61 protein-coding genes, 1 rRNA gene, 1 pseudogene and 2 other annotated features (1 of these 65 running past the window's edge) are annotated in these 57,671 nt (G+C 41.4%); of the genes and pseudogenes, 43 read left to right on the top strand and 20 right to left on the bottom strand.

Annotated elements, in window-relative coordinates:
* The 5 genes from C6347_RS16430 to C6347_RS16410 all read left to right on the top strand — a co-directional run.
* Nucleotides 1-198, top strand: partial view of a DUF1835 domain-containing protein gene (locus C6347_RS16430; protein WP_106031328.1) — the end only. The gene continues 987 nt to the left of window position 1, outside the view; only the last 198 of its 1,185 coding nucleotides appear in the window; its start codon lies beyond the left edge, outside the window; it ends in the stop codon at nt 196-198.
* Nucleotides 199-272: 74 nt separating this feature from the next.
* Nucleotides 273-496 (top strand) — a binding site (T-box leader).
* A 36-nt stretch (nt 497-532) separates the two neighbouring features.
* Nucleotides 533-757 (top strand) — a binding site (T-box leader).
* A 50-nt stretch (nt 758-807) separates the two neighbouring features.
* Entirely contained in the window at nt 808-2,730 is a 1,923-nt protein-coding gene (thrS, locus tag C6347_RS16425) for a threonine--tRNA ligase (protein WP_106071929.1), read from the top strand.
* A gap of 173 nt (nt 2,731-2,903) precedes the next feature.
* Entirely contained in the window at nt 2,904-3,470 is a 567-nt protein-coding gene (locus tag C6347_RS16420; protein WP_060595794.1) for a hypothetical protein, read from the top strand.
* A gap of 26 nt (nt 3,471-3,496) precedes the next feature.
* A complete protein-coding gene (locus C6347_RS16415) occupies nt 3,497-4,780 on the top strand; it encodes a hypothetical protein (protein WP_106071865.1) in 1,284 nt (427 codons plus the stop codon).
* A gap of 331 nt (nt 4,781-5,111) precedes the next feature.
* Nucleotides 5,112-5,393, top strand: coding sequence for a hypothetical protein (locus C6347_RS16410; RefSeq protein ID WP_003217864.1), 282 nt, complete (start codon nt 5,112-5,114; stop codon nt 5,391-5,393).
* Between the two features lie 54 nt (nt 5,394-5,447).
* Here C6347_RS16410 and C6347_RS16405 read toward each other — a convergent pair whose 3' ends face one another.
* Nucleotides 5,448-6,956, bottom strand: a complete 1,509-nt coding sequence (locus C6347_RS16405) for an AcpB/EbpR/MafR family transcriptional regulator (RefSeq protein WP_060595796.1) — start codon at nt 6,954-6,956, stop codon at nt 5,448-5,450.
* A 716-nt stretch (nt 6,957-7,672) separates the two neighbouring features.
* Between C6347_RS16405 and C6347_RS16400 the strand changes: the two genes are divergently transcribed.
* From C6347_RS16400 to C6347_RS16390, 3 genes are read left to right on the top strand one after another with little or no spacing between them, the layout of a single operon-like run.
* On the top strand, nt 7,673-13,816 hold the full coding sequence (locus C6347_RS16400) for a SpaA isopeptide-forming pilin-related protein (RefSeq protein WP_106071864.1): 6,144 nt from the start codon (nt 7,673-7,675) through the stop codon (nt 13,814-13,816).
* A gap of 21 nt (nt 13,817-13,837) precedes the next feature.
* Complete coding sequence (locus tag C6347_RS16395) at nt 13,838-14,440, top strand: class D sortase (protein WP_060595823.1); 603 nt, start codon at nt 13,838-13,840, stop codon at nt 14,438-14,440.
* A complete protein-coding gene (locus tag C6347_RS16390; RefSeq protein WP_060595798.1) occupies nt 14,433-14,759 on the top strand; it encodes a hypothetical protein in 327 nt (108 codons plus the stop codon). The genes C6347_RS16395 and C6347_RS16390 overlap by 8 nt, the downstream gene beginning before the upstream one ends.
* 53 nt (nt 14,760-14,812) lie before the next feature.
* On the opposite strand, the gene C6347_RS16385 is transcribed toward C6347_RS16390, so the two are convergent.
* The 3 genes from C6347_RS16385 to C6347_RS16375 form a co-directional block, all read right to left on the bottom strand.
* Complete coding sequence (locus C6347_RS16385) at nt 14,813-15,127, bottom strand: DMT family transporter (RefSeq protein ID WP_003217878.1); 315 nt, start codon at nt 15,125-15,127, stop codon at nt 14,813-14,815.
* Entirely contained in the window at nt 15,128-15,472 is a 345-nt protein-coding gene (locus C6347_RS16380; protein ID WP_017358819.1) for a DMT family transporter, read from the bottom strand.
* A gap of 73 nt (nt 15,473-15,545) precedes the next feature.
* The gene (locus C6347_RS16375) at nt 15,546-16,124 is read right to left on the bottom strand and encodes a TetR/AcrR family transcriptional regulator (RefSeq protein WP_060595824.1); all 579 of its coding nucleotides are present in this window, start codon (nt 16,122-16,124) and stop codon (nt 15,546-15,548) included.
* Nucleotides 16,125-16,297: 173 nt separating this feature from the next.
* Here C6347_RS16375 and C6347_RS16370 point away from each other — a divergent pair, with 173 nt between their 5' ends.
* From C6347_RS16370 to C6347_RS16355, 4 genes are all read left to right on the top strand, one after another.
* A complete protein-coding gene (locus tag C6347_RS16370; protein ID WP_034665053.1) occupies nt 16,298-16,846 on the top strand; it encodes a VanZ family protein in 549 nt (182 codons plus the stop codon).
* Entirely contained in the window at nt 16,843-17,307 is a 465-nt protein-coding gene (locus C6347_RS16365; RefSeq protein WP_060595799.1) for a DUF6884 domain-containing protein, read from the top strand. The genes C6347_RS16370 and C6347_RS16365 overlap by 4 nt, the downstream gene beginning before the upstream one ends.
* A 151-nt stretch (nt 17,308-17,458) precedes the next feature.
* On the top strand, nt 17,459-18,088 hold the full coding sequence (locus C6347_RS16360; protein ID WP_034665049.1) for a rhamnogalacturonan acetylesterase: 630 nt from the start codon (nt 17,459-17,461) through the stop codon (nt 18,086-18,088).
* A 152-nt stretch (nt 18,089-18,240) separates the two neighbouring features.
* Nucleotides 18,241-19,281 carry an NAD(P)/FAD-dependent oxidoreductase gene (locus C6347_RS16355; RefSeq protein ID WP_060595800.1) on the top strand — a complete coding sequence of 347 codons (1,041 nt, stop codon included), beginning with the start codon at nt 18,241-18,243 and terminating at the stop codon, nt 19,279-19,281.
* Between the two features lie 59 nt (nt 19,282-19,340).
* On the opposite strand, the gene C6347_RS16350 is transcribed toward C6347_RS16355, so the two are convergent.
* A complete protein-coding gene (locus C6347_RS16350) occupies nt 19,341-19,451 on the bottom strand; it encodes a YnfA family protein (protein WP_106037171.1) in 111 nt (36 codons plus the stop codon).
* A 15-nt stretch (nt 19,452-19,466) separates the two neighbouring features.
* Here C6347_RS16350 and C6347_RS16345 point away from each other — a divergent pair, with 15 nt between their 5' ends.
* The 4 genes from C6347_RS16345 to C6347_RS16330 all read left to right on the top strand — a co-directional run bounded on the left by C6347_RS16345 (nt 19,467) and on the right by C6347_RS16330 (nt 21,902).
* Entirely contained in the window at nt 19,467-19,970 is a 504-nt protein-coding gene (locus tag C6347_RS16345) for a hypothetical protein (protein WP_106048693.1), read from the top strand.
* A gap of 78 nt (nt 19,971-20,048) precedes the next feature.
* Entirely contained in the window at nt 20,049-21,056 is a 1,008-nt protein-coding gene (locus C6347_RS16340; RefSeq protein WP_060595802.1) for a zinc-binding alcohol dehydrogenase family protein, read from the top strand.
* A gap of 15 nt (nt 21,057-21,071) precedes the next feature.
* Nucleotides 21,072-21,599: a YfiT family bacillithiol transferase gene (locus tag C6347_RS16335; RefSeq protein ID WP_066031148.1), complete on the top strand. Its 528-nt coding sequence runs from the start codon at nt 21,072-21,074 to the stop codon at nt 21,597-21,599.
* Between the two features lie 12 nt (nt 21,600-21,611).
* Entirely contained in the window at nt 21,612-21,902 is a 291-nt protein-coding gene (locus tag C6347_RS16330) for a hypothetical protein (protein WP_060595804.1), read from the top strand.
* Between the two features lie 22 nt (nt 21,903-21,924).
* Here C6347_RS16330 and C6347_RS16325 read toward each other — a convergent pair whose 3' ends face one another.
* Nucleotides 21,925-22,404, bottom strand: a complete 480-nt coding sequence (locus C6347_RS16325; RefSeq protein ID WP_003217817.1) for a MarR family transcriptional regulator — start codon at nt 22,402-22,404, stop codon at nt 21,925-21,927.
* A 168-nt stretch (nt 22,405-22,572) separates the two neighbouring features.
* Here C6347_RS16325 and mprF point away from each other — a divergent pair, with 168 nt between their 5' ends.
* The 3 genes from mprF (at nt 22,573) to C6347_RS16310 (ending at nt 26,587) form a co-directional block, all read left to right on the top strand.
* Complete coding sequence (mprF, locus tag C6347_RS16320; protein WP_034665032.1) at nt 22,573-25,143, top strand: bifunctional lysylphosphatidylglycerol flippase/synthetase MprF; 2,571 nt, start codon at nt 22,573-22,575, stop codon at nt 25,141-25,143.
* A 91-nt stretch (nt 25,144-25,234) separates the two neighbouring features.
* Entirely contained in the window at nt 25,235-25,783 is a 549-nt protein-coding gene (locus tag C6347_RS16315; RefSeq protein ID WP_034665029.1) for a thioredoxin family protein, read from the top strand.
* 336 nt (nt 25,784-26,119) lie between these two features.
* A complete protein-coding gene (locus tag C6347_RS16310) occupies nt 26,120-26,587 on the top strand; it encodes a thiol-disulfide oxidoreductase DCC family protein (protein WP_066031146.1) in 468 nt (155 codons plus the stop codon).
* A 36-nt stretch (nt 26,588-26,623) separates the two neighbouring features.
* Here C6347_RS16310 and C6347_RS16305 read toward each other — a convergent pair whose 3' ends face one another.
* Nucleotides 26,624-27,880 carry a transcriptional regulator gene (locus tag C6347_RS16305; RefSeq protein ID WP_066031145.1) on the bottom strand — a complete coding sequence of 419 codons (1,257 nt, stop codon included), beginning with the start codon at nt 27,878-27,880 and terminating at the stop codon, nt 26,624-26,626.
* 273 nt (nt 27,881-28,153) lie between these two features.
* Between C6347_RS16305 and C6347_RS16300 the strand changes: the two genes are divergently transcribed.
* Complete coding sequence (locus C6347_RS16300; RefSeq protein WP_060595825.1) at nt 28,154-28,741, top strand: nitroreductase family protein; 588 nt, start codon at nt 28,154-28,156, stop codon at nt 28,739-28,741.
* Between the two features lie 39 nt (nt 28,742-28,780).
* On the opposite strand, the gene C6347_RS16295 is transcribed toward C6347_RS16300, so the two are convergent.
* The 3 genes from C6347_RS16295 to C6347_RS16285 form a co-directional block, all read right to left on the bottom strand.
* The gene (locus C6347_RS16295; RefSeq protein WP_034665021.1) at nt 28,781-28,936 is read right to left on the bottom strand and encodes a YfhD family protein; all 156 of its coding nucleotides are present in this window, start codon (nt 28,934-28,936) and stop codon (nt 28,781-28,783) included.
* A 61-nt stretch (nt 28,937-28,997) separates the two neighbouring features.
* Entirely contained in the window at nt 28,998-29,108 is a 111-nt protein-coding gene (locus C6347_RS16290) for a YfhE family protein (RefSeq protein ID WP_017358836.1), read from the bottom strand.
* 52 nt (nt 29,109-29,160) lie between these two features.
* Nucleotides 29,161-30,057 (bottom strand): TIGR01777 family oxidoreductase, encoded by an 897-nt coding sequence (locus C6347_RS16285; protein ID WP_060595805.1) that lies wholly within the window; start codon nt 30,055-30,057, stop codon nt 29,161-29,163.
* Between the two features lie 94 nt (nt 30,058-30,151).
* On the opposite strand from C6347_RS16285, the gene recX reads away from it, so the two are divergent.
* Together recX and C6347_RS16275 are read left to right on the top strand one after the other, a co-directional pair.
* Entirely contained in the window at nt 30,152-30,943 is a 792-nt protein-coding gene (gene recX, locus C6347_RS16280; RefSeq protein WP_060595806.1) for a recombination regulator RecX, read from the top strand.
* A gap of 3 nt (nt 30,944-30,946) precedes the next feature.
* Entirely contained in the window at nt 30,947-31,261 is a 315-nt protein-coding gene (locus C6347_RS16275; RefSeq protein ID WP_034665012.1) for a YfhH family protein, read from the top strand.
* Between the two features lie 165 nt (nt 31,262-31,426).
* Here C6347_RS16275 and C6347_RS16270 read toward each other — a convergent pair whose 3' ends face one another.
* Nucleotides 31,427-31,600: a YpzG family protein gene (locus C6347_RS16270; RefSeq protein ID WP_003217811.1), complete on the bottom strand. Its 174-nt coding sequence runs from the start codon at nt 31,598-31,600 to the stop codon at nt 31,427-31,429.
* 25 nt (nt 31,601-31,625) lie between these two features.
* On the bottom strand, nt 31,626-31,775 hold the full coding sequence (locus C6347_RS16265) for a small, acid-soluble spore protein K (RefSeq protein ID WP_003217849.1): 150 nt from the start codon (nt 31,773-31,775) through the stop codon (nt 31,626-31,628).
* Between the two features lie 116 nt (nt 31,776-31,891).
* Between C6347_RS16265 and C6347_RS16260 the strand changes: the two genes are divergently transcribed.
* The 4 genes from C6347_RS16260 (at nt 31,892) to C6347_RS16245 (ending at nt 36,660) form a co-directional block, all read left to right on the top strand.
* Nucleotides 31,892-32,164 (top strand): YfhJ family protein, encoded by a 273-nt coding sequence (locus C6347_RS16260; RefSeq protein WP_034665009.1) that lies wholly within the window; start codon nt 31,892-31,894, stop codon nt 32,162-32,164.
* Nucleotides 32,165-32,454: 290 nt separating this feature from the next.
* Nucleotides 32,455-33,438, top strand: a complete 984-nt coding sequence (locus C6347_RS16255) for a glycosyltransferase family 2 protein (RefSeq protein WP_034665005.1) — start codon at nt 32,455-32,457, stop codon at nt 33,436-33,438.
* Nucleotides 33,439-33,525: 87 nt separating this feature from the next.
* Nucleotides 33,526-36,117, top strand: a complete 2,592-nt coding sequence (locus tag C6347_RS16250) for a YfhO family protein (RefSeq protein ID WP_106071863.1) — start codon at nt 33,526-33,528, stop codon at nt 36,115-36,117.
* 48 nt (nt 36,118-36,165) lie between these two features.
* Nucleotides 36,166-36,660, top strand: coding sequence for a DinB family protein (locus C6347_RS16245; RefSeq protein WP_060595809.1), 495 nt, complete (start codon nt 36,166-36,168; stop codon nt 36,658-36,660).
* Between the two features lie 4 nt (nt 36,661-36,664).
* Here the strand turns inward: C6347_RS16245 and C6347_RS16240 are convergent, their stop codons facing one another.
* The 3 genes from C6347_RS16240 to C6347_RS16230 form a co-directional block, all read right to left on the bottom strand.
* Complete coding sequence (locus C6347_RS16240; RefSeq protein ID WP_106071862.1) at nt 36,665-37,087, bottom strand: regulatory YrvL family protein; 423 nt, start codon at nt 37,085-37,087, stop codon at nt 36,665-36,667.
* A 67-nt stretch (nt 37,088-37,154) separates the two neighbouring features.
* A complete protein-coding gene (locus tag C6347_RS16235; RefSeq protein ID WP_106037160.1) occupies nt 37,155-38,318 on the bottom strand; it encodes an oxalate decarboxylase family bicupin in 1,164 nt (387 codons plus the stop codon).
* Nucleotides 38,319-38,412: 94 nt separating this feature from the next.
* A complete protein-coding gene (locus C6347_RS16230) occupies nt 38,413-38,577 on the bottom strand; it encodes a YvrJ family protein (RefSeq protein WP_081311432.1) in 165 nt (54 codons plus the stop codon).
* Between the two features lie 166 nt (nt 38,578-38,743).
* On the opposite strand from C6347_RS16230, the gene C6347_RS16225 reads away from it, so the two are divergent.
* Nucleotides 38,744-39,346, top strand: a complete 603-nt coding sequence (locus C6347_RS16225; protein WP_066031140.1) for a sigma-70 family RNA polymerase sigma factor — start codon at nt 38,744-38,746, stop codon at nt 39,344-39,346.
* The gene (gene rsoA / locus C6347_RS16220; RefSeq protein ID WP_034620885.1) at nt 39,294-39,515 is read left to right on the top strand and encodes a sigma-O factor regulator RsoA; all 222 of its coding nucleotides are present in this window, start codon (nt 39,294-39,296) and stop codon (nt 39,513-39,515) included. The genes C6347_RS16225 and rsoA overlap by 53 nt, the downstream gene beginning before the upstream one ends.
* A 27-nt stretch (nt 39,516-39,542) precedes the next feature.
* On the opposite strand, the gene C6347_RS16215 is transcribed toward rsoA, so the two are convergent.
* Entirely contained in the window at nt 39,543-40,523 is a 981-nt protein-coding gene (locus tag C6347_RS16215) for a metal-dependent hydrolase (RefSeq protein ID WP_106071861.1), read from the bottom strand.
* A gap of 191 nt (nt 40,524-40,714) precedes the next feature.
* Between C6347_RS16215 and mutY the strand changes: the two genes are divergently transcribed.
* On the top strand, nt 40,715-41,815 hold the full coding sequence (gene mutY / locus C6347_RS16210; RefSeq protein ID WP_066031131.1) for an A/G-specific adenine glycosylase: 1,101 nt from the start codon (nt 40,715-40,717) through the stop codon (nt 41,813-41,815).
* Here the strand turns inward: mutY and C6347_RS16205 are convergent.
* Nucleotides 41,802-42,026 (bottom strand): hypothetical protein, encoded by a 225-nt coding sequence (locus C6347_RS16205; protein WP_060595815.1) that lies wholly within the window; start codon nt 42,024-42,026, stop codon nt 41,802-41,804. The genes mutY and C6347_RS16205 overlap by 14 nt on opposite strands.
* Before the next feature lie 81 nt (nt 42,027-42,107).
* On the opposite strand from C6347_RS16205, the gene fabL reads away from it, so the two are divergent.
* From fabL to C6347_RS16155, 10 genes and pseudogenes are all read left to right on the top strand, one after another.
* A complete protein-coding gene (gene fabL, locus C6347_RS16200; protein ID WP_066031130.1) occupies nt 42,108-42,860 on the top strand; it encodes an enoyl-[acyl-carrier-protein] reductase FabL in 753 nt (250 codons plus the stop codon).
* A gap of 75 nt (nt 42,861-42,935) precedes the next feature.
* Nucleotides 42,936-43,085, top strand: a pseudogene (locus C6347_RS16195) (gamma-type small acid-soluble spore protein); the annotation flags it as partial.
* A gap of 174 nt (nt 43,086-43,259) precedes the next feature.
* A complete protein-coding gene (locus tag C6347_RS16190; protein ID WP_034664977.1) occupies nt 43,260-43,520 on the top strand; it encodes a YgaB family protein in 261 nt (86 codons plus the stop codon).
* A gap of 147 nt (nt 43,521-43,667) precedes the next feature.
* Entirely contained in the window at nt 43,668-44,198 is a 531-nt protein-coding gene (gene ntdP, locus C6347_RS16185) for a nucleoside tri-diphosphate phosphatase (RefSeq protein WP_106071860.1), read from the top strand.
* Between the two features lie 94 nt (nt 44,199-44,292).
* Nucleotides 44,293-46,035 (top strand): ABC transporter ATP-binding protein, encoded by a 1,743-nt coding sequence (locus C6347_RS16180; protein WP_060595817.1) that lies wholly within the window; start codon nt 44,293-44,295, stop codon nt 46,033-46,035.
* 112 nt (nt 46,036-46,147) lie between these two features.
* Entirely contained in the window at nt 46,148-47,170 is a 1,023-nt protein-coding gene (locus C6347_RS16175) for an ABC transporter ATP-binding protein (protein ID WP_106071859.1), read from the top strand.
* Nucleotides 47,139-48,116, top strand: coding sequence for an ABC transporter ATP-binding protein (locus tag C6347_RS16170; protein ID WP_106071858.1), 978 nt, complete (start codon nt 47,139-47,141; stop codon nt 48,114-48,116). The genes C6347_RS16175 and C6347_RS16170 overlap by 32 nt, the downstream gene beginning before the upstream one ends.
* Nucleotides 48,091-49,677: an ABC transporter substrate-binding protein gene (locus C6347_RS16165; protein ID WP_060595820.1), complete on the top strand. Its 1,587-nt coding sequence runs from the start codon at nt 48,091-48,093 to the stop codon at nt 49,675-49,677. Before C6347_RS16170 ends, C6347_RS16165 begins: the two co-directional genes overlap by 26 nt.
* Nucleotides 49,678-49,861: 184 nt before the next feature.
* Complete coding sequence (locus tag C6347_RS16160) at nt 49,862-50,863, top strand: ABC transporter permease (protein ID WP_066031776.1); 1,002 nt, start codon at nt 49,862-49,864, stop codon at nt 50,861-50,863.
* Between the two features lie 17 nt (nt 50,864-50,880).
* On the top strand, nt 50,881-51,777 hold the full coding sequence (locus tag C6347_RS16155; RefSeq protein ID WP_106071857.1) for an ABC transporter permease: 897 nt from the start codon (nt 50,881-50,883) through the stop codon (nt 51,775-51,777).
* Nucleotides 51,778-52,010: 233 nt separating this feature from the next.
* On the opposite strand, the gene C6347_RS16150 is transcribed toward C6347_RS16155, so the two are convergent.
* A complete protein-coding gene (locus C6347_RS16150; RefSeq protein WP_034664960.1) occupies nt 52,011-53,084 on the bottom strand; it encodes an FUSC family protein in 1,074 nt (357 codons plus the stop codon).
* 246 nt (nt 53,085-53,330) lie between these two features.
* Nucleotides 53,331-54,626 carry a glutamate-1-semialdehyde 2,1-aminomutase gene (locus C6347_RS16145; protein WP_106071856.1) on the bottom strand — a complete coding sequence of 432 codons (1,296 nt, stop codon included), beginning with the start codon at nt 54,624-54,626 and terminating at the stop codon, nt 53,331-53,333.
* Nucleotides 54,627-54,755: 129 nt separating this feature from the next.
* Here C6347_RS16145 and bcp point away from each other — a divergent pair, with 129 nt between their 5' ends.
* Complete coding sequence (bcp, locus tag C6347_RS16140; protein ID WP_034664955.1) at nt 54,756-55,223, top strand: thioredoxin-dependent thiol peroxidase; 468 nt, start codon at nt 54,756-54,758, stop codon at nt 55,221-55,223.
* A gap of 157 nt (nt 55,224-55,380) precedes the next feature.
* On the top strand, nt 55,381-55,818 hold the full coding sequence (gene perR / locus C6347_RS16135) for a peroxide-responsive transcriptional repressor PerR (RefSeq protein ID WP_012009347.1): 438 nt from the start codon (nt 55,381-55,383) through the stop codon (nt 55,816-55,818).
* A 34-nt stretch (nt 55,819-55,852) separates the two neighbouring features.
* On the opposite strand, the gene C6347_RS16130 is transcribed toward perR, so the two are convergent.
* On the bottom strand, nt 55,853-56,200 hold the full coding sequence (locus C6347_RS16130; RefSeq protein WP_024425201.1) for a YgzB family protein: 348 nt from the start codon (nt 56,198-56,200) through the stop codon (nt 55,853-55,855).
* 189 nt (nt 56,201-56,389) lie between these two features.
* Here C6347_RS16130 and C6347_RS16125 point away from each other — a divergent pair, with 189 nt between their 5' ends.
* Together C6347_RS16125 and C6347_RS16120 are read left to right on the top strand one after the other, a co-directional pair.
* A complete protein-coding gene (locus C6347_RS16125; RefSeq protein ID WP_034664951.1) occupies nt 56,390-57,268 on the top strand; it encodes a nucleotidyltransferase-like protein in 879 nt (292 codons plus the stop codon).
* A 273-nt stretch (nt 57,269-57,541) separates the two neighbouring features.
* Nucleotides 57,542-57,671, top strand: a 16S ribosomal RNA gene (locus C6347_RS16120); the annotation flags it as partial.

Raw genomic sequence — 57,671 nt, 5'->3', positions numbered from 1 at the left:
TCAAAGATTTGGAATTGGAACATACAGTATGGCCGCTGGTTTGACGAAGAGACAGATGATTTGGTGCCAAATGGCGCAGACATGGAAAAGAAATTCAATCAAGAAGGAGAGCGTATCACTGAAGAAGTGAAACGAGCCTTATCCCCTGCGTTTCAAATTGAATACAGCCCAAGTAAATACACGCAACACATCATTTAAAGAATGAATTTCAATTGCTCTGCACAAAATAAAGCTTTACATGTTCTATCATCATCATGTAAGATATGGAGAAATTAAAAGCGAAGAAAAGGACATGAGCCATTTTTACTGGTTACCAGAGAGGGAAGTCACGCTGAAATCTTCCTAACGCAGGAAATGGTCTTACCACCTTTGAGCTGTATTGGGGAAAATTGAAGTATCCAATACCGTCTACGCCACGTTACGGCACCAGAGCCATAAAGCGAATACGCGTTATGGGAATTTGGGTGGAACCACGGATCACACATTCGTCCCTTTATGAGGGATGGGTGTGTTTTTTTGTTCACTCAACTATCATCAGGCTTTGAAAAGGACATGAGCAGCTTTTATCGGTTACTAGAGAGGGAAGTCACGCTGAAATCTTCCCAACGCAGAAAAGTTGTCTTACCACCTTTGAGCTGTATTGGGGAAAATTGAAGTATCCAATACCGACTATGCCACGTTACGGCACCAGAGCCATAAAGCGAAAATGCGTTATGGGAATTTGGGTGGAACCACGGATTACACATTCGTCCCTTTATGAGGGATGGGTGTGTTTTTTTATATCAAAAAATGAAAGGTGTGTCAGTCATGAAAGAAAACATGGTGAAGATTCAATTTCCAGATGGAAAGATAAAGGAGTTTTCTGCAGGTACGACTGTCGCAGGTGTTGCCTCCCATATTAGCCCGAGTTTAAGGAAAAAAGCAGTGGCAGGAAAGATCAATGATCAATTGGTCGATTTAAGTCACCAGCTGGACAGCGATGCTGGGCTGTCTATTGTCACACTCGATTCAAAAGAAGGGCTTGAAGTGCTGCGCCATACATCTGCACACGTATTAGCCCAAGCGGTGAAAAGGTTATATGACAATGTCACACTTGGAATCGGACCTGTCATCGAAAATGGATTTTACTATGATATGAAGCTAAATCAAACATTAAGCGTAGAGGATTTGGCAGAGATTGAAAAAGAGATGGAAAAGATCATAAACGAGAATCATCTCATCCAAAGAAAGGAGGTCTCTTACAAAGAAGCTGAATCGTTGTTTGCACATGATCCATATAAGCTGGATATTTTAAAACGACTCCCATCTGAAGAAGCCATCACAGTGTATCAGCAGGGTGAATTTATCGACTTATGCCGCGGGCCTCATTTACCTTCTACTGGGTTCGTAAAGTCATTTAAACTAACACGTGTTGCAGGTGCTTATTGGCGGGGTGACAGTCATCAAGATGTATTGCAGCGAGTGTATGGTGTAGCGTTTCAACATCCAAAATATCTAGCTGAGTATCTTCATTTCATGGAAGAAGCAAACAAGCGTGATCACCGGAAATTAGGGAAACAATTATCTCTGTTCATGTTTTCGGAAGAAGCGCCAGGTATGCCGTTTTATTTACCAAAAGGTCAGCTTGTCAAAAATGAATTAATGGCTTTTTCTAGAGAAGTGCGAGGCAAAGCGCAATATGAAGAAGTGAGCACACCGTTTATGATGAACCAAGAGCTTTGGGAAAAGTCGGGACATTGGGATCATTATCATGAAAATATGTATTTCTCAGAAGTAGACCATACAAGCTTTGCTTTAAAGCCTATGAATTGTCCAGGACATATGCTCATGTTTAAAAACAGCTTATTTTCATACAGAGACCTTCCGATCAGGATGGCTGAGTTTGGTCAGGTGCATCGTCATGAATTTAGCGGAGCATTAAATGGATTGTTCAGGGTCAGAACATTTTGCCAAGATGATGCCCATATTTTTTTGAGAGAAGATCAAATTGAAGCTGAAATCAAACGGATTTTCCAATTAGTTGATCATGTGTATCGGACATTTGGGTTTGAGTACTCTGTGGAACTATCCACTCGTCCTGAAAAAGCGTTAGGCGATGATGCCATTTGGGATATCTCTGAATCAGCGCTAAAGAATGTGCTTGATCGGCTAAAAGTCGATTATCAGCTAAATGAAGGAGATGGGGCATTTTATGGCCCGAAAATCGATTTTCATATAAAAGATGCCTTGCAGCGGAGCCATCAGTGCGCCACAATTCAGTTAGATTTTCAAATGCCTGAGAAATTTGATTTAACATATATCAATGAAAAGAATGAAAAGGTACGGCCAGTTGTCATTCATAGTGCCATTTTCGGTTCTCTGGATCGTTTCCTTGGCATTCTCATCGAGCATTTTGCAGGCGCCTTCCCGTTATGGCTGGCACCAGTACAAGTACAAATCATCCCTGTCTCAACGGTTCACCTTGATCACTGCCTTGAGGTGCAGCAGCAATTAAGAAAGATCGGAATAAGAGTGACAATCGATGAACGGGATGAAAAACTCGGCTATAAAATGAGAGAAGCACAAATGCAAAAAATCCCTTATATCGCTGTCATTGGCGATACAGAAATGGAAGAAAAAACACTGAACATCAGACAGCATGGAGAAAAGACATCTAGACAGCTGTCTGTTGATGACTTTAAACACCTGGCAGCCCACCAAATAAAAGATAGAACAGCTGCTCAAATATGATGTGCTGATTTCATGAAGAAAGATAAGACGTTCATTGAATGATGGGCGTCTTTTCATTTGCGAAAAAAGCCGAATTGACAGTAGAAAGGGAAAATATTGAAACATTTTTTCGGTAAAATCGTAATAAAGATAGAGCGTTCAACAGAAACATTTAAAACGGAGAGGAGTATTACATGGAACAAGCTGCACTGAAAAAGATGAGGACAAAACAAATAGCTGTCTCTAATTTGATATTCGGACTTATGATCATCGCTTTTTTTATGGTGATTCAAATCTTTAATATCCAACTTACACATTTCTTTTTGTGTTTAGGCATTTTAATGCTTCTCCAAGGCATTATAGGCTTTATCAAAAAAGGAAAAACAAAGTTTTTCATACCTATTTTTGAGCAGGTAGCTATTTATGAAAAAGAGAAATTAGGAAAAGAGTGGGAGAAAGAAAAATTTTTAGAGAATGTTTGGAAAGTCGTATTGAGTGGCATTATGTTTTTTCAATCATTTAGTTTTCAAAATGTAACGAATCCATTTAGTGACATCGAGCCTGTATTTACCATTTTCTTGTTTTTAATCGTTCTAGCCTCTATCAATATAAGCATGCTTTTTCGCTTTCGAAAAATCGACAGATCGACTGAAGGAGAATTAACAGGCTATACAAAAGAGTCTAACATGATGGGAATTGCTTTAGGGTTATTGATGGCAATCATCATCTCTATCTTTATCGTAATTTTTCTTCTTCCATAAAACATCATTATTTTGAGGTGAAACCATTGAATGCAAAAATTAAACAACTGATCGATCAGACAAAGGCGAAATTTGGCTTAGATCTTTATCATCTAAAAAGACACAGCTTTCATCGTTACGTCAACATGTTTAATGAAACGATTTATACATTCAATATGGAATGGTTCCCCTCTCATGAAACGGAACCTGAGGACGACGATTTAAACCCAGACGGCACAGCCATTATTGAAGTGAATTTGAATACGGGACAGGTGGAAACAATTATTTTTGTCATGGACAAAACCTATGCGCAGCATGGTGTCACATTTAAGAGACCATATCCAGCTCATGTCATTCAATGGATCGAACAAGAAACAGGGTTAATCTATGGTGAGCATTTTCACATGCATCAGAAGGAGAAAGGGGGACTTTTTTTCGAAGAAGCAATAGATGGTGTGAAAGTGACGCCTTCAGGCAGAATTGAGGTGAAATGGGATGAACATGGACAGCTCATGTACTTTACACACCACGGACCATTTTTAGCCAAAACATTACTGAGAGCTGAGGAATATGTGCTTTCTATTGATAAGCTGGAGAACTTAGCCGAGCAGCAAGTGCAGCAGTTTCAATGGCCTTCCTTCGAGCACAATCGAATTCGAACAATTTATGCATTAGAAGAAATCTATGTCAAGAACGATGGAACAGGAACTATACCGTTTGAAATTGGGCGTGAAGAAACACTTTGTATACACATGAATGAGATCATTGAATGGAATGAACCGTTAAACAAAGCCTTTGAAAAAAAGGAAATGAATATCCATGAGGACATTTCAGCTGAACAAGCTTTCTCATTGGAGCCTTCACCGGATACCATCCCGATATCAAAAGAAGAGCAAACTGAGTGTATAAAAGCAGTCCGAACCTTTTTGGCGCAAAAATATTCAAAGGATACAGGAAAGTGGGTTCTGAAAACACTCCATCGTGATCATGGATACATCCATGCGATATTAAAAACGAACGGGCAAGAAGGCAGTGGATTTATGGACAAGATCAAGGTCTTCATTGACGCCAGCTCGTTTGAAGCCGTTAATTACATAGATAAAAAAGAAATGTTTCAAGTGTGCGGGATACTGAGTCCCTCTCAATCGGCAAGTGAAATTACTGTATCTCAGAAAGAAGCCTTTGAAAAATTGAGAGAACGTCTTGAACTGACACCTATCTACGTCTATGACGAAGTGCAAAAACAATATGTTCTATGCGGAAAGCTCGATTGCCATGATGGTATTGATGCAGAGAGCGGCGAAGTGTTTTCTTTGAAAGACCTCTCATAATGTCTGAAAGAACAGTGAGGAGCTGTTCTTTTTTGTCTCATTGCACCAATTTTTTGAAGAAATTTGGAATTTTGTAGCAGGAAGTTGTCGTTTCATCACGAAAGAAACAGATAAGAATATGATCATAGGTCCATCGGTTGGAATATAGTAGACGTCATACATATGAAACACTCATGACAGTAAACATGATCTACAATGCTTTTTGAAGAAAAATGAAATCGTGTCTCTAGTAGTATACGACATTTGGTGGACTGACATCTTAGGATGACTTTGAATATGTTTGTTTTAGGTAAGCTTGAAGCCATGATAGAAGAAAGTGAGGATATCTACCTTGAGTACATTGGAAGTGTTTCGTCAGTTTTTGGTTGACCATTATCCTGCGTTACAAGATGAACTTTGGCTGAAAGATGTTGATACCCTTCGAATTTCTCCTATTCTTCATCCTTTTCTGAAAAGCAAGCTGCCAGAGGGGATCGAAAAATTCACTTGTGTACTATTCACGCAGCAGACAGATCAAACCGCTGCACCGCTCAAAGTATACCTTCTATTAGATGAATATGAGCAATCACTTTACGCCATTGATTTGATGAATGAACAAATCGTGCTTCATTAATACAGAAGCAAAAAGCTGCTTGAGAAGCTCTCAAGCAGCTTTTTTTGATGAAGATTAGTCGATCATATCAACCAATCTTCGGTTCAAGTTGTCCAATTCTTTCTTTGTTGGAAAAGAGCTGATCAGCAGTGTATATCGTCCAAATTGAATAGGGAGCTCGGTATCGGTCACGATCATATCAATCCCAAGTTGATCCATCGTTACATCATTTAATGTATTTTCTGGACTTGTAAAAGTGTGAATGAGAGGAGGCACGCTTAATTTAATTAAATCTGCTATAAACAAACTATGATAATAGCCTAATGTTGAAATAACAAATATGTTCAACACGTTTCTTCGCTCCATTTCAAATTGAACAAGCCCTCTCCAGGTAGACGTAATGATACGGATCAATTCCCGTTCATTTTTCACAAAAGAAGCGAGTATATCGTCTGTTTTTAACTCTTGGATGATATGAGTAATCCTCGAATAGAAGTAAGGAAGCTGCTCTTTCACCTCTGATAAATAACTCGATTTCTTTTTGAAAAGGAATCCATCTCTCACGGTAATTTCCTTAGAATACACATAATATTGGAGAAGAATCAGTGTCATCACCTTGCGATTAGCCACCTCTTGATGATAAATCAACTCCAATTGATTGATAAATGAATGAATGGCTTCAAAGAGGTGTGGTGTATGCGATTGAAAGAACGTCAACTTTTCTTCGACAGATTCAATTGATTTAAAGTGGCCAATAGCTGGTTCGATCAATAGTAAAAAGACAAATTCGTGATGATCCAGTGTAATACCAAAAATGTCCTTTGTCATTTGGCAAATATGCTCTTCCCAGTTTTTGATTTGATTATAGATACCTTTGGCTGTAGAGGTCTGTTTTTCTTCATTCATCGAGTACGTATAATTGCGTCGTATGGTAAAATTTTTCCTCACTCGGTGAATGGAAACACCGAGCCACAGGCAGTATTTATCTATAGCCACATCTGGTACATTGACTTCGAGCACCTGAAATAGCTCTTGTAATAAATCAACTGCGTCTTGCTTTTGAATATCATCGAATGGCCAAAGCCGGCTTCCATACACTTCAAACAAAAACTCAACAAAGAATTGACGAATCTCCTTCTCATTCCCATGGAACTGCATACTATCTGGGCGTAACTCGATGTCATAGGATGTAAGGATCGAATTGATTTTATGAATGGTGTTATACAATGTGGATCTACTAATATTAAGCGTGTCCATCCATTCATAGAAAGACCTGTTTTGTTCGAAAAAAATGCCGTCAATCAATCGAATTTCAATCGTATCTTTTAAAATTTCTTTGATATAGTAGTCTACTCGTATCGTCTGTGTATAACAAATGGATATGCCTTGTCTTGGCTTTATGTGGATTAACGGCTCTCCATTCTCTGTTTTGAACGATTTCATTTGTTCTAAATCGCTTTGAATGGCACGAACCGAACCGATATGTTCATTCGATATTTCTTGAAGGCTCCACCACTTATTTTTGGATACAAGCAGTTTTAAAATTTTTATCCATCTCTTTGATTTATTATCAATGAGCTCCATCAAACAACTAACTCCTTCCCTTGGCTTGCCTCTATATTATGAAGTTCACTTAAAGAACATTTGATTCTCAAAATAGGCATGAAATGATTGTAATGTTTAGGCTAAATCGTTTTGTCTTCACTTTTGATGATAAAAGAGAAAAAAATTAGACGAAAACAAATGTTATGCGCTGATTCTCCATATTTTTCTTTTAAAAGGTGATAAGTAAGCCATGAATCCTATAAAAATGGATCATTTTAGATATTTTGTTTATTTTTTTGCTGTTGAAACGGTAAATGTAAGAATAAAACGGAGAAGCTTTTTGATTACCATATGAAAGGGAGTAGAAAGGAATGCGATCTATATGATGCTGAACTGTCTCACCATACATACCATATGATACATGCTTGTTTCATATGAATGAACCATATGTGAATATATGATTATATAAGCATGTAAACATCATTTATTGTTCATTCCAGTATAAATAGAAAATTCACATTTATTTTTTCATGATCCCTCTCACTATTCCCCATTTCTATAGACCCCTATCCAGTTACTATATCCACTACTCATGATTACCTTTCAAGCTCATGATTGATCATCTCATTTTATTCATAGGGTCTTAAGGTGCAATTTTTAGAAAATATTTGATTAGAAACGGAGTGGTTTATCAGACAAGATACAAATGGTTTTTTATCGTTGTTGAAAATTAATTTTAGAAAAGGGTGGATGTATTGAAAAGAATATTGTCATTGGCTCTCATCGCGGTGTTAGTCATACAGTCTAGTATATTAGGAATCTTGCCTCTGGCAGGGGCACAAGCCAAAGAAAGCCAAGAAAACATTTATGGGGATATTGAGTTTGCTGATAGCGAAGGAAACAAGTTATCAAACATGGAAGATCAGCAAATAAGAAAGGCCACTGTCCATTGGTCTATAAAAGGAATTGATCTAAAAAAGCAATATCCGTATGTTCTCTCTCTTCCTTCAGCCATTCAGGTAGAGAAGGAGCAGAATGAACCAATTATTGTCAATGAAGTATCTGTTGGAGAGTATACCGTTTCAAAACAAAATGAAGTGACGGTCATATTTAAAGAAGATGTTGAGCTTGATCCAAATTTAGAAGGAGCAATAGACATCGATGTCACTAGTATATCTGAGCAAAAAGAGAAAACAAAGCAAAACGAGCGTAAAGAAAGCCTTCCAAAAGATGACACAACCTCAACTGAGAAAGACAAAGCAGCTAAGAATCAAGAAGCCGCTCAAACGAAACAAAGCGATGAGGATGAATTACTAAAAAACAAAGTGAGCATATCTAAGCGTGTAGGGCTGCAAAGTGTTTCAAAACAAATGCTGATACAAGAAAATCTCCTCACTGATGCGAAATTGATATTTGAAGATCAGGAAGGAAATTCAGTTGATAGGCCTGATATCAACTCGCTGATTTCCATTAACTATAAGTGGGCCATCCCGAATGGGCATAGCTATAATGGCGGTGATGAATTCCATTTCAAGGTTCCAGAGGAATTAGTGATTTACGAAAAAATCGATCGTCTCGAGATGAAATTTAATCAAGCAACCATTGGTTATTTTTCTGTAGATGAAAGTGGAAATGCCTCCATCGAATTCACTGATTTTATCAAACAATATTCAAATATCCATGGAACACTTCAAGTGTGGACGCAATTAGATCAAAAAACTGTCATTACTGAAGAAAAAGAAGTGGTCATTACTCCAATTGAAGGCAAAGATACGATATCGATCCCGATTCAATACATTCCAAATGGCCCAAATGTCTCTAAAAAGGGAAAACCCAATCGATCTTACAATGCTGAAACCATTCAATGGACAGTCGATTTTAATATGGACTTAGACGATGTGAAACAAGCGAGACTGTTAGATCCGATTCAAGAAGGTCAAGCGTTAAAAAAAGATTCAATCAAGCTTTACCGTGTTGATACAAAGCTAAATGGTGAAACCTCGCTTGGTCAGCTGCTTGACGAAAACCACTACACAATCGGCCAAACAGCAGATGGTCAAGATTTCACGATTGAATTTAAAGATGACGTGCATCTAGCTTACCGTTTAATGTATGAAACGGACATTACGAATCAAGATCAGTCTGCGTTTCGTAATAAAGCGTCCCTTGTCTCTGCTGATAAAGTGATTAGTTCAGCAGAAGGAACAGTGAATGTGACAAGAGGCAGTCCTTTAAGTAAAAAAGCCGCCCACTACGACCCAGTCACACAAATAATTACGTGGGAAATTCGTTATAACTATAACGAAAAAACAATTGCTAAAAAGGATGCTTTGTTAGAAGACTTCTTTAATGGCACACAGGCGCTGATATCCGATTCATTTCAAGTCAAGGAAGTCACAATTGATCAGGATGGCAAAGAATCAGGAACAAAAGCGTTTGGAAATTATGTGGTTCAACCTCAAAAAAAGGATGAACAGAACGGGTTTACCTTGCAATTCAGTCAAGATATTCAATCGGCTTATCTCATCACATATCAAACAAAAGCAACCGAGCGGATTTTTGAAGCTGAAGAGATTATCAATACTGTAACAGCTGGCAAAGAGAGCAAACAAGGGAAGCAAAGAATTGACCAACAAATCCTAACGAAAAATCATGGAACACCGAATTACAAAAACAAGACCATTCCATGGCGTATCATCTTCAACAAAGATCAACAAACCATGAACAACCTGATATTAAAAGATACGTTTACAAACGAAGGATTGACGCTGCAAAAAGATAGTTTAAAAGTGACGACAGGAAATACAGTGCTTGAAGAAGGCACAGATTATCAAATAGTTGAACATGCAAATGGATTTGATATTCAATTTACGAAAGAAATAAAGACAGAACATGTAGTCACATATACAACGTCTTTTGATTATGAAAAAAGAGCAGATAAAGATCAAAAGAACTTGCGTAATCATGTAAAGCTTGAATGGGTAAATGAAGATGGCAAGAAATTGACGAAGGAAAATCAGTCTGTCTTCACGCCTGACACATATACGCAGTCAAATGGGTTCAAGAACGGAACATATGATGCAAAGAAAAAAGAGATCACCTGGAATATCGGTGTGAACTATAACTTGAAACATTTAGAAGAGGCGAAAATCGAGGATTTCATTCAAGGAAATCAGCGTTTGCTTAAAGATTCAATCACCATCTACTCGCTTGATTTACATGGCGGGGAAAATGGAGCAGAAGAAAAAGAGGTATTAGCGAAAGAACATTATGACATCAAATTCCTTGAAAATGAAAAGGGAGAATCAGGCTTCGAAGTCATTTTCAAAAATGCCATTGATTCCCCATACAAAATCACGTATCAAACGAGTGTTGAAGGAATGGATTTAGTACAGAAAACCTACGAAAATAAAGCGACCCTTTATGATCGAAAGACGAAAGAATCAGACGTGAACGCTGTAGTGTCCATTCCAAATGGAGGGAAATACACGAGCAAATCAGGAAATCAGCAAGGGAAAGTTATTGATTGGAAACTGAATATCAATTTTGGTCAATCAACAGTCCAAGATGCGACGATTATAGACCATCCGAGCAGTAACCAAGCCATAATAGAAAACTCATTTCATCTCTATTCGACGACAATAGATGAAAAGGGGCAAGTGACCAAAAAGGAAGAGCTGGAAAAAGGGAAGGATTATGAGCTAGACCTTGAATTCGATCCAGACTCTTTTCAAATCAAATTTAAAGAAGACATCACCAGACCATATATTTTAGAATATCAATCTCTCATTTTAGATAAGGTGGGAAGTACACTTCAAAACGAAGTAACGTTTAGAGGTGAAAATGTAAAAGAAATAAAAAAGGAATCCGAAGCCTCAATTGTGGTAAAACGCACCGCTGGCATGGGAGATGGCACGGGAGCGATTGGCGCTTTAACCATTAAAAAGGTAGATGCGAGTAGTGGAAAAGTGCTAAAAGGAGCAAGCTTTTCTCTGACAGATGCTGCGAGCGGTATCGTCATTGGAACAAAGGCAACAGATGAAGAAGGAGCTCTTCGATTTGATCGTCTCTTGTATGGTGACTATATAGTGACAGAGGTGAAAGCACCTGATGGTTATATGAAGACCAAAGAACCGATCCATGTAACGATTGATCAGCCTTACGAATCAGGAGATCAAGCGAAAACAGGAAATAGCATGACGGTGCAGAACCAAGAAATCCGCCAGCATGTCAAGTTAACAAAAAAAGACAAAGAGACGGGTGCAGCATTAGAAAATGCAGAATTTGAACTAAGAAATGAATCTGGAGATACCGTCCAAACCCATTTGAAAACGGATGAAAAAGGAGAAATTCTTTTCAAACATCTTGAGCCAGGTTCCTATTATTTCGTTGAGACAAACGCACCGAAAGGCTATCAATTAAATCAGCAAAAATGGCCGTTCACAATTAAAGAGAATCAAACAGAAACAACGACTGTAACCGCAGTAAATGACATGATAAAAGGCTCTGCAGAATTGAGCAAAATAGGCGAAGGCGGAGAGAGACTAGAAGGTGCACAATTCAAGCTCTTAGATCAAGATGGGCATGAGCTAAATGGTTCGCTTGTCACAGGAGAAAATGGCAAGGTCACGATAAATGAACTAAGACCGGGTACGTATCAGCTCATTGAAACAAAAGCACCTGATGGTTATGTATTAGATGAAACGCCAATCAAATTTGAAGTACCACTCGATCCAAAGGAACCGGTCATCATTTCGAAAAAGAACCTATATGAAACAAGTGCATTAAAAGTGATGAAAGAAGGAGAAGATGGCAAGAAGCTTCAAGGTGTTCGATTTGAAATCATGGATCAAAATGACGAAGTCGTGCGTAAAGATTTGACAACAGATGAAGATGGGAAACTTTTGATCGACAACCTCAAACCGGGCAAATATCAGCTCGTGGAGACAGAGAGTATTGATGGTTACCAAAAGAAAAATAAACCTTATCCTTTTACCATCGAAATCGCACAAAAAACTCAGGCAGAGATCAAAGTAATCAATGATCTTAAAACTGGAGCTGTCCAGCTCACGAAGCTCGGTGAAAAGAATGATGTGCTTAAAGGAGCAGAATTCAAGCTTTTAGATGCAAATGGAAAAGAGATTGAAACGGGTCTCGTCTCAGATCAGAACGGGCAGATCACAATCAGCGATCTGAAACCTGGAACCTATCAGTTTGTTGAAACGAAGGCTCCATTCGGTCATGAGCTTGACGAAACACCTGTCACTTTTGCTATTCCATTTAACCCTGAGAAGCCGGTCAGTGTGACAAAAGAAAATAGCCGCACTACAGGCGGAGTGCTGCTGCACAAAAAAGGCGAAGATGGGAAATCATTAGAAGGAGTTGTCTTCGACCTATCTGATGCCAAAGGAAAGATAGTGGCAGGAGGAGAAGGGGTTACAACCAATCAGGATGGAAAGATCACCTTCACAGGGCTAAAACCTGGAACCTATCAATTTGTTGAAAGAAAGAGTCTTGAAGGCTATGAATTGAGTACGAAACCAATTGTCTTTCAAGTTGAATTAGGTCAAAAAGAGTTGATTCAAGTGGAGGCCATCAATCAGCTCAAAAAAGGTGCTGTAGAACTAACAAAAATAGGGGAAGAAAAAGAGAGATTGAAAGGCGCAGAATTTACCCTTTTCAATGACGATGGCAAAGAATTGATGTCGGGTTTAACAACAAACGAGAAAGGCATCATCACTGTCAACGATTTGAAACCAGGCGCTTACCAATTGGTTGAAACGAAGGCTCCTTTTGGACACAAACTTGATGCAGAACCAGTAGACTTTAAGATTGAATTCAACCCAAATCAACTGGTGAAAGTGACAAAAGAAAATATTCGGACGACAAGTGCTGTGAAGCTTCAGAAAAAAGGAGAAGATGGTCAGTTGCTCAATGGAGTGACCTTCGATCTGCTTGATGAGCACGATCAACGTATAAAGAAAGACTTAAAGACAGACAAAAACGGTCAACTGACAGTCGATCAACTGAAGCCAGGCACCTATCAATTTGTCGAAACAGCAAGCATTGCCGGCTATGAATTGGATCAGACACCTGTCTCATTTACGATTCGTTTAGGTCAAGACAAACCAGCAAAAGTAGAAATGATCAACAAACTGACGCCGGGAGCAGTGGAACTGACCAAAGTGGATGATGAGGGACATACGCTGGAAAATGCAGAGTTTGTTCTTCTAAGTAAAGAAGGGAAAACGTTGAAGAAATCACTTGTAACGGATCAAAAAGGAAAGCTCCACATCAACCATCTAAAACCGGGAGAATATCAATTCGTTGAAACGAAAGCACCTCACGGCTATCAATTGGATGATCAGCCGATCCTGTTTACAATTGAGAAAAATCAGCAGAAGCCACTTCAATTAACAGCGAAGAATCACTTGATCTTAGGAAGTCTGCATATCATAAAAGTAGATCAGCAGACAGATAGAACCTTAAAAGGTGCAGCCTTTGACATTCGTACAAAAGCCGGGAAAACCATAAAATCTGTGACAACAGGAAAAGACGGAGAAGCCATTGTAAAAGGGCTTAAACCTGGTGAGTATATACTCACAGAGACGAAAGCTCCAAATGGTTATGTAGCTTTAAAGAAGCCGCTCATCTTTACAATTCAAATGGGAGAAGTGGAGATCAAGACAATGATTGTGAAAAATGCACCAGTGAAGAATGAAGAGGAACACACGAATCCTCCAGCCTCATCTAAATGGGATCAACATCCGCCTCATGACTCAAACGGTGAGCTGCCAAAGACTGGAGAAGAATGGCTGCGTTATTTGATGTATGCAGGGATTTTACTAGTAGCTTCTGGAACTGTTCTTCTTGTTGTCAGAAGAAGAACCATTCAGTAAAAGGAAGGAACGAGTTTATTGATGAAAAAAAGAACCTTATTAGGCAGCTTTTTGGTGTTCACAGGGCTGATGCTCATCTCCATTCCTTTTATATATGAGTGGCGAACTTCTCAAGAGACAGCGGCAATGGAACAGGCATTAAAGATGATTGAAGAAAATGACAGTGATGCCCTTTCTTCTATTCCACATTTAACTGTGTCAGAGGAAGACCTACGAGATGTGATGGAGCTAGAGATCCCGTCAATTGATTTAAACGAAAAAGTGCTTCCAGTTACATCAAAAGAAAATTTAGGTATTGCACTGACTCAAATCAAATCTCATCAAATGCCAGGTGAAGGGAATTTCACGATTGCAGGGCATAGAGGGTATAGAGGTGATCGTCTTTTCAGGCAGCTGCCAGAGGTGCCGAAAGGAGAAAAAGTCGTCTTACATCATCAAGCGGAAACATATGAATATAAAATTGTCAGCTCAGCTACGATTGAACCGACGGATGTTGATGTACTAAAGGATCGCGGGAAAAATGAACTGACATTGATCACTTGTACTCTTGATGGTCAGAAACGATTTGTCTTAAAAGGAATACGAGTCAATGCTTCAAAGGGTGAGCAACCGTCGGATGTATAACACCAACATAATAGATGATGGGTACGATGGAAAAGCAGCGCTCACGACCGACATGTTACACCAATTGTTATCAGAGCATTATCCAACATTAAAAAACGAACTTTGGGATGTTGATGTAGATACAATTCGGACTTCGCCTATTCTTCATCCTATATTAAAAAGAAAGCTTCCAATTGGTATCGAAAAATTCACCTGTGTTTTGTTCACGCAGCAAACAGCAGCTTTTGGAGAGCCTTTGATTGTGTACTTTTTATTAGATGAAAAAGGCGAATCGATTTACGCAATGGATCTCTTGCTCGAGCAGCATGATCCACATTAAACGAGAAATAAAAAAGGAAGGGGCTTTGACTCCCTTCCTTTTTTGTCATTCAATTATGCAAACAACTTCAGCCCGACCACACCAATCACGATCAGCAGCAAGCTGAGTATACGAATCATGTTTTTCGGCTCTTTAAATAGAATCATATTAAACAAGACAGAGCCCGCCGTTCCAAGTCCAATCCAGACCGTATAGGCAACGGATACTTGAACGGAAGAGAACGAGGCGTATAAAAACAAAAAGGATAAGGCGAATCCGCCAACAAATAAAATGCCTGTCGTGATTTGCTTTTTCTTACTAAACATATTGAGGCCAATGGTTCCGCCAATTTCACAGGCAGAGGCTAACAGTACAAAAAACCAGCCCATTTATACCGCTTCTCCTTTCTGCTCATGTGCATCCCCATCAGACACTTTCAGTCCAATAATTCCGAGAATTAAAATGCCCATAAATAAGAGCTTTTCTAATGAAAATGAACCGCCAAACAGCGCATAATCCATCAAAGACGTACCAATCGTTCCAACTCCGGCAAACACGGCGTACACGGTCCCTGTCGGCAGCTTCTCGCAGGCTTTCATTAAAAAGTAAAAATCAACTGGGATCAGGCATATAATGATCGCCCACTCCCACACAGCATCAGCTTTATTTAAACCAAACACCCAAAGTAATTCGAATAAACAAGTGAGTGCGACATACATCCAGCTTTTTTTCATCCTATTTCCTCCTAAAACTGACGATTCGTCATTTTGAAACCAAAAAAGAGCGTACAGCAAGTGCTGTACTAAGTTAAGGTGTCTCTATGCCAAGTGCGTAAAGAAGAAATTGCTTCACCTCTCGCTTTTGAATCAGAACCTCTTCTGTATCTGTTTCTGTAAATAAGTACATTTGCTCAGCAGACGATTCAAGTAAACCGATAATGAATTTGGCTGCATATTGACAGTTCAAATTCGCACGGACTCTTTTGTCCTGCTTTGCTTTTTCTAAAAAAGCAGCGACCCATTTGTAAATCGGCTCATAAATATCTTCCCATTCCTTTAAATGCTCCGTGGCAGCTAAACCTGAGTAGGTCAGAGCAAGGACATCACGGTATTGTCTTGTAAAAGAGAAGATGAATTCAACAAGCGCATCTGCTTGATCGAGGACATCCGCATGCTGAGTTAATTCCTTTTCAATAGCGGGGACCATCTGTGAGATCAGATATTCTGCGATAGCAGGCATGACAGACAGCTTTGAAGGAAAATATAAATAATACGTCCCTTGCGCCACTCCTGCTGCTTTCACAATATCCGATATGGTCGTCTTTTCAATTCCTTTTTCTTTAAACGCGTCAATGGCAGCAAGCATAATCTTTTCTCGTTTCGACACATCTTCACCGACCTTAAATGACTGAATGTCAGTCAGTTTAGCTGAAAAATGACGATTTGTCAATATGGTATTCTCGTCATTGAATATGAGAATAAGTGATGAATAGATGCGGGCAGGCCTGAATAAGCTGTAAATATGGTCAAGCATCATGTGAGAAAGGGGCAGCTCTCCGTATGACATCCAGTGCTATAGTTTCCATTGCTTATTTTCTCCTGCTCGTCCCGCTCTATCTACATATGAGATACAGACAGGCGAAAAAGCAAAAACGATTTATCTATTTACGTACAGAATTAGTTCTTGCCTGTCTATTTATTTATACGAATGTTTTATTATATTTGACGGTCTTTCCAAATCGTTTTTCCGCACCAAGGGATCAGGTGAGTGTCAACCTCATGCCTTTGCAGTCCATTTATCAAAATCTTCACGCCTACCATCACGGCTATCCCAATCTTGTTTTTTTAAATCTGGCAGGGAACATTTTGTTATTTGTGCCACTTGGTTTTTTTCTATATCAAGCATTTCGTACCATGCGCTGGCAAAAGGCGATTCTTGCTGGCTTTTTCTTGTCAACAATGATTGAAGTGCTTCAATGGATGTTCTCGCAATCTGGTATCATTACAAGAAGCAGCGATATTGATGATATCCTCTTAAATACACTTGGCACAGCGCTAGGTTGTATCTTGTATCGGATGTATCGACGAAGGAAGGAGAAAATCAAGTGAAGCGAGTTTGTATCATTCCATGTGGGGCTAAGAAAATTTGGGACGTCCATCCAGAGGCAGGGAGCCAGCCGGCGAATCTTGTTTATTTAAGTCCGCTGCATCAGTGCACGAAAAGCTATGCCCAAACGTTCTTTTCAGACTGGCTGATCTTATCAGCGAAGCATGGATTCTTAAAGGCAGATGAGATCATTCATGAAAATTATGATGTGGCTTTTGGTACACCGCATGCTGATCAAATGACACGAGAAGCACTAAGGCAACAATTTCATGAAAAACATCTCACTGCATATGATGAACTAGTGATTCTAGGTGGAAAGAAATATCGAAAGGTGATCGATCCTTTGTTACTTCCTCATCAAACAGCGATTTATCCGCTGGCTCCATATAAAGGAATTGGCTACATGCTTCAGGCGTTAAAGCAAGCCGTTGAGACAAAAGTAGAACTTCCGCCGCATATTTAAACCATTCACATCTACTGGTAGGCAGGGTTTTGATCATCAAAAAGAGAATGAATGAAGTAGCGATGCTGATTGTTTCATATCTTTTCAGCAGCCACTAGGATGTCCGCATCGCTTAGAAGAGGTGGCTATTTGAAAAAGGGGGCGTATGAACATGACAACCATCTATTTAGCTGGTGATTCAACCGTTTCATCTTACCCAGACCGTCCTGTTCAAGGAGGATGGGGAGAGTTTTTACATCGCTATACAGCGCAAGGCGTGAGCGTCGAAAACCGTGCAATCGGTGGAAGAAGCTCAAAAACATTCATTGAAGAAGGACGGCTTGATGACATATTGGCTGACATTCAGCCAGGGGATTGGCTGTTCACACAAATGGGGCACAATGATGCTTCAACGGAGAAGCCCGAGCGGCATACAGATCCTTTCACTACGTATAAAAGCTATTTGTCTCAATATATTCATGGAGCAAGAGCGAAAGGAGCAACACCGCTTTTATTAACGCCAGTCGGCCGCTTTCATGAAAAAGACGGTGAATATATCAATGATTTCCCTGATTACTGTGCCGCTATGAAAGAACTAGCCGATGAAGAAGAGGTCCTGCTCGTTGATTTGAATACGGCAAGCCTTCAGTTTTATCAAATTTCCGGCATAGAGAAAACGACCTCTTACTTTATGCTGTCAACAGGCATAGAGGATCGCACGCACTTTACAAAAGAAGGAGCAGATGCGATCGCACGACTTGTTTCGCTTGAATTAAAAGACCTTGGATTAACGATTGTGTGATGGATGACAGGACGAGTAAACGCTCGTCCTGTTCTTTTTTGCAGAAAGCTATTGATTCCTTTCACCAGAGTAGACTACAATAGATACATATGATAATGAGAATCAATATCACTGACAAATAGATCAATCGATGAAAAACTGGAGGGACTCAAATGACAGAGCAGCTTGAATTGTTTGACGTCACCATTATTGGCGGCGGTCCAGCAGGAATGTACACCGCCTTTTATAGTGGGATGCGAGACTTAAAGACCAAGGTACTTGAATACAACGAAAGCCTTGGTGGAAAAATCCTTCTGTATCCTGAAAAAGTCATTTGGGATGTAGGGGGTTTGCCGCCAACAAGAGGAGAACAGCTGATTCAGCAGCTGGAAACGCAGGCGAAAACATTTGAACCAGAGATTGCACTGAATCAGAAAATCACGTCTTTTGAACGAGATGAACATCATCACATCTTGCTGACGGCTGAAAATGGTGATCGCCATTTGACGAAGACCCTCATTTTAGCGATGGGCCACGGCATTCCTGTCCAGCGGAAACTTGAAATCGAGCATGCAGACCGCTATGAAGTGACAAACCTTTATTACACAGTGCAGGAGCTTAAGACATTTGCAGGAAAGCGGGTTGTTATCTCTGGAGGCGGCGACTCAGCGGTTGACTGGGCAAATGCGCTTGTTCCGATTGCTGAAAGTGTGACCGTCGTGCATCGCCGTGACATGTTTGGCGGACATGAGAAAAACGTCGCCAACATGAAGGCATCTTGCACACGAATTTTAACCCCGCATGAACTGACAGAACTTCATGGTCAAGGCGATAAAATTGATGCTGTCACCATCCAAAACATAGAGACAGGTGAAATCGAACGAATGGAAACAGACGCTGTCATCGTCAATCACGGCATGAAAGGTGATTTAAGTGTATTATCAGAATGGGGACTCAAGCAAGGTGAATGGGGACTGATCGAGGTCAATGAAAAAATGGAAACCAATTTACCGGGTGTCTATGCGGTAGGTGATTTATGTACACATAAAAGCAAGGTCCGCTTAATAGCTGGGACATTTGTTGACGGAGTCAATGCGCTCAATAGCGCAAAGCTTTATATCGAACCAGAAGCCGAAAAAGTGGCGTACGTGTCCTCACATAATGAACGCTTTAAAGAGAAAAACAAAGAATTGCAAACGGCTGGAGCTCGTTAAATCATTCAAATCACATCATAAAAGTGCTGCCCGCATGTGGCAGCACTTTTTATGTGGGACTATGAACTGCGGGGCGCAAATAACATCACACTGACCCCGGCTAAATAGATCAAAGCACCTATCCAGTCGTAAGAAAAAGGGAACTTTTTGGCAAATGAGACGTAGTACATATGGAGGTGAAACAGATGAAATCATACATAGAAAAAGAACTATTTCTCTTATCAGTCAGACACGCATGTATTGCATGTTATTTTTTAGTATTTCCGTTTGCTGCACAAGTCCTTTATACCCCATCACCTTTATTGATCGCCCTCATCGCTCTTTTTATGACTCATAACTTAGTAGAATGTATCATTTGGTTTTACAAATCGAGAAAGATCAGGAAGCACCAGTCTGGTGATCTATCGAAACGAGGACATGTCTTTACCCAGCTCATGAAAAGGCTGGAACAGCTGATCATGATCGGTTTTGTTGTTTTCTTTATCACTGAATGGATGCAGGGAGCGGCTGATCTCCAAACTCTTTCACTAGCTGTTTTTCTATTGATGATTTTTTTCCTACAGCACATTCAGTTTTATTACGTCCAGCTATTCTTTAAATCCAAAAGCTGGTTCTCCTATGTTCCTTCATTGCAAAAGGCACGTCCTTCTTATATAGCGAGGGAGCGAAAGGTTTTGAAGAGATCCTAAATGTGCAAACTATCCAAAAACATCAGAAAATTATGATAAAATGTGGAAAAGAAGCATGGAGAAAGGGAGTGCGAGCGAGTGAAAGCCGTTGGACTATTGGAGTACTTACCGATTGAGCATGAGCAAAGCCTGATGGATCAGGAAGTAGAAAAGCCTAAAGCAACGGGCAGGGATATACTGGTGAAGGTAGAGGCAGTCTCAGTGAATCCAGTTGATACAAAGGTGAGATCACCGAAGGATCAGAAGGAAGAAGAACTGAAAATTCTTGGCTACGATGCAAGCGGCACGGTTGTTGAAGTCGGTGAAGCGTGTACATTATTTCAGCCTGGTGACCACGTGTACTATGCGGGAGATATCACGCGTCAAGGCTCAAATAGTGAGTATCAGCTTGTGGATGAACGTATTGTGGCGAAAAAGCCTGCCAATCTCTCCTTTGCAGAAGCAGCCGCGATGCCTCTTACGACGATTACGGCATATGAAGCGTTATTTGACCGGATGCATATGAAGCGAAATGCAGAAGGGGCAACACTGCTCATCATCGGTGGTGCAGGCGGGGTAGGTTCTATCGCCATTCAACTAGCCAAATTAGCGAATGCCACTGTGATCGCCACCGCATCAAGACCTGAAACAAAAGAGTGGTGTCTGTCATTAGGTGCCGATCATATCATTGATCATCATGAGCCGCTTCTCGCGCAGCTTCAGGAAAAAGGAATAGGCAAAGTGGATTTTATTTTATGCTTAAATGACACAGATGGACATTTCAAAGGCATGGCAGAAGCCATAAAACCCCAAGGCACGATCTGTACCATTGTCGAGAATCAGCACAATCTAGACATTCAATTACTCAAAAATAAAAGTGCCGCATTTGTATGGGAGTTCATGTTCACACGCCCTATGTACAAAACAGCGGACATGATCAAACAGCATGAGCTTTTAACAGAGGTAGCTGAGTTATTTGAACAGGGAACATTAACGCATACCTTAACAAAGGTTCTCAGTCCGATCAATGCCGCTCATTTGAAGCAGGCGCATCAAACGCTTGAGCAAGGAAAAATGATTGGCAAATTTGTGCTAGAAGGATTTTAAGAGAGGGGAGAGCGTATGACGTCATTACAATATCCGATTGGCTTATATGAACCGGTTGAAGAAAAAACGAAAGAACAGCTTGAGGCATGGATTGATCAGTTGGCTGCGATTCCACAAGAGTATGAAGCGGTGACCTATCAGTTGACAGATGCTCAGCTAGATACACCCTATCGGCCTGGAGGATGGACCGTCCGTCAGCTCATTCATCACGTAGCAGACAGTCATCTGAATGCATACTTACGATTCAAGCTTGCACTCACAGAAGAAACACCGCACATACGTCCATATGATCAGACGGGATTCGCCGAGCTTCCAGACACCAAAGCGCCCATCAGCCTATCACTGCCCTTAATCAGCAGTCTGCATCGCAGGTGGGTTACATTACTTCGAGGGATGTCAGAGGAAGACTTCACTGCGTCCTATTATCACCCAGCCGATCAACAAACGGTGTCCTTATATGATGCAACAGGAATGTACGTCTGGCATTCAAAGCATCACCTTGCCCATATCACGGAATTAATGAAAAAAAATCACTGGAATTAAAGGAGTCATCACATGTCTGGTAGAAGAATTGTCGGCGCCATGTTTATTTGCATGGCGGCATTGTTTTATCTAGCGAAATACGTACTTTTCGAGATTCACTATTCTGGAACGAGTTTCGCTGAGGATGTAAATGAATTCCAACTTCTTGAAGAGGTGCTGCCTGGCGGTACGTGGATCAGCATCCTTTTTCTCATCATCGGTTTAGCCTATCTTTTATGGGATGACAGGGGAGTTATTCAAAAAACGTTTATCCTCTCAGATAAACAAGTAGAAGAAGAAATAAAAAAGACGGACCTCAAGTGACCGTCTTTTTTCCTTTTCATGTTTAGCCGCGTTCAGGACGCAGTGCTTTTTCTAAAATAGCCAGACCTTCGTTGACTTTTTCTTTTTCCTCGTCATTGAGCCGTTGCAGGGAATTTTTGATTTTTTCGTGTCCTTTTTGATAAATGCTTCTGAAAATATTTTTCGCTTCCTCCGTTAGTTCTACCACAATGATTCTCCGGTCGCGCTCAGAGTGTTTTCGCTCGACAAAGTGAGACTGTTCTAACCGGTCAAGCAGACCTGTCATATTGGATAGAGAAGCGCCCATTTTTTCAGCGATTTCGGATACTTTGAGAGAGCCATGGTTATTGAGCAGCATGAGCACCTTCATTTGAGGCATACTCATATCGAGCTTCATCCATTCTGAAACATCTCCAAGACCTGCAGCTGTGAGTACTTTCATATAAAGCACCCATGTCTTTTTTTCCTCTGGAGATAGAATCTCTTCTTTTAATACAGTGGTGTCATGAATATTATATTCCACGCTTGTTCACTTCCTTTAAGCGGCTCTTTTCTCTATACTACTGATTTTTACTTCTAATTGAAAGGTTCGTCAAGCTTTTGAATGTTAAACTGCATGAATCAAGTGGTATTTGTTGTATAATAATGTTCAGTCTAAATAAATGAAGCAACCTAGAAAGTTGGGGAAAACATGTGGAACAAAAAAACGGGTATGACGATCTTAAAAATGCTTTTTCCGATCGTGATCATCCTTGTCTTAATTTTTGTCGCCAAGCAGGAGCTGAGCGGCCTTTCCATTAAAAAGACGTTTTATATTATTGACAGCTTGAATCGAATGGACTTGTTTATTCTTGTCTTTCTTGGACTTGTCGCAGTGTTATCGATGTCCTTATATGATTTTATTTTACGAAGAAGCCTTAATATGCCCATCAGCGGCTGGAAAACGATTCGCATTTCCTGGATTGCGAACTCCTTTAACAGTGTCCTTGGGTTCGGCGGTCTATCAGGAGCAGGGCTTAGAACGCTTCTATACAAGGAGTACATAACCGATACGAAAAAACTGCTGAAAGGCATTGCCCTTTTGACTTCCTCGGTCCTTTTGGGCTTATCTATTTTCAGTGATCTGATCTTGGTGAGGGTGCTTCCTGTTGAAAGTATTATCAGCCAAGAGCCGTGGCTATGGGCCTTTGTTATCATCTTTGCCTGTATTGTACCGATATATATCATCATGGCATCAATTCGAAAAAGCTCGATTGAGAGCGGTGAAAATGGACTGAAGCATCCAATTTACGCTTATATCGGTGCATCGTTTTTAGAATGGCTGGCAGCTGGTCTTGTCATGTACATGGCTGTCGTCTCTATGGGGATGAATGTCGATGTCCGGATTGTATTAGGCGTATTTGCGATTGCGTCAATCGGCGGTTTAATCAGTATGGTTCCGGGCGGATTTGGTTCGTTTGATCTCATCTTTTTACTCAGCATGCAGTACATTGGGTTTGATAAAGAGATGGTGCTGACGGCGCTCGTTTTGTACCGCTTCGTGTACTCGATTTTCCCGTTTATCCTTGGGCTTTGTCTAGCTGCTTACGATTTAACGGGAACGACGCTTAGACGTCTTGAAGGCAATCCGAGAATGGCACCTGCCATAGAAACAACGAACGTCTTAATTGTGTTGCACCGTGCTTTATTAATCCGTTTATTGTACGGATCATTATCAATTTTAACCTTCGGAAGCGGCTTGCTCATCATGGCGTCTGTTGTGCTTCCTGTCGATCGATTAGGCGTGATTACCAGCATTCCACGCTTTCTGTTATCAGGATTTAATGGTCTTTCTCTAATGTTCGGAATCATTCTGATGATATTGTCCATTGAAGTGTATAAACGAACAAAAAGATCGTACGTGCTGACGATGATCGCCCTAGCAGGCGGCTTTGTGTTTACTTTGTTAAAAGGATTTAACCTGAGTCTCATCTTTATTCTGCCAGTCATCATGGCTGTATTTTTCTCTCTTCGAAATCAATTTGTGAAGCAGCAGGCCCCTTATTCGTTGTATCAGTTTGTGGCGGCCGCCGCTGGATATTTACTCGTGCTGTTTAACTATAATGTCATCGGCAACTTTATTTGGACAAAAATTGGGCATTTCTTGAGTAAGGATTACCTGGTGCATAATGAACGGCATATCACGATGACGAGCATGATTGCTCTCATCGGTGTACCACTTTTCTTTTTCATTAGTAAATTGATTTTTAATAAAAAAGCATTTCCTATTGGAGAAATAGCAGATGAGGAAAAATTAAAAACGTTTTTAGAGGAAAAGGGCGGAAATGCCCTCAGTCATCTTGGCTTTTTAGGCGATAAAAAATTATTTTTCTCAAGTGATGGAGAGGCGATGCTTCAATTTGGACGAATTGGCCGCTGCGTCATTGTGCTCGGAGATCCCTCTGGACGTAAAGCGTCCTATCCACTTGTGCTTGAGGAGTTTTTACAGCAGACCGAAAAAGCAGGCTATCGTGTCGCTTTTTATCAAGTAGAACGGGAAGGGATGGCGCTTTATCATGACTTAGGCTTTCATTTCTTTAAGCTTGGAGAAGAAGCCATGGTCGATTTAGAAACGTTCTCTCTCTCCGGTAAGAAAAAATCAAATTTACGGGCTGTGGCCAATAAGTTTGAACGAGAAGGCTATACGTTTGAAATGCTGGAACCGCCTTTTTCAGATGAGTTCATTTCAACCTTAAAACAGATTTCTGACAGCTGGCTCGGAAAGAAAAAAGAAAAAGGATTTTCGCTCGGCTATTTTCAAGAAGATTATCTTCAAAAAGCACCGGTTGCGATTCTGAAGGATGAACAAGGGGAGATCATTTCTTTTGTGTCACTAATGCCGATGTATCAAGAAGGGGAGATTTCCATCGACTTAATGCGTCATATGCATGATGCACCGAACGGGATGATGGATGCGCTGTTTATCCACCTTTTTCAATGGGCGAAAGAAAAAGGCTACAAATCCTTTAACATGGGAATGGCGCCTTTATCAAATGTAGGGACGTTTCATCAGTCCTTCCTCACGGAGCGTTTGGCGAGTGTCATTTTCAACAACGTCAGATTTATGTACAGCTTCAGTGGATTAAGGTCGTTTAAACAGAAATATAAACCCGAGTGGCGCGGAAAATATTTAGCGTATAAAAAGAATACATCATTACCTGTCACAATGGTGCTTGTCACCAAGCTGATTGGGATGGACCCAAATCGCAACCGGCGTCCATAGATCCAAAACCTTTACCTTTCACTAGGTGAAGGTTTTTTTAGACAAAAGAATAGCAAAAGTGGTAAAGTTGAAGGGTAAGGGGGATGTAAATATGACATTAAATGAATGGTTTACAAAGGGATTAACTGAACGTACATATGTACACAACATGGAGAAAAACCGAGAAAATCTGCTCACGGTGTACAATCAGTACGCAATTCATCAAAAAGAAAAAGAGCTGCTTCAAAAGCTGCAAAAGAAAAAGCTCAGAGCGCTTGTCATCACAGCGGATTGGTGCGGGGATGCGATGGTCAATGTACCAATTTTCATGCGTATCGCGAGTGAAGCACTCATTGATGCGCGCTATTTCATTCGGGACGAGCATCTAGACCTGATGGATCAGTATTTAACGAACGGGACCGCAAGATCGATTCCGATTATCGTGATCATTGATCAGGACGGGAATGAAGTAGGAAAATGGGGGCCACGCTCAACAGAAGCACAGCGCTTTGTTGATGAGAAAAAACCAGACAAGGATGCACCTGATTTTGAAGAAGCTTTTCAAGTATTTGCGAAAGAAGCCGCACATCACTATACGACAGATCGTTACTTATGGAAAGATATTGAGAAAGAAATAGTAGAAGTTTTGGAAAAAATATAAACCAAAAGACTACTTCGCCGCAACGGGAAGTAGTCTTTTTTTATCTTGTTTTTGCGTCTCACCTACAAAACACCGCATAAAGATGTAGAAAAACCGCAGAATTCTACAAAAAACCGCAGAAAACCGCAAAGCATCACGATTTTCCCAACCATTTTTAGTTGAAAAACCTCATATGTGCCATGAAAACCTCAATTTTGCCCTTATCTAAAGGCTCATATAACGCACGTTGGTTTGCTTTTTCCCAATACAAGAGGCCCAGCAACTATAGTAATCTAGTTGTAATCTCCTTTGAACGAACTAAAAAACAAATGACGGAAAAGGGCTGGCGATCAATCTATGAAAAAAATCATTTATCTCGATCAAGAAAAAAAGAAGCTCGCTGAATCGAAAAAAAGAGAACAGCGTTCCATCAAATCACTTAGGCTGCTTGTGTTTTATGACGGGCAAAGTCCTTCATGTGCAAAAGCGATTGACTTGTTGAAAGCTCTCGATTGGAAGAACCGTATTCATTTTGAATCCTTTAGGCATTCGCAACTGCTCAAGCTGAACAAAATAAGTGAAGAGAAGGCAGAAAAACGAATCGTGTCTATTTCCTTAGCCAAAAACCAAAAAAATTCGGGGATCTATACGTGGCTGCGAATTGCCTGCAATATCCCTGCATTATGGGGAACGGTCCCATTCATCGTGCTCAGCATTTGGTTAGGCTTTGGACAGCATGCGTATGATTATTTTGCGAGAAAACGGTACATTCATTCTGTCAAACAAGTCACTCGTCCTGGTACAGATCAACAGAAGACCATTTAATGAATTGGAAAAGCATGACCTTCGATCGGCAGAAGGTCATGCTTTTTTGTAATAGGGAACATATGATGCTAAGTGATCAAGCAGCGTTCTCGTATAGGACATATATGCACGTTCGTCAAGCTCAGAAGCCGCATAGGAAAGCAAGGTTCTAAGAGCAAACAAGTACTCACTGTGCAGCTCATTTTGTTTAAAGTAAGGAAGGGCTGCTTCGATCAAATAGGTTTTCAAATCAAGAGGGTTTTCCTCAATCATCAATTTATAGATTTTGATCATATATAAACAATTTGGCTGAATACGAGGTTGTTTTAAGAGCTCGTGTATGTAGGGAAGTGCCTTTTTGCGGTCGTATTCAGCATATAATGTCGCAATTTCATACAATGTTTCACAGTAACGGTCTTCTATCTGTTCTTGATTAAAGTAATTGAGTGAATCTAGTAAATAAGGCACAGCTGAAGAGAAATCGCCTTCACGTTTTAAGAGCACCCCATAATAAAAATAAGCCGTCATTTTAATATAGGCATCAGGATAAAGGGACGTGTGCATAATCACTTCTTTTAAATATTTCTTCGCCGTTTGAAAGGCTTTTAGTTCCAGTGAGATCACGCCATGAATGAGTGTACAGTGAATAATCCGCTTGAAATTGTTCTTTTGTCTATATAAATCCATCGCTTGATGTGTCGCTTCAAGCGCATCACCAAGATGTCCCATATTTCCGAGTGCTTTTGCATAGTGATAATATAGGTCACTTTGTTCAACAGACGCGTAAGAAAAGCAGCTCTCAAGTTTTTTTAAGCCTTCTTCAAGCTGACCATTTTTTATTAGATGAATGCCATCTAAATATTCGAAAATTTCTTTTTCTGTTTCAATAAAGGTTTTTTCAAACTTTTTAAGCACGCGGTGTGTTTTTAAGGCAAGCGGCTGTTTGTCCGTTAATAAATAAAATTGAAATAAGGACAGATGATACTGAATGCCTAAATCCAGCGAAAAGAACTGTTCCTCGTGCTGAATGATCATTTCTGCATTTTGTTCTGCCTGATCGAGTGCATAGAAATACATATTCATTTGAAACTCGTCCAAGAGTGACAGCAGGTGACGCGCCTTTTGTGACAGCGTTTCTTGACTGATGCCCAGCCGTTCAAGCAGTAAATTGATGGTATCTTGATTGGCCTCCTTTGAGCCATTTTCGATTTTACTTAAATGAGAGACAGAACAAATTCCTTCTGCCAATTCAGATTGGGTCATATTTTGTTTATAACGGTAGAGCTTGATGATTTGCCCGATATTGATTTTCATTCCATCCAGAAGCCTCCCTTCCAATCATGGGTTGAAAGCCTTTTGACAAAATAACCGAATCAGACAAAATGGGAATACCTGAAACCATTTCATCATCCTGGTTTTTTTATCAAAATTTGTTTAAAACGTAATATGATTGTAACATTACTTGAAAAAGTCAAACAACTTTTTAGCAGACAGGAAGGGAAACACCATTTGCAAATTACCCTAAATGATGTTTATAATGTGAATGAGAATCAATTTCAATTAAGATTGATTGAAAGGATGACAGATATGCCAGAAATCAAACAACAAACAGAAGCGTTAACGATTCGAGACGCTGTCAGATATAGACGATCCATTCGAAAATTCAAAGAGACGCCGGTGACCATTGAGCAGCTTCAGCCGTTATTAGAGGATGCAGTCTATGCACCGAACCATAAAATCACGGAGCCATGGCGCTTTCTATATGCGGTGACGGATGAGGCCAAAGCAACTTTTGTTGATCGCTTCATTGCGTTCTTTCAGCGCAACAACCCAGATGCAAAGGAAGAAAAGATCAATCAATATAGAGATTACTTTTCTAAGGTCCCAGCGCTTTTACTTGTCGTGCTAAAAGAAGACGAGAACCCTGTGGTGAGAAATGATGATTTTGCCGCCGTGAGTGCGCTTATTCAAAACTTCCAGCTGCTTGCGTGGGATCAAGGGATCGGTATGGTCTGGAAGAGCGGCCGCATTTTATATGACAAAGGCTTTCAACAAGACATGGGCTTAAAGGAAAACGAGCGTTTTGCTGCGATCCTTCACATTGGTTATCCAGAAGAGGTGCCTGAGGTAAAATCACGTCAGAAAGCATCAAGTCTTTTAACTGAAATTCAATAAAAGAAAAGCAGACCGCTACTAAAGGGTCTGCTTTTTTACTTATTGTTTTTTGGCGCGCTGGTCGGCTGCTTTCATACGTGCCATTGCTTTTACGTCATTCGGATCTGCAAGTTCTTTGGAAAATTCAACATATTCGCCATCCGTCTCTTGTGCTGCAAGCTCATGATTGGATTTTTGGTGTTGGTCTTTTTTCAAAGCCTTTCCCTCCTTTACAAGATCACTTTAGTTATGTGCTTGTTGGAGTGGAATATCCATCTTATTTGTTTCTTTTTTCTGCTGCTCTTTCCGCTTTTTTGAATTCCTGCTGATACAGGACTTCCTGGGTTTTCTTCAGCTTTGAAGTTGGCTGGTGTTCTTTTTTCTTCATCAAAATTGCCCCCTCATCTCATTTCTAATAGGATGGGTGTTTTTGACAAAATTTATTCCTCTGAATGCAAAATGGTTTCTTTTAATTCAGGATGCAAAAAGTCATAAGAAGAAAGCAATGCCTTTTTCGGCAGCGCACGCTGGCCTTCTAAAACAAGTAATGACATTTCGCCAAGTGCCGTTTGAATGACAAAGGATGGGACCTTCAGCCAGTGGGGGCGGTGAAGGGCAGACGCAATCGTTTGTCCGAGCTGCTTCATTTGCACAGGATTCGGTGATGTGACATTGAGTGGACCTGAGATGTCGTCATGGTGTATCGCATAAGCAATAAGGTGTGCCACATCTTCGACATGAACCCATGAAACCCATTGCGAACCAGAGCCGATCGTCCCGCCGGCAAACAGCTTATATGGCAGAGTCATCAGTGGCAGTGTACCATTTTCTCCTAACACGACACCAAAGCGTGTGTAGACGGTACGAATGCCAAGTGCTTCAATCTTTTGCCCCTCAGCTTCCCAACGCTTTGAGGTATGGCTTAAGAAATCAGTATCCGCAGGAGGTGATTCCTCCGTAAAATCTCCTGTTTGAGACGTGCCATAAATTCCGACAGCACTAGCTTGAATGAGCACAGATGGTTTCGATTCCTGCGCTTCTATAATGCGTCTCACTTCTTGTGTGGATTGAATACGGCTAGAGAGGATGCCTTCTTTTGCCTTGTCTGTCCAGCGGGTGAAAATGGATTTTCCAGCAAGGTTAATCCAGACATCAATGGCAGGCAGTTCATGCTCAGGCGCAGCACCTTCTGTCAGCCACTGCACATAGTGTAAATGATTTTGTTCGGATTCCTTTGGATTTCTTGTTAAAATATATAGATGATGTCCTTCAGCAGCGAGCACTTTTGTGACGTGCTGGCCGATAAAACCGGTTCCTCCGGTGATGGCGATATTCAATTGACATCTCTCCTCTCATATACATACCTATACCTTTCACGATTTTGAATCAGAAGAAACATCCTGACTGTATTAAAAAAGGAGTGATCACAGGATGCCCTATATTACAAAAATCTCCGCTCAGAAAAACAATACAGAGCGGGTGAACATCTTTCTTGATGAAAAGTACGCCTTTAGCGTTGATCTAGATGTGCTCGTCCAGCACGACTTAAAAAAAGGGAAAGAGCTGGACGAAGCAGATATCATTGAAATTCAATTCGGTGATGCTGTGAAAAAAGGATTTCAGCAGGCCGTCGATTATTTATCCTACCGAATGAGATCGGTGAAAGAAGTGACCGATTATTTGACGAAAAAAGAAATTCCAGCGCCTGCTATTAGTGAAATTATACACAAATTAAAGCATTACAAGTATGTAAATGATCTTGAATTTGCGGAAGCCTATGTAAGCACCCACCGTAAAACGAACAGCAAAGGGCCGTCCGTCCTGAAAAAAGAGTTAAAGCTTAAAGGGATAGACGATGACACCATTGAACAAGCGCTATCGCAATATCCTGATGACTTACAGCTGGAGGAAGCCGTCAATCAGGTTCTCAAGCTTGTGAGAAAAGAAAAGAATCGTTCTGCAAAAGAGATCGAGCAGCGCATCAAGCTTCAGCTTCAGCGAAAGGGATTTTCGTTTGCGATCATTGATAAAGCCCTTCAAGAAGCCTATGATGGACAAGAAGAGGAAAAGGAAGAAGAAGCCCTCCTCTATATGCTGGAGAAGGCAAAACGCAAGGTAGGATATGACGGATCATTTGAAAAGAAGATGAAAGTGAAGCAGTTTTTATTCAGAAAAGGCTTTGATCTCGATACAATTGATCACGTTTTAGACAAAGGGGAATGACAGATGGAAAAACGTTATAGTGAGATGACGGAATACGAATTGAAGCAGGAAATTGCCTCTCTTTCTGAAAAAGCACGAAAGGCTGAGCAGCTTGGCATTGTCAATGAATATGCCGTCTTAGAACGGAAAATCGATATGGCCAAAGCCTACTTATTAGATCCCGCCCTCATTCAAACCAAAACGACTTATCAAATCAAAGATACAGACGAGCAATTTTACGTGGAATATTTAAATGGCGTATTTGCGTGGGGATACAGAGTATCGGCTCCAAATAAGGAAGATGCCCTGCCGATTTCAATGCTTACGCAAAAGGACTGATCCGGCGTGTAGGCAAACCCTCGCATTCGGTGTCAGGTCTGCGCGCCGGTGCTCACGAATGTCAAATTCGCTCCGCTCCGGTGCTCGCCCTTCCTAGGGCTGCAAAGGTTTTCTATCACGCTGAAAAGAAGACAAAGGACTGATCCTAGAGATCAGTCCTTTTCTTTACTTCGAACGCTGTTTACGGACGTTGTTCTGAAGTACGATGTCGTGCTGCGTTTGCTGCGTTTCTCCGTTGACCTGAGAGGCAGAATGCTTTGCATTCGCCCATGGTTGAGGGTAAGCGGTTGTCCTTAATTGAACAAAGTCTTCCATATACGATTTCCCATTTGAACTCATATCTCAAGCACTCCCTTTGGAAAAATTAGCGTTTCCCTGATGCCCTCATACGTTCCTGTGGACGTGTATTCGTCTCACCATTCGGCCTTTTAGACGCATAAGCATCTGTGGCGCCTGGTTCGCCTTCAAATTTGTGATTCACTTGATTTGGAAAGCCTTTTGCTTTATTACGCATATCGATTCCCTCCAAACAATACAAATCATTTGCGTCTTTTGAAGACGTAAGGGTAGTATATGAAAAAAGAGGTTTTTTTAAAAAGGCACTTTCTGCTAGATGAAGGAGGAACCGACATGGAACAATACTTTGAGCGACTAACAGAACAACTCATGGAAAAAAACAATATGCTGACATATGAAGAAGCACGTACATGGGTAGAGCTGCTTTGGAGTGATTTTGAAACGACCTATGCAAAGGCTGGCCGCAAGTATAAAGGACAGGAAACAACAGAACGGATTGTCCAAGAATGGATTGAGAGCTACGGTGCACAGCTGCATTTATTTCAAAATAAACAATCAAAGGCAAACGAGCATCTGCAAGGGCAGAACAAAGGGCTGCTTCATTAAAAGAAGTGCCCGCTCATCTTTTTCAATAAATAGGAAAATATATAAATAAGCAAACAATTTTATGATACAATACCCAGTCTGTGATCGAAATTACAGGCTTTTTACAATGGTTAAACTTAAAATTACATTAAATTCATCTTACTGAAAATCACTGGAAATAAAACTTTGATATAATGGAACGATTAAAGAGACATGTAATTTATGGATAATAAAAAAGGGTTTCGTTTTCTGACAAAAAAGGAATAATGAACATAACAGACTATGTGAAAAAAGTGAAGAGAAGGTGCGATATGGAACGAGAATTGCTCTCTGTTATAATTCCTTCTTACAATGAAGGTGAAAACATCAGACGAATCTTTGAGGCACTCGAGGAAGAGTTTCGCGATTTTCATTATAACTTTGAAATCATCTTTGTGAATGATGGAAGCAAGGACAACACACTTCAATACATGAGAGAGCTCTCTCGCAAAAGTGCAAAGGTCAAATACATTTCCTTCTCGCGTAACTTTGGGAAGGAAGCCGCTATTCTGGCAGGACTTGAATATGCGAAGGGAGTAGCTGCGATCATCATGGACGCCGACCTGCAGCACCCAACGTATTTGATTCAGGATTTTGTCAGAGGGTATGAAGAAGGCTATCATCAAGTCATTGCCAAACGAAACCGTAAAGGAGACAGCAAGCTCCGCTCTTACTTAGCATCCATGTACTATAAAGTGATGAACAAGGTAGTAGAAGTGGACTTGCGTGATGGCGTCGGGGATTTCCGTTTAATTTCACGCCAAGCAATCGATGCATTGCTTCAGCTGAAAGAGGGAAATCGTTTTTCAAAAGGGCTTTTTTGCTGGATTGGGTTTGAAGAAAAGGTCATCTATTATGAAAATGTAGAAAGACAGCATGGTGATACAAAATGGTCACTGAAGAAGTTATTTAACTATGGCATAGATGGCGTCATTTCTTTTAACAACCGCCCGCTGCGTATTTGTTTTTATACTGGCATACTGATCTTATTCCTCTCTTTGATTTACATCGTGGCCACCTTTATTCAAATTGTCAGAACGGGCGTGATGGTACCGGGTTATTTCACTTTAATATCGGCTGTGCTTTTCCTCGGAGGTGTCCAGCTTTTGAGTCTAGGTGTGATTGGAGAATATATTGGCCGTATTTATTATGAAACGAAAAAGAGGCCGCATTATTTGATCCAAGAATCAAATGTCATGCAGCAAGAGACAAGTTCAAAGGAACAAGACCGAGTGTTAACACAGTTATTTAAATAACGTGGAGTCAAATAACCGGCAAGCACGAATCGCTTGCTGGGTTGTTTTGTTTCAAAGAACAGTGGATCTTTTGTGGAAAGGATTTAGATGATGAAACGTAGATGGATAATCATTGGAATGTGCCTCATTCTTGCTTTATTAGGACACTCCTTTTTCTTATATGAATATACGCAAGGCCGGTACATGACAGGAGATGGGGACGGTATCTCGCAAATGCTCCCATTTAAAAAGCTGCTTTACGACGAATATGTCAAAGGGAATTTCTTTTATTCCTATCAATTCGGTCTAGGCGGCGGTACATACACGCAATTAGGGTATTATTTCACAACGTCGACGGTCTTTATGGTGACAGTCGCTGTCGTCTGGCTGATGAATACGCTTCATTTCATACAGTCAACGGACATTCATTTCTGGGCACATGCTGTGATTTGGCTGAGCGTGATCAAGCTGACGCTCATTCTAATCATCGCTTACCGTGTGCTTCTTTCAATGGTTCAAAATAGACTAAGTGCATTGACAGGTGCCGCAATTTACGGACTGTCTATTGTGTATTTTCGGCATCAAACATTTTGGGAGTTTTTTACCGACAGCATGATGTGGCTTCCGCTGCTTGTGCTTGGGGTTGAACGGATATTCAAAACGGGTAAGCCGGCTTGGTTTATTTTGGCGTGCAGCCTGATGCTCATCAACAACTTTTACTTTGCTTATATTCATTTTATCTTTTTAGCGATCTATCTTGTTTTCAGATATATGATCAAGCTGCGAAGTGAGGAGCGCGGGTGGAAGGTGTTCTGGACGCTTGCGATCTCTACGCTGTTATCCTTTGGGATCAGTGCCGCTTTTTTTATCCCGTCTGTTTATGGCTTTCTCAATAATGTAAGACCACCGTATGAACAGGCCATTCCTTGGTTCGAGCTGCATGATCATCTGCTGTTTGGAAGCAGGGTGTATTTATTACCCGTGATTTTTCTGATTTGTCTGTTCCTCGTTCCGCTTTACCGAAACAGATGGTTTTTCATGTTCACATCCATCAGTATCCTGCTCATTGCTTTTCACTTTAGCCCAAAGATGGCGAGCGTGTTTAATGGTTTTTCAGCACCGCAGTACAGGTTTGAATATATTCTTGCCTTTACAGTTGGAGCGGTCGTTGCCATCACGATCAAGCATTTCTCACAAATCGAGTGGAAGTGGAAAAAGCGTGCGGTCTTAGGCGCCTGGATCGTGTTCCTTCTCGCAGTCGCTCTTTCAGAACGAGCAAAGGGAAACATGGATGTCGTTGTGTATACAGGCATAGGACTGCTTGTCATCAGCTTGTTCTTCCTATGGATGCATGCGGAAAAACGTCAGCACCTTCGTCTCTTTTCAGCTGTACTTATTGCCATTAGCTTACTGACAGCAGGCGTGTATCAGCAGGGCTACTTATCTGAAAGAAGCAATATAAAGAGCGTATCAGATACGTATCTGAATAGTGAGGCATATGCTGGACATGAGCAAATGAAGCTCATTCAGCAGATTCAAAGCCACTCAAAAGATCCGCTTGCCCGGATTGATTGGATGAACGGCGTGCGCAACAACACCCCGTTATTTGAAGGCTTTCAAGGCATGAGTGCGTATTCAAGTATATTGAATCAGCATTTGCTCAATTTCTACTGGAATGACCTGCAAATCGATATGGGAAGGGAAAGTGTCAGCCGTTATGCAACAATGGGGGACAGGGCGAATTTATACAGCCTGACCTACGGAAAGTATTATATGAGAAACAACATGATGCCTTACTCACCGCCAGCTTATTTTAAGCCAATTTTGAAAAGTGAGCATTATGAGGTATATGAAAATACTCGGTCACTGCCATTTGCAAGAACAACAAGCACCATTTATTCAGAACAATCCTTAAAGAATGCCTCAGCACTTGATAAAGAGCATGCGATGCTGCAAGGCGTCATTTTAGACAAGAAAGGCAACGCTGAAATCGAGCGCGCAGCAAATCGCGTCAAAGATACGAATATCCATACGGAACAAGCTGTATACGAACACGGTGTGCTTGATGTATACGGGGAAATGGGCGGTCTGAATATCACACTGCCAGATGACATCGCTCGCGCTGGGGATGTGTATGTGAGCTTTTATGTGAAGCGGACCGACCGTAACGCAGGGTTTCAGTTATCCGTTGACGACTACGTCACCTCACGAAAAAGCAATACATCCATCTACAAAACAGGCGTAAATGAAGTGACGATTCGAGTCCCTGCGGAAAAGATCCTCTCCATTCGAGTACCAAAAGGGAGATATGAGCTCAATCAAATGAAGCTGTATCAAGAACCTTACCGCGTCCTAGAAAAAGCATATGAAAAAGAAAAACAGGATGATGGCAGCCAAAAAGTAAAGCTTAAAAATAACCGCTTTACGATTTCATATGATAACAAGCTCGGCGATAATTATATGATTCTGCCTGTTCCATATGAAAAAGGCTGGGAGCTCACGGTGAACGGACACCAAACCGATATTGAAAAAGCCAACTACACTTTTATTGGTTTTCCAATAGAAAAAGGAAAAAACGAGATTGTGCTAACCTACTATCCGCCTTATATTAGAATTCTTGCGTTGATTTCACTCGTCAGTTTGATTGGTGCGATCCTATATGCACGGAGAAAACACAAGAAACACCACTTTTCATCATAAGTGGTGTTTTTTTATCTTTCTCAAAATTGATACAATCAACATAAAAGCATGAGAATGGGGGAAAACCATTTGACGTTAAACAAAGAATCCATTACTGATCATTATGAACACACCCTTGAATGGGTACAGTCACTAGCGGAAATAACAGACGAAGAATGGCGCAGAGCCATTGCTGATGGAAAGTGGAGCATTGCTGAGATCATCGCACATTTCGTTCTATGGGATGAATTTATTTTACACGATCGTCTAAAGGAATTTTGGAACAATCAAGCGTTACCGCAGGCACCTGATGTGCATGAAATGAATCGACAGTCAGCCGAAAGGGCGAGACACGAAGAGAGAAGCGAGACGATTGGACGATTTATTGCTGTCAGAACAGAATTGCTTCAAGAAATGAAGAAAATCGAAGCATCTCGCTGGAATACATCCTTTTTGATCGGTCAATCCGAGCTGACGTTATCAAGTTATTTTCAAGGACTGATTGATCACGACATCCATCATATGAAGCAGATCAAAGAAGCGCTCTCTCCAGAAAGACGATAGAGAGTCACGAAGCTTCTTTCTCAAACGGAAACGTCGCATAATCAAACAAAAAATGAAACAACCAAAGACTCATGGCAAAGAGAATTTCCTCAGAAGTAGACAGCCAAATGCCGTCAACCAATTCGTCTGATAAATAAACAGCACCCCAAATAAACAAAAGGTGAAATATAATGGCATAGAAAACGATGGATCGTTTTCTAGACCGGCACTTTCGAACAAACTGCATGAGCACGTGCTCCAGATGTTCAAAAGAGATCCCGAGTACAACATAGATGCCCATAAACAGTAGTAGCGATAAAATTGATTGATAAAAAGCACCCGTCAAATGAAAGAACAGCACACAAAACAACAAAAATATGTAACAGACAACCGATATCGCCATCAGCCACTTCACCCCTTGCCATAAAGCGTGAACAAATTGCTGCATGGATAAACAACACTCCTTTACATGAAGATACCTGCAAAAAGGACAGCCTTTTTGCAGGAAGGTGGAATTAATCCTCTTTTTTAGGTGCAGCGATGACAGGGTGTTTTTCAGTATCAAGCAGTTTCAAGAATTCTTCACCTTGATCTAAATGATCAAGAACAAGCTGTTTCGGTGTGACCGCAAGCCACTGATTGAGTGAAATGTCTGCATAATGGTCGCTCTTAAAGATTTCTAAGAAATAAAGCGGTTCGTCGCCTGTATTCTCTACATAATGCCCCATTGCAAATGGCACATATCCAACGTCTCCCGCCTGATAGTTGAAGGTTCTCGCATGTCCATCAGAAGCAAATACGGTCATTCGTGCCTTTCCAGAAATGAAATATTGCCATTCATCCGTATTTGGATGCCAGTGCAGCTCACGAATGGCGCCTGGATCGACTTTCACAAGAGCAGAGGCAATTGTTTTAGATGCTTTAAAATTGGTAGAATCCGCAATCCACACTTGTCCACCGCTTGACGTAATCGGCTCTTGTTTTAACAGCTCATATTTAAAGGAATTCGGGACCTCTCCTTGCTCTGTTTTCACCTTGTCACACTCAAGGGAACCAGGAATTCCTTTTTGGAAAATATACTTTTCTTTCTCTGGCAGCTTGTCAAACTGCTCCTTTGTCATACCGAAGTTCTTGAGCACGACTTCCTCTGGCGTATGGGCAAGCCAATCCGTTACTTGGAACGTACTATTTTCTGAGAATGACCCATCATCAAACACAAGCAAGAATTCAGCTCCCGGCTCAAGTGCTTGAATAGAGTGCGGCAAGCCAGAAGGGAAGTACCACAAATCACCCTCAGTCACATCCTCTGTAAAATTGCGCCCCTCTGCATCAACCGATGTAATCCGAGCTTCCCCATAAATCATGTACGCCCATTCCGCTTCCTTATGCCAGTGCAGTTCACGAATCGCACCAGGCTTTAGCCGCATATTAACAGAGGCAAGACTTTTAGAGATCGGCAGTTCACGTACCGTTACCTCGCGGGCGTAGCCGCCTTTTTCTAAACGATTGTGTGTATCAGAAAAAGAATATTTCATGTTGGAGACCGTTCCATGATCGGTTTCAGGCGGCGTGAGCATATCTGGATTTTGTCTGTCCCGCTCGAGATTACGTGGAATTTTGACCGTTGCTCCTTTTTCTCCTCGAATCGGCTGCGGTACACCATTTTGCTTTTCACTCATGATAAAATCCCCTTTCAACATCGTATTGTGTGAGGTGACAAAAGGCCTTTCATTTCGCCCTCGTTTTCATAAGGTGAAACGAATCAAGAAGATGTCAATCTGATTCATCATTTTTTTGAACAGCGACCAATCGTTGGATGAGCTTGCTTAATTCATCAAACTTTCGTTCAAAGCGTGTCAGCAAGTAAATCGTCAAAATGGCAGGGAAGCCAGCCTGACCGAGCTGCTTCAGCCACTCCTCCGAAAAAAAGTTCTCCATTTGTCTCACCTCCCAGCGGATGCTCGTCTTCTATATAGGTGGTCTGAAAGAAGAAAAAGGAAAGCAGAGGAGGAGAAAATGAACCATTAGACCCGTTTCATAAAGTTTACTTTTTTTAACTTTTGTCCACTTAATGCAAGTAGAGGGAACAAAGGGGAGGATGCACATGGATTATCGGCTGTTATTGAAAGCAAAATGGAAGGAAATCATTGATCACCCGCTCATTCAGCAGTTTTTAAGCAACCCGAAAAACGAGCAGCTGCTCAAACAAGTCATGGAAGAGCCAAACGAGGAAAATGCCAAAAAGCTAGATTCCGAGTTCAAACAGTTCTATCAGAAAATCCGCATCATCAAGTATATCTCCACAATGATACGCATCTTTTCAGTCGACTTTGACAAACGAGTGAAAAAGAAGCAGCAGCGTTTTCCGCTCATACTCGATCATCCTGATACTCAAGAAGTGAAAGACCCTGTCCAAACAGATACGTATGAAGCCGTGCTCTTCAACCAGCAAGACTTAGGAGAGCATCTGCAAGATCAAACATTGTACAAGGCCTACCAGCAGCTGACAGACAAACAAAAAATGGTCTTAACCCAAATCTATGTCGAAGGCCAAACGATGAAGGAAATAGCCGACCGGCTAGGCGAAACGAGACAAAATATCTCAAACATACACAAAAAAGCGCTCAACAAACTAAAAGAAGAAACAGGGGGAGATGTCCGTGAACGAAGAAAAAATGACCAATGGGGAAATGGAAGAACTCATTGAAACCTTCACACCCATGATCAAAAAGAAACTACAAAACACGGCATATCAAGAAAGAGAAGACCTCGAACAAGAACTCTATATCAAACTCATCGAAAAAGTAGACTGGCTGATTTACCAAGAGGGACCTGGCTTTTGGGAGTTTATTGTGGAATATATGACGAAGTTGTAAGATAGTTAAACACAAAAAAAGACTCGCTCACACAGAGCCGAGTCTTAATTTTTTTTGCAGTTTTTCTTCACTGAAAATCCAGCCGGTATAGGAATTTTTGATTTGGTGGTCCATGTCGATATGGCAGATCGCGACAAAAGGGTAGTGACCTTTGCTGCGGTAGCGCAAATCAATGAACCGTACCTCGTAATGATCCTTGTATTTATCCACTTCCCACCGGTAGACAGGGGAGAAGGAGAGAAAGGCTGAGATGTTTTCGTCTTGTTTGGCAATTTTCATAATCTCTGTATCAGGGACCGGCACACGGTTAAAGGTGTCTAAAATGACGATTTCCCCATTCATGCTGCGCCCAACATGGAAAGAAGATTTACATTTCACGGCAATGCGCCATTGTCTGAACTTCATTGTAGGCGAAATAATAATCTCTTCAATTTCATCGAATTGTGCACGCAGCTGATGTTTAATCTGAAGCTGCATGATCACCCTGACGATATAGTAACAGAAAATCACGGCGTACAGCGTAATGAACGTATAGCCGGGATGTCCGCCAATGGCCCAAACGACAATGGCGACAAGGTGTGTAAAAAAGATGAAAGGATCAAACGTGTTAATGATCCCAAGCGCTACCCATTTCTTTGAAAATGGACGAATGGCCTGCGTGCCGTATGCATTGAATATATCCACAAACACATGGAGCACAACGGCTAATAGTGTCCATAACCAAAGGTGAAGTAAATCTGCCCCCGGCACAAATGGGAAAATCACAGCCGGAATCAGCAATGACCAAAACAGTACAGCAGGAATGGAATGTGTAAATCCTCGGTGATTTCTTATATAAACCGCATTATTTTTTAGTTTTAGCACAGTATCAATGTCTGGTGCTTGGGAGCCGGCAATGGTCGCGAGCATCACGGCATGTGCCATGTGTGGATCTGCGCTGACGGCTGGATCTAAAAGCGCAAGTCCCCCAAGAGAAATGCCCATTACTACATGAGTACCAGTATCCAATTGATTACCTCCTAGTTGTCATGCTTAGGAACAATCATACAAAGTATACGTCTTCTTTCAAGACTATGTGCAAAATCACTTTTGCTTTGTTCTGATTTAATGTAACATGTTAACGTATCTACAAACAGTATACAACAAATAAGGTTCTTTTCAGAACGTTAGCCCTCGGTTCAATGAGAAGGAGTATAGATATGAAAGACATTCAAGAAAAGCTGGACCGCAAAGATATTGCGGGATTTCAGCATGATTTAATTGATTGGTATGAAAAAGAACAACGGACACTGCCATGGCGTGAAAATCAAGATCCATACCGCGTCTGGGTATCAGAAGTGATGCTTCAGCAAACGAGAGTGGATACGGTCATTCCGTACTTCAACCGGTTTATGGAGCAATTCCCGACGGTGAAAGATCTTGCTTTAGCTGATGAAGAAAAGGTCATGAAAGCATGGGAAGGTCTTGGCTACTACTCAAGAGTGCGTAATTTACAGGCAGCTGTGAAAGAAGTATATGAATCCTACGGGGGCGTTGTCCCTGATTCGAAAGAGCAGTTTTCAAAGCTTAAAGGTGTAGGTCCGTATACGAGCGGTGCAGTGCTGAGTATCGCCTATAACAAGCCGTACCCTGCGGTAGACGGCAACGTCATGAGGGTCATTTCCCGTATTTTGTCTGTATGGGATGATATAGCAAAACCAAAAACGAGAAATATTTTCGAGTTTGCGGTCGATCAGCTCATTTCCCGGGAAAAGCCGTCAGAATTCAATCAAGGGCTGATGGAGCTAGGTGCGCTCATTTGCACCCCAACATCCCCTGCATGCCTCATTTGCCCTGTGAACATGCATTGCTCGGCACTCGAGGAGGGCGTTCAGCATGAGCTCCCAGTGAAAAGCAAAAAGAAAAAGCCGACTGCAAAATCAATGGCAGCAGCGGTGTTATTTGATGATGCAGGCAACCTATATATTCATAAGAGGCAAAGTACAGGTCTTCTTGCGAATTTATGGGAATTCCCTAACATGGAAACCATGAAGGGAAGAAAAACGGAAAAAGAGCAGCTGGTTAATTTCTTAAAAGAGGAGGCGGGTGTACAAGCGGAGCTTGGTGATTTAGAAGGCACCATTCAGCACGTATTTACCCACCTCATCTGGAATATTTCTGTTTTCTTTGGACGAGTTACCTCTGTATCTGATGACACGATGCTGAAAAAAGTCACAACAGAGGAATTTGAGGCATATGCTTTGCCAGTCTCACACCAAAAAATCTGGAAGATGGCACTTGAAGAGCCTAGTCGTATTTAACCGTTGTACCATGAGTATAATCGGCTTCATTTCTGTGCAGACCCCCGCGGTCTTCAATTTCAGAAATGATTTCTCGATACTTAGATTGCCCTTCTTCGTTCAAATAAGGTAAAATTTGTTGGAAAGCATGATGAAAGAAAGCAAGCTCAGTATCTTTCCATTGATCCTTGGACATCATGCCAAGCTGGCTTAAATCGCGTCCGACATACATGAATGTAACCTCCTAATAGGAATTTTCCTATTAGTGTGAAGCGAATGAACGAAAACTATTCAAATCAGGAGATGAACCATAATGAGTCAACGTAAATGTGCATTAATTACAGGCAGCAGCAGAGGAGTAGGGAAAGAAGTAGCCCTTCGCCTGGCTGAAAAAGGATATGACATTGTCATTAACTATGCGAGAAGCAAAAAAGCCGCACTTGAAACAGCGGAAGAAATTGAAGCGATGGGCGTCAAAACATTGGTCGTGAAAGCCAATGTAGGCCAGCCTGAGAAAATCAAAGACATGTTTCAGCAAATCGACGAAACCTTTGGCCGTTTAGATGTATTTGTCAACAATGCGGCGTCTGGCGTTCAGCGCCCAATCATGGACCTTGAAGAAAATCATTGGGACTGGACGATGAATATCAATGCGAAGGCTTTGTTATTCTGCGGACAAGAAGCGGCGAAATTAATGGAGAAAAATGGCGGCGGACATATCGTCAGCATTAGCTCACTAGGCTCCATCCGCTACCTTAAAAATTACACAGTGGTCGGCGTATCAAAAGCGGCACTAGAAGCTTTAACGCGTTACCTATCCGTTGAGCTGTCACAAAAAAATATTGTCGTGAACGCAGTATCAGGCGGTGCGATCGATACAGATGCACTAAAACATTTCCCGAACCGGGAAGAACTTTTAGAAGATGCGAAGAAAAATACACCTGCTGGCCGAATGGTAGAAATTAAAGACATGGTCGACAGCGTGGAGTTCCTTGTATCAGGCAAGGCAGACATGATTAGAGGACAGACCATTATTGTGGATGGCGGACGTTCTTTGCTAGTTTAAAAAAATCATGAATAGGATGTACACCTTCTGCACAAATTAATGTGCGTGGAGGTGATAATGATGGATCAACAACAAAACAAAACAAACGCACAACAAGTGAAGAAACAAAACCAAGCTTCTGCACAAGGCGGTCAATTTGGTACTGAATTTGCTAGCGAGACTGACGTACAGCAAGTAAAAAAATACAACCAAAAAGCTGAGCAAAACAAACAACAAAACAGCTAATCACTGAAACAGAGGAAAGCACTTCATATACGAATGAAGTGCTTTTCTTTTTGCCCCTCACCACCATCCGACAAAACCTGTAAAACCTCTACATAAACAGTCAAAGGATTTCTTCCTTCTTTCAAGAAATGGTATACAGACAAAAAGTGGATTCGATGAAAAGGGAGGAGTTAGATGTCTGATTTTGATCAGCTTGTAAAAGAACAAATGCAGCTCATGGATCAGCTGCTCGATGTCCAGGGAGAACTCGATCTATGCTTAGAAACAGAAAAACAATTGCTGCAGGATGAAAAAAAAGAAGAGTGGACCAGGCTTCATGATCAAATCAAACAGAAACGGGAGGAACTGCAAAAAGTCCAAACCTTATTTACAAAACAGACTGAAGAGGTCATCAATTCATACAAGCAGATGGAAAAGAGTTCAACCGTGATGTAAGACAGTGTGCCGTTCAATTGGGTTGAATGGCTTTTTCATTTCATTTTTTAATGATGTAACGGTATAATATAATAGAGACATGTTTAGTTGGGAAATTAGGTCTTTGGACTGTTAGGTTTGTTTGTTATAGAAAGTAGGGGAGAAAATATGGGCTATCCCAAGGAAGGAGAAACCATCCAAATTCAAAGCTATAAACACAATGGCTTGATCCACAGGATTTGGAATGAAACCACCATTCTGAAAGCAACGGAATTGTGTATCATTGGTGCAAACGACCGTACAATGGTGACTGAATCCGACGGCCGTACTTGGATGACGAGAGAACCGGCTATTTGCTATTTCCATGCAAAACAATGGTTTAATGTAATTGGGATGCTTAGAGATGATGGGGTATATTATTACTGCAACATCAGCTCTCCTTTTGCGACAGATGATGAGGCAATTAAGTATATTGATTACGATTTAGATGTCAAAGTCTTTCCAGACATGACGTACAATATTTTGGATGAGGATGAATATGTAGATCATAAGAGGCAGATGAATTATCCAAAGGAAATCGATAGTATCTTAAGAGAGCATCTGAATACATTATTGCATTGGATTCACCAGCGGAAAGGTCCGTTTGCTCCTGAATTTGTGGATATGTGGTATGAACGTTTTTTACATTATACAAAATAAGCAAGAGCAGCAAAAACCTGTTTGGCTTTTTAGGCTAACAGGTTTTTGACTGCGTACGGATAAGAGGCACTGATAGATTGGGAAGGAGATTTACATGGGGGTCATTAAACGCTACATGGCTTTTGTTACACCGTATAAAAAACAGATTGCATTGACAATGGTCATCGGGATGATCAAGTTCTCGATTCCCTTAACATTGCCTCTGCTTTTAAAGTATGTCATTGATGATGTCATTCAAGGCTCGGGGTCGGCTGAAGAAAAGACATCCTCTCTATTAATCATTATGGGAATCATGCTCGTCTTATTTTTAGTGATGAGGCCGCCTGTTGAATACTATAGACAATACTATGCGCAGTGGACAGGCAGTAAGGTATTATTTGATATTCGGGAAAAGCTGTTTTCGCATATTCAAAAGCTCAGTCTTCGTTATTATGCCAACACGAGAACTGGGGAAATTATTTCAAGGGTCATCAACGATGTGGAGCAGACAAAGGAGTTTGTCATCACAGGTCTTATGAACATTTGGCTTGATTTGATGACCGTGCTGATCGTGATCGCCATTATGTGTACACTGGACATCAAGCTCACCATCGTGTCTGTCATTATTTTTCCGCTATATGCGTTTGCAGTGAAGTATTTTTACGGCAGGCTTCGCAAGCTGACAAAAGAGCGGTCGCAGGCGCTGGCTGAAGTGCAAGGGCATCTGCATGAGCGGGTACAAGGAATGCCAGTCATTCGGAGCTTTGCCATTGAAGAATATGAACAAGAACATTTTCATGATGAAAACAAAAATTTTTTAAACAAAGCGATCAACCATACGAATTGGAACGCCAAAACATTTGCCGTCGTCAATACCATCACTGACATTGCACCGCTATTAATCATTGCATTTGCTGGCTACACCGTAATTAATGGATCACTTTCGATCGGGACCATGATTGCCTTTGTCGGCTATATTGACCGGATGTACAACCCGATTCGCCGTCTCATTAACTCATCCACGACTTTAACCCAGTCAGTGGCGTCAATGGATCGTATTTTTGAATTTATTGATGAGCCATATGAGGTAACAGATCGGCCGAATGCAAAAGAAGCTGATCATTTAAAAGGTGAGGTCGAATTTAAAAATGTGTCGTTTCGTTATGAACACACACAGGAAGAGATTCTGCACAATATCTCCTTGAAAGTAGAAAAAGGACAAACGGTTGCGCTTGTAGGAATGAGCGGTGGAGGGAAGTCGACACTCGTCAGCTTAATTCCAAGGTTTTATGATGTCACAAACGGGTCACTTGAAATTGACGGCATCGATATCAAAGAGTACAAAGCAAGAAGCCTTCGAAATCAAGTCGGAATGGTGCTGCAGGATACATTCTTATTCAGTGACACGATTAAAGAAAATATTGCGGTGGGAGACCCAGAAGCATCTTTTGAAAAAATCGTTTCGGCTGCAAAAGCGGCAAATGCCCATGATTTTATTATGTCTCTTCCTGAAGGATATGACACGAAGGTAGGAGAACGGGGCGTGAAGCTGTCAGGCGGTCAAAAACAGCGTATTTCAATTGCAAGGGTCTTTCTTAAAAATCCACCGCTTTTGATTTTAGATGAAGCGACGTCTGCACTTGATTTAGAAAGTGAACATTACATTCAAGAAGCGATGCAAAAGCTAGCGAAGGACCGTACAACCTTTATTGTCGCGCACCGCTTATCGACGATTACTCATGCTGACCTCATTGTCGTCATGGAACAAGGCGAGATTGTGGAAAAAGGAACACACGAAGAATTAATGAACAGAGACAGCCACTATCGCCATCTATTTACCATTCAAACATTAAATTAGTAGAAGCCTATCCGATTCTAGCGGATAGGCTTTTTTATGCTTGTCAAAAACATGACATATTTCCCAGCTTGTCTCAATACAATTTTAAAAAGTATGACGGGGTGGTGAATATGTGAAAGAACAAGACGTGCTGCTAGATGTCAAACAGCTGTCCATTGCGTTTCAGCAAAAAAAGCAAAAAGTACCCATCGTCCATCACTTATCGTTCTCGATTCAAAAAGGGGAAACCTTAGGGATTGTTGGCGAATCTGGCTGCGGGAAAAGTATCACATCTATGTCATTAATGGGCCTGAACCAGCAAACAGACACAACGGGTGAGGTTCAATTCGAAGGGCAAAACCTGCTGTCGCTTTCAGAAAAACAGTGGCGAGAGATAAGAGGGAATGACATTTCGATGATTTTTCAAGAGCCAATGACCTCTCTGAACCCATTAATGACCATCGGCAAACAAATGACGGAAGCCCTTTTCACACATCAAGCAATCGGTCAAAAAGAAGCAAAAGCAAAGGCGGTTGATCTGCTTCAGACAGTTGGATTGAAGCAAGCCGAATCGTTGCTTAAAAAATACCCGCATGAATTATCAGGCGGCATGCGCCAGCGTGTCATGATTGCGATGGCGATGCTTTGTCACCCAAAGCTCATGATCGCAGATGAACCGACAACTGCACTTGATGTGACCATCCAAGCGCAAATCCTTCGCCTGCTCAAAAAGCTAAACGAAGAGATGGACACCGCTATTTTATTTATAACCCATGATCTAGGCGTCGTGCGGCAAATATGCCAGCGAGTCATGATTATGTATGCCGGTCGAATTGTAGAAGAAGGAACCGTTGACCGTATTTTTCAAAAACCTCTGCATCCCTACACAAAAGGTCTTTTCGCCTCAGTTCCATCGTTTAAAGAGAAAAAAGAAAAGCTCATCTCTATTACAGGTCATGTACCTAAGCCGGGAACCATTCGATCCGGCTGTCAATTTGCACCACGCTGTCCTTATCAAATGGCGCAATGTCTTGAAGAAGATCCAGTTTTACAATCCATTGAACAGGACCACCGCGTGGCATGCTTTCTAATGGAAGGAGGAGAAGACACTGAGTCGCCCACTCTTGCAAGTGAATCAGCTGACAAAACGGTATGACACAGCCGCTTTTTTTTCTAAACACAAACATTCGACTCTGGCTTTAAATCAAGTGTCCTTTCACGTGAAGGAGGGGGAAACGCTTGGCATTGTCGGTGAATCAGGCTGCGGGAAATCAACACTTGGCAAAAGCTTAATGAGATTGACTGAACCGACGTCAGGCTCTATTCAACTGAAAGGGCAAGATGTCACTCTTTTGAAAGAAAGAGAGATGCGTTCTTTAAGAAAAGACATTCAAATGATTTTCCAAGATCCATACGCTTCATTAAATCCACGAATGAAAATCAAAGATATTTTAGAGGAACCGCTGATTGTTCACTGGCATGGGACGAAAGCAGATAGACGAAAGCGGGTAAAAGAGATGCTGCATATTGTCGGATTTGATCCTTCCTACGGGGAACGTTATGCGCACCAATTCAGCGGCGGACAAAGGCAGCGTATTGGTATCGCTAGAGCACTCATTACCCATCCAAGTCTTGTCATTGCGGATGAACCCGTTTCGGCTTTAGATGTATCCGTTCAAGCCCAAATTTTGAATTTGATGCTTGAATTGCAAAAGACACTTTCTCTGACGTATCTATTTATTTCTCACGATCTTGGTGTTGTCAGGTATATGAGCGACCGAATCGCCGTCATGTATGCTGGCCGCATTGTCGAGATGGGGCCTGCCGAAGACGTGTTTCACAGCCCGCTTCATCCTTATACGTCGCTGCTTCTGAAATCCATTCCACATATGGATCACGTGCTAGAGACGCAAGATGTGTCAGCAGAAGAGTCTGCCATGACGCCAAGCGGCGGATGTCCTTTCTTCAAAAGGTGTCCAAAAAGGTGGGAGAAATGCCTAAAAGCAGTCCCTGCTTTGTATGAGGAGGAACCGGGGCACGCAGCGGCGTGTTACTTATATCAAAAGGAGGAACACAATGAAGAAGACATGGTTGTTCAGTAGTTTCATTTTTGTGCTGGCACTTGCACTGTTTTTGGGGGGATGCTCGTCCGCACCGTCATCAGAAGAAAAAGCAACAAAAGACACCCTCGTATTTGGCAGAGGAGGAGACTCCACTTCACTAGATCCGATCACAACGACAGAAGGCGAAACCTTCAAGGTCACAGAGAATATGTTTGAAAAGCTACTGAATTATGGTGAGAAAGACACGACCATCCATCCTGGTCTCGCAACAGACTGGGATGTTGCAAAGGACGGTAAATCGTACACGTTCTACTTGAGAGAAGGTGTGAAATTTCACGATGGCACAGACTTTAACGCAGAAGCAGTGAAATTCAACTTTGACCGCTGGATGAATGGTGATGCAGAAAAATTTCCTTACTATGGCATGTTTGGCGGCTATAAAAAAGATAAAGGACATGTGATTAAAGACATCATCGTCAAAGGAGAGCATGAAGTTGAATTTCAGCTAAAGCGCCCGCAGGCGACATTCCTTAAAAACATTGCTATGTCACCGTTTGGCATCGCAAGTCCTGCGGCTGTTGAAAAAAGCGGTGATTCTTTTCGTGAGAATCCAGTGGGAACAGGACCATTCAAGTTTAAAGAGTGGAAGCAAAACGACCGTATCGTGTTAGAAAAGAACGAAGATTACTGGCAGAAGGATAAACCAAAACTGAATCAAATCATCTTCCGCTCTATTCCAGAAAACTCGGCTCGTTTAAATGCCCTGAAAACAGGTGAGATCGATTTGATGGATGGCGTGAATCCGTCAGATTTAGATGGCATTAAAACTGATAAAGCACTCCAGCTTATTGAAAGACCATCAATGAACGTAGGCTATATCGGACTCACTGTCACAAGAAAGCCGCTTGATAACAAGCTCGTTCGTCAGGCGCTCAATTACGCGGTCGATAAAGAATCCATTATTGAGTCATTTTATGGCGGACTTGCCGAGCCAGCAAAAAACCCTCTTCCGCCAGCTTTAGAAGGATACAATGACGACATTGATCCATATCCGTATGATCCTGAAAAAGCAAAGGAACTTTTAAAAGAAGCAGGTTTTCCTGACGGCTTTCGCATCAAGCTTTGGGCGATGCCTGTACCGCGTCCATATATGCCAGATGGGATGAAGGTAGCAGAAGTCATTCAATCAAACTTTGAAAAGGTCGGCGTCAAAGCAGAAATTGTGACATATGACTGGGCGACCTATTTAGATAAGGCAAGTAAAGGGGAAGCAGATGTGTTCTTATTAGGGTGGACAGGGGACAATGGTGATCCTGATAATTTCATCTACACACTGCTGGACAAAGACAGCATTGGCGGCAACAACTATACATTCTTCGAAAACGATAAAATGCACGACATCCTCATTGAAGCGCAAACAAATACAGATCAAAAGAAACGAAATGACCTGTATAAAAAAGCGCAAGAAATCATTCATGATGAAGCACCTTGGATTCCATTGGTGCATTCGATCCCAATGCTTGCAGCATCTAATGATTTAAAAGGCTATCAGCCGCATCCAACTGGTTCAGAAGCTTTAACTGACGTGTATTTCGAATAAGCAAATAAGGGAGATCTTGTCTCTCCCTTACAGCGTGTAGACAAACCCTCGCATTCGGTGTCAGTCCTGCGTTCCGGTGCTCACGAATGTCAAATTCGCTTCGCGCCAGTACTCGTCCTTCCTAGACTGCAAAGGTTTTCTATCACGCTGAAAAGAAGACAAAGAAAAAGGCGGTGAAAGCTGTTTGTTTGCTTATTGTATGAAGCGGGCAGGAATGCTCATCCCAGTATTGATTGGAATGACATTGGTCGTGTTTTCAATTATTCGGTTTATTCCAGGGAACCCAGCACAGGTCATCTTAGGACAGCGGGCAACGAAAGAGGCAGTAGAACAATTAACCATCCAGCTCGGTTTAAACCAGCCTTGGTATGTTCAATACGGACATTACATGCTGGGTCTTTTAAAAGGGGACTTAGGGACTTCGATACGAACAGGAGCGGCTATTGCCCAGGAAATGAAGCCTTACTTATTTGCGACGTTAGAATTGACCTTTTTTGCCATGGTGCTGGCGATTGTTGTGGGAGTGAATGCCGGAATCATTAGTGCTTGGTTTAAGCATTCCATCTTTGATTATGTCGCAATGTTTATTGCACTCATTGGAGTGTCTATGCCGATTTTCTGGTTAGGCTTAATGGGGCAGTGGCTGTTCTCGATCGAATTAGGTATTTTGCCGACGACGGGCCGAGAAAACGTAAGGAATCCAGTGGAGTCGATCACGTATATTCATACGCTGGACACGCTTTTGCAAGGCCGGTTTGATCAATTCACTGACAGCATCAAGCATTTGGTATTACCAAGTACAGCACTTGCCACAATTCCTGCTGCGATTATTGCGAGGATAACAAGGGCAAGTATGCTGGAAGTGCTTCATTCAGATTTTATTCGAACAGCAAAAGCAAAAGGGGTACGTTCATTTTTCATCATTTATCAGCATGGGCTGAAAAATGCGCTTATTCCGATCTTAACGATTATTGGTCTTCAGACAGGCCTCTTGCTAGGCGGAGCCATTTTAACAGAGACCATTTTTGCATGGCCGGGCATTGGGCGATATATATATGATGCCATCAGCTATCGGGATTACCCAGTCATTCAAACTGGCATTCTCATCGTTGCGCTCATATTTGTCCTGATCAATTTCATTGTGGACATCTTGTATGCGGTCATTGATCCAAGGATTAAATATTAGGGAGGGAGAGTGATAACATGGAAGCGCAAAAAGAGCTTGAACCACCTCAACCAAAAGAAGAACGCTCTCAATCATTGATTCTTGAATCGATGAAACTGTTCTTTCAGCACAAGCTGGCGGTCATTGGCAGTGTGATTGTCTTTTTATTTCTTATCTTAGCAATATTCGCACCGCTCATTGCTCCTTTTGGAATCAATGAACAATCTCTCGGTGAGCGATTTAGTGCGCCATCAGCTGCGCACTGGTTTGGTACAGATGATTTCGGCAGAGATATATTTTCAAGAGTTGTGCATGGCGCGCGGATTTCCTTATGGGTTGGTTTCTTCTCGGTTCTCGGGTCTGTCATTTTAGGCACACTGCTTGGATTGATAGCAGGCTATGGCGGAAGAGTGCTAGATGCTGTGATCTCGAGATTGTTTGATATTTTACTCGCTTTTCCTAGTATTCTACTAGCGATTGCGATCGTCTCCATTTTAGGCCCCTCCTTACAAAATGCTCTTATTGCCATTGCGATCATTAATGTCCCAACCTTTGGACGGCTCGTTCGTTCAAAAGTGCTGAGTATTAAACAAGAAGAATACGTGCTGGCAGCAAAGGCGGTTGGGATGTCACACCGCCGCATCGTGCTGCGTCACATACTGCCAAATAGTATGGTGCCGGTCATCGTACAGGCGACGCTTGCGATCGGAACGGCGATTATCGAGGCAGCCGCTTTAGGCTTCTTAGGATTGGGTGCACAGGCACCAAGCCCAGAGTGGGGGAAAATGCTCGCCGATGCGAGACCTTATCTCGTGCAAGCCCCCTGGACATTAATTTTCCCAGGTGTAGCGATCATGCTGACAGTTTTGGGCTTTAACTTGATGGGAGATGGATTAAGAGACACACTGGATCCTAAAATGAAGAAAATAAAATAAGACCGATTCTAGGAATCGGTCTCAGCGCGCAGACAAACCCTCGCATTCGGTGTCAGTCCTGCGTGCCGGTGCTCACTCACGAATGTTCAATTCGCTCCACTCCGGTACTCGTCCTTCCTAGACTGCAAAGGTTTTCTATCACGCTGAAAAGAAGACAAAGGGCTAAAATCAAGATCATTTTAGCCCTTTGTCAACAATCTAAGACCGATTCTAGGAATCGGTCTTTTCTCAATTTATGCTTCTTTTTCATCTGTCTCAATTTCACTGTCTTTTGGGTGATACGTCTGGAAGCTTGTAATCAATGTATCTAAATGCTCTAGTTCATCACGGTATTCGATGATGCTGGACATGACATTCAGCATATTGTAATCGAGCAAGTCGTTTTCTTGGTTTTGCTGATGCTGGATAAATGATTTCGTTAACGTTTCAAGGCGAAGAGAGCATTCGTTTTGAAATTCATCATCCTGCGGCTTCATTTTTCCGACAAACTTCATCAAGGTCCGCTCATGCCAATACAGTAAATAATCAATCTCATCCGTTAAGCTTTCCCGGAAATGCTCTGGCATCAAATGAATCTCATTTTCTAATTTATGAAGCTTTTTCAGCAAGTAAAGAGCACGATTCGATGTCATAATTGCCTGTCTGAACAAAACGAGCTTTCTTGATTTTACATAGGTTGTTTTCTTTAAATAGCTTCGTTCCTCTTTGTATAACAAGTAAATGTGATCTAATTTGATCATGCGTTCTTTTATTTGATCGATGTCATCCTTTAAAGTGGAATGATCAGTAGACTGTCTGGAGCTCAGACGGATCCATTTTAAAATCTCCTCCGTATTTTCCATAATGTGATGAACAAGCTTTGTTTCATACTTTGGCGGCAGGAAGATTAAATTCACTAAAAATGAAGAAAGAACTCCTAACACCACAGTAGCTGTTCGAATTAAGGCAAAGGAAAGGAAATGATCCCCAGCACTTTCTAAAATCGCAATGACGGTTACAAGTGCAATTGGAATAGTGTGTTCAATCTTCAGCTTTAAATTAATGGCGATGACCATGACGGCGGTTAAACCGATAATGACTGGCCCAGTGCCAAAAAGCAGACCGAACGTAATGGCAAGTGCTGCTCCAATAATATTGGCTTGCACTTGATCAACAATCGTTAAAAAAGATCGATAAATAGATGGCTGGATAGCAAATACAGCTGCAATTCCCGCGAAGACGGGCGTTGGCAGCCCAAGCCATGTTGCCAGGTAAAGCGCGAGTACAATGGCAATACCAGTTTTTAAAATACGGGCTCCAAGTTTCATTGGTTTTGTCCCTGCATTCCTTTCTTTTTGATAATAGATGATCACTCGTCATTTATCATCAATATTTTGATGAACAACTAAGTAATATACAGCGGTCTTCCGAAATATTCAAGTGATTTTTGAAAGTTCATGAAAACATCAAAAGAAGGTATTGAGAAGAAATGTAACAGATTCGCACGCTTTTGACAAACAAGAGCTGATAAATAAAAAAACAGGCGCATTTTTTTTCGCCTGTTTTTGACCCTATTATGATTGTTTTAACTGTTCAAACGCATGATCTACTGCTTGCAGCGTCTCAGAAATATCTTTTTCAGTATGTGCGATCGTTAAGAACCAAGCTTCATATTTAGAAGGAGCGAGGTTAAGCCCTTGAGAAAGCATTAATTTGAAGAAGCGGGCGAACATTTCGCCATCCGTATTTTCCGCCTGTTCATAGTTTACAATGGTTTCTTTTGTGAAATAAATCGTGAGAGCCCCTTTTAAGCGGTTCACCGTAATATCTACTTGATGTTTTTTTGCATGGGCTAAAATGCCTTCTTCTAGCATAGCGCCAAGCTGATCAAGGCGCTCGTAAACACCATCTTGTTTTAACACTTCCAAGCATGCAATACCAGAAAGAATGGATGCAGGATTTCCTGCCATCGTGCCAGCTTGATAGGCTGGTCCAAGAGGAGCGACTTGCTCCATAATTTCTTTTTTACCGCCGTAAGCACCGATCGGAAGTCCGCCGCCAATGATTTTTCCTAATGCAGTGAGGTCAGGTTTTACTTGAAGCAAGTCCTGTGCTCCTCCGTACATAAAGCGGAAAGCTGTAATCACTTCATCATAGATCACAAGTGCGCCCTTTTCATGAGTGAGGTCATTGACCTGCTGCAAGAAGCCGTCCTTAGGCTCCACGATGCCGAAGTTCCCGACAATTGGCTCGACAAGGACAGCTGCGACTTCATCACCCCATCGATCCAATGCTTCTTTGTAGCTATCAATATCATTAAATGGAACGGTAATGACTTCATTGGCGATGCTCTTTGGTACGCCTGCTGAATCAGGGGTTCCTAAAGTGGAAGGACCAGAGCCAGCTGCCACAAGCACAAGATCAGAGTGGCCATGATAGCATCCGGCAAACTTAATGATCTTTGTTCTGCCTGTATATGCGCGCGCGACACGAATCGTTGTCATCACCGCTTCTGTTCCTGAATTGACAAAACGAACTTTGTCCAAAGCAGGCATGGCTTCCTTCAGCATTTTAGCAAAAGTGACTTCATGCTTCGTTGGCGTTCCGTAAAGGACACCTGTTTCAGCCGCTTTTGTAATAGCTTTTGTAATATGCGGGTGAGCATGTCCTGTAATAATTGGACCGTATGCTGCTAGATAATCGATATAGCGGTTTCCATCAACATCCCAAAAATAAGCGCCTTCTCCTCTTTCCATAGCCACGGGTGAACCGCCGCCTACTGCCTTATATGAACGAGACGGACTGTTGACACCTCCAACAATATGCTCCAGCGCCTCTTGATGTAATTTTTCTGATTCTGTGAATTTCATAAATAGCCTCCTATCTCAACGTATCACGTCGTCTATCATTATTTTAACATGCCGATGCAAGCGTCCTTAGTTGAATATCCTCTCAAAATTGGATAGGCTAATTAAAAAATAGGTTGGAGGGATTGTGTCATGACAATCGAAATAGGCCAGCAAGTACCTGAAATCGAATTAACCGGTGACAATGGGGAGAAAGTAAAGCTTTCTGACTTTAAAGGAAAACATATTGTCCTTTATTTCTATCCAAAAGATATGACACCAGGCTGTACAACAGAAGCATGTGATTTCCGCGACCGCCATCAAAGCTTTGCAGAATTAGATGCTGTCATTATCGGCGTAAGCCCAGACAGTCAGGACAAGCACCAAAAGTTTAAAGAAAAACATGATTTACCGTTCCTGCTTCTTGTAGACGATGAACAGAAATTGTCTGAAGCCTTTGGGGTATGGAAGCTGAAAAAGAACTTTGGCAAAGAATACATGGGCATTGAACGTTCAACGTTTCTTATTAATAAAGAAGGAACGCTTGTGAAAGAATGGCGAAAAGTCAAGGTGAAAGACCACGTAGAAGAAGCGCTTGAGGAACTGAAAGCTCACGCTTAATATCATCACAGGATGAGATCGGCAGACATGCCGGTCTTTTTTGTGAAGAAGAATAGGTAAAAAAGAGGATTGTAATTGACAAAGATTCGGCTCTGGGGGTACACTATTTATAAAGATTATAATATAAGAATATTTTTGAAGAGAGGTGCATGATGAAATGGCTGCTCACGAACTAAAAGACGCTTTAGATGCTTTAAAAGAAACCGGTGTTCGAATTACTCCGCAGCGCCATGCCATCTTGGAGTTTCTCGTAAATTCTATGACTCACCCAACCGCGGACGATATATATAAAGCACTTGAAGGAAAATTTCCAAACATGAGTGTCGCAACGGTTTACAACAATTTACGAGTCTTCCGGGAATCTGGATTAGTAAAGGAATTAACGTACGGTGATTCCTCAAGCCGATTTGATTTTGCGACATCTGACCATTACCATGCGATTTGTGAAAACTGCGGAAAAATAGTGGACTTTCATTATCCTGGCCTTGATGAAGTAGAACAGCTTGCATCCCATGTGACGGGCTTTAAGGTCAGTCATCATCGCTTGGAGATCTATGGAACTTGTCAAGAATGTGCGAAAAAAGAAAATCATTAATGAAAAAGCTGACCGGTTAAATGGTCAGCTTTTTTTATGACTTTTTTCGATTGTAGGATTCATCAAACTCTTTGCCTTCTAATGCTGGATCGAGTGTAAGCGGCTCTCTGCAATGCATGCACATATCCACCCGCCCAAGCACTTTTGTTTCTTTCTCACAGCCTGGACAAACGACACGTACTGCCTTCGTAGAAAGCATACCAATCCAAAAGTAAACGGCTGTACTTAATCCGATCGATAAGACGCCGAGCAGCATAAAGAAAGTCGACAGCCAGATCGATTCCTTGAAGAACACACCGATATACATGATCAGAAAGCCAACAAAAACCAAACTAAGTGCAAATGTTCTGATTTTATTAATTTTACTGGAGTATTTCGCCATCCCTAGTCCCCCTTGTCTCCAATATAGCACATTTTACCTTTCCGTTTGAATTAGTTATAGAGTTTTGTGAATAAATTGCTTATAATGATTCAATGATCTTTTTTCTTGTATTGAAGGAATTTTGATTCTATGAGGAGAAATACATAGCATTAGAGAAGAACTTTACACCCGAGTATTGGAGGAATCACTATGGAAAATCTTCTCCGTCCTATTTATCAAGAGAGAGCAAGCCATCCAGACACATTAGCTGTGATTATAGTAGAAAGAAGACATAAAGTATCTTCTGAGACGGATAACTTTGATGCAGCACTTTTAGTCATCGTAAAAGAAGCGGAAGAGCCGTTATTTATCAAGCACTATGAATCCGATCACCAAACAGCTTCTTTAAATGTTGTCACAGATGATCAGCTGAAGGAATGGATTACCCTCGGCACTAACCGCCGAATCATTGATTGGATTTTGAATGGGAAAGTCCTATTTGATCGAAATGAATATATTTTCAACTTGATTGATGAACTGAGTACATTCCCGTTTTCAAACCGCAAACTTAAAATCGGTTTAGAATACGGCAAGCTCATTCGCAGATATATAGAAGGAAAAGCATTTTTTGAGTCAAATCAATTCCTTGATGCATATAATTCAATTGTGCATGCTCTGCATCATTTGGCACGTATTGAAGTGATCGATAAAGGCTTCCACCCAGAAGTGACGGTTTGGAATCAGGTGCGTCATATGGAACCGGAAGTATATAAACTTTATTCAGAACTCATTGAAAGCCACGAAAGTCTGCATAAGCGTTTGGAACTTTTATTTTTAGCAAATGATTTTTTGATCCATTCAAAAGCAGAAATTGGTGCCGCTCATTTGCGTCATGTCATGGAACAGCAAGATATATGGCTTTTTGGCGAGCTTCTCGCGCATCCTGATCTCAAGTATTTCACGCCTGACCTTAGCGTCATGATTGATTTCTTTGTGGAAAAAGGAATTGTTCAGGTGGAGCCGATTGAGACAAAGGGACAAAAAATCTATCATCGAGGATATTTTGTGAAAAAAGATATTGACGCATGAATATTATGATGGTATATTATTATACGTCGCTAACGAGCAACCAAGTTGCTTCGAAAGAAAAGCTGACAAAAAGAAATTGTAAAAAACACTTGACGCACACAGCGCCGAAATGTTATATTGAGAAAGTCGCCTCTGAGCGACAATGAAGATGATCTTTGAAAACTAAACAAGACAAAACGTACCTGTTAATTCGAGTTTTTATAAAAAAATCCTATGAAACATCATAGGTAGTCAGTCAAACGCTGACGAAAAACAAAACTTCGGTTTTGTACTTTTTCGGAGAGTTTGATCCTGGCTCAGGACGAACGCTGGCGGCGTGCCTAATACATGCAAGTCGAGCGGACAGAAGGGAGCTTGCTCCCGGATGTTAGCGGCGGACGGGTGAGTAACACGTGGGTAACCT

Origin of the sequence: Bacillus sp. NMTD17, from assembly GCF_002998735.1 — a bacterium.
Classification (GTDB): domain Bacteria; phylum Bacillota; class Bacilli; order Bacillales; family Bacillaceae; genus Bacillus.
Note: the sequence above shows the minus strand (reverse complement) of the source record. Positions and strands in the feature narration are given on the sequence as shown.

What these genes read in the sequence shown, in the direction of transcription:
- thrS (WP_106071929.1), top strand. Translation starts at nt 808, where the DNA reads ATGAAAGAAAACATGGTGAAGATTCAATTTCCAGATGGAAAGATAAAG.
- C6347_RS16420 (WP_060595794.1), top strand. Translation starts at nt 2,904, where the DNA reads ATGGAACAAGCTGCACTGAAAAAGATGAGGACAAAACAAATAGCTGTC.
- C6347_RS16405 (WP_060595796.1), bottom strand. Translation starts at nt 6,956, where the DNA reads ATGGAGCTCATTGATAATAAATCAAAGAGATGGATAAAAATTTTAAAA.
- C6347_RS16395 (WP_060595823.1), top strand. Translation starts at nt 13,838, where the DNA reads ATGAAAAAAAGAACCTTATTAGGCAGCTTTTTGGTGTTCACAGGGCTG.
- C6347_RS16390 (WP_060595798.1), top strand. Translation starts at nt 14,433, where the DNA reads ATGTATAACACCAACATAATAGATGATGGGTACGATGGAAAAGCAGCG.
- C6347_RS16385 (WP_003217878.1), bottom strand. Translation starts at nt 15,127, where the DNA reads ATGGGCTGGTTTTTTGTACTGTTAGCCTCTGCCTGTGAAATTGGCGGA.
- C6347_RS16380 (WP_017358819.1), bottom strand. Translation starts at nt 15,472, where the DNA reads ATGAAAAAAAGCTGGATGTATGTCGCACTCACTTGTTTATTCGAATTA.
- C6347_RS16370 (WP_034665053.1), top strand. Translation starts at nt 16,298, where the DNA reads ATGACATCCAGTGCTATAGTTTCCATTGCTTATTTTCTCCTGCTCGTC.
- C6347_RS16360 (WP_034665049.1), top strand. Translation starts at nt 17,459, where the DNA reads ATGACAACCATCTATTTAGCTGGTGATTCAACCGTTTCATCTTACCCA.
- C6347_RS16355 (WP_060595800.1), top strand. Translation starts at nt 18,241, where the DNA reads ATGACAGAGCAGCTTGAATTGTTTGACGTCACCATTATTGGCGGCGGT.
- C6347_RS16350 (WP_106037171.1), bottom strand. Translation starts at nt 19,451, where the DNA reads ATGTACTACGTCTCATTTGCCAAAAAGTTCCCTTTTTCTTACGACTGG.
- C6347_RS16345 (WP_106048693.1), top strand. Translation starts at nt 19,467, where the DNA reads ATGAAATCATACATAGAAAAAGAACTATTTCTCTTATCAGTCAGACAC.
- C6347_RS16335 (WP_066031148.1), top strand. Translation starts at nt 21,072, where the DNA reads ATGACGTCATTACAATATCCGATTGGCTTATATGAACCGGTTGAAGAA.
- C6347_RS16330 (WP_060595804.1), top strand. Translation starts at nt 21,612, where the DNA reads ATGTCTGGTAGAAGAATTGTCGGCGCCATGTTTATTTGCATGGCGGCA.
- mprF (WP_034665032.1), top strand. Translation starts at nt 22,573, where the DNA reads ATGTGGAACAAAAAAACGGGTATGACGATCTTAAAAATGCTTTTTCCG.
- C6347_RS16315 (WP_034665029.1), top strand. Translation starts at nt 25,235, where the DNA reads ATGACATTAAATGAATGGTTTACAAAGGGATTAACTGAACGTACATAT.
- C6347_RS16310 (WP_066031146.1), top strand. Translation starts at nt 26,120, where the DNA reads ATGAAAAAAATCATTTATCTCGATCAAGAAAAAAAGAAGCTCGCTGAA.
- C6347_RS16305 (WP_066031145.1), bottom strand. Translation starts at nt 27,880, where the DNA reads ATGAAAATCAATATCGGGCAAATCATCAAGCTCTACCGTTATAAACAA.
- C6347_RS16300 (WP_060595825.1), top strand. Translation starts at nt 28,154, where the DNA reads ATGCCAGAAATCAAACAACAAACAGAAGCGTTAACGATTCGAGACGCT.
- C6347_RS16290 (WP_017358836.1), bottom strand. Translation starts at nt 29,108, where the DNA reads ATGAAGAAAAAAGAACACCAGCCAACTTCAAAGCTGAAGAAAACCCAG.
- recX (WP_060595806.1), top strand. Translation starts at nt 30,152, where the DNA reads ATGCCCTATATTACAAAAATCTCCGCTCAGAAAAACAATACAGAGCGG.
- C6347_RS16275 (WP_034665012.1), top strand. Translation starts at nt 30,947, where the DNA reads ATGGAAAAACGTTATAGTGAGATGACGGAATACGAATTGAAGCAGGAA.
- C6347_RS16270 (WP_003217811.1), bottom strand. Translation starts at nt 31,600, where the DNA reads ATGAGTTCAAATGGGAAATCGTATATGGAAGACTTTGTTCAATTAAGG.
- C6347_RS16265 (WP_003217849.1), bottom strand. Translation starts at nt 31,775, where the DNA reads ATGCGTAATAAAGCAAAAGGCTTTCCAAATCAAGTGAATCACAAATTT.
- C6347_RS16260 (WP_034665009.1), top strand. Translation starts at nt 31,892, where the DNA reads ATGGAACAATACTTTGAGCGACTAACAGAACAACTCATGGAAAAAAAC.
- C6347_RS16255 (WP_034665005.1), top strand. Translation starts at nt 32,455, where the DNA reads ATGGAACGAGAATTGCTCTCTGTTATAATTCCTTCTTACAATGAAGGT.
- C6347_RS16250 (WP_106071863.1), top strand. Translation starts at nt 33,526, where the DNA reads ATGATGAAACGTAGATGGATAATCATTGGAATGTGCCTCATTCTTGCT.
- C6347_RS16245 (WP_060595809.1), top strand. Translation starts at nt 36,166, where the DNA reads ATGAGAATGGGGGAAAACCATTTGACGTTAAACAAAGAATCCATTACT.
- C6347_RS16240 (WP_106071862.1), bottom strand. Translation starts at nt 37,087, where the DNA reads ATGCAGCAATTTGTTCACGCTTTATGGCAAGGGGTGAAGTGGCTGATG.
- C6347_RS16235 (WP_106037160.1), bottom strand. Translation starts at nt 38,318, where the DNA reads ATGAGTGAAAAGCAAAATGGTGTACCGCAGCCGATTCGAGGAGAAAAA.
- C6347_RS16230 (WP_081311432.1), bottom strand. Translation starts at nt 38,577, where the DNA reads ATGGAGAACTTTTTTTCGGAGGAGTGGCTGAAGCAGCTCGGTCAGGCT.
- C6347_RS16225 (WP_066031140.1), top strand. Translation starts at nt 38,744, where the DNA reads ATGGATTATCGGCTGTTATTGAAAGCAAAATGGAAGGAAATCATTGAT.
- rsoA (WP_034620885.1), top strand. Translation starts at nt 39,294, where the DNA reads ATGTCCGTGAACGAAGAAAAAATGACCAATGGGGAAATGGAAGAACTC.
- mutY (WP_066031131.1), top strand. Translation starts at nt 40,715, where the DNA reads ATGAAAGACATTCAAGAAAAGCTGGACCGCAAAGATATTGCGGGATTT.
- C6347_RS16205 (WP_060595815.1), bottom strand. Translation starts at nt 42,026, where the DNA reads ATGTATGTCGGACGCGATTTAAGCCAGCTTGGCATGATGTCCAAGGAT.
- fabL (WP_066031130.1), top strand. Translation starts at nt 42,108, where the DNA reads ATGAGTCAACGTAAATGTGCATTAATTACAGGCAGCAGCAGAGGAGTA.
- C6347_RS16190 (WP_034664977.1), top strand. Translation starts at nt 43,260, where the DNA reads ATGTCTGATTTTGATCAGCTTGTAAAAGAACAAATGCAGCTCATGGAT.
- ntdP (WP_106071860.1), top strand. Translation starts at nt 43,668, where the DNA reads ATGGGCTATCCCAAGGAAGGAGAAACCATCCAAATTCAAAGCTATAAA.
- C6347_RS16180 (WP_060595817.1), top strand. Translation starts at nt 44,293, where the DNA reads ATGGGGGTCATTAAACGCTACATGGCTTTTGTTACACCGTATAAAAAA.
- C6347_RS16165 (WP_060595820.1), top strand. Translation starts at nt 48,091, where the DNA reads ATGAAGAAGACATGGTTGTTCAGTAGTTTCATTTTTGTGCTGGCACTT.
- C6347_RS16155 (WP_106071857.1), top strand. Translation starts at nt 50,881, where the DNA reads ATGGAAGCGCAAAAAGAGCTTGAACCACCTCAACCAAAAGAAGAACGC.
- C6347_RS16150 (WP_034664960.1), bottom strand. Translation starts at nt 53,084, where the DNA reads ATGAAACTTGGAGCCCGTATTTTAAAAACTGGTATTGCCATTGTACTC.
- C6347_RS16145 (WP_106071856.1), bottom strand. Translation starts at nt 54,626, where the DNA reads ATGAAATTCACAGAATCAGAAAAATTACATCAAGAGGCGCTGGAGCAT.
- bcp (WP_034664955.1), top strand. Translation starts at nt 54,756, where the DNA reads ATGACAATCGAAATAGGCCAGCAAGTACCTGAAATCGAATTAACCGGT.
- perR (WP_012009347.1), top strand. Translation starts at nt 55,381, where the DNA reads ATGGCTGCTCACGAACTAAAAGACGCTTTAGATGCTTTAAAAGAAACC.
- C6347_RS16130 (WP_024425201.1), bottom strand. Translation starts at nt 56,200, where the DNA reads ATGGCGAAATACTCCAGTAAAATTAATAAAATCAGAACATTTGCACTT.
- C6347_RS16125 (WP_034664951.1), top strand. Translation starts at nt 56,390, where the DNA reads ATGGAAAATCTTCTCCGTCCTATTTATCAAGAGAGAGCAAGCCATCCA.